Here is a 55,949-nt window from a genome sequence, read left to right as displayed (position 1 = left end):
GCGCGCGTTGTCGCCCACCATGAGGCTGACGACGTTGGGCACCACCAGCCCGATGAAGGGAATCATCCCCACGGTGGCCACCACCACCGCGGTGACCATGGCGACGATGGCCAGCCCCAGCGCCACGATGCGCGGGTGGCTCAGGCCCAGGTTGGTGGTGAAGGCCTCGCCCATGCCGGCGACGGTGAAGCGGTCCGCGACGACGTAGGCGACGACCGTCAGCACGAACGCGCCCCAGAGCAGTTCGTACCGGCCGCGCAGCACGCTGGAGAAGTCGCCCGTGGTCCAGGCCATCAGCGACTGGAGCAGGGAGAAGCGGTAGGCGAAGAACGTCGTCGCCGCGTCGAAGATGGCCCCCAGCACCAGCCCCACCACGGGCACCACGAGCGCCGAGCGCAGGGGGATGCGCCGGAGGATGAGCAGGAACAGCGCGGTGCCCGCCATGGCGAAGCCCGCCGCCACCGCCGTCCGGGCGAGGATGGGGAGGCCGGGGGCGAGGAGGGTGACGGCCAGCAGGCCCAGGCTCGCGGACTCCGCCGTGCCCGCGGTGAAGGGCTCCACGAAGCGGTTGCGCGCGAGCATCTGCATGATGAGGCCCGCGACGGACAGGGACATGCCCGCCAGCACCAGGGCCAGCGTGCGCGGCACGCGGCTGATGACCAGCACCTGCACGGCGCGCTGGTGCTCCGACGGCGCGAGCAGCGCGTCCCACGACACGTGGCTCACGCCAATCAGGAGGCTCGTGCCCGCGAGCCCCAGCACCGCGAGGCCGGCCAGCACGAGCAGCGGCAGCGGGCCTCCCTTCGCGGGCCGGGCCACGGACTCGCTTCGCGCGAAGGCGGCCTCAGGGAGCGGGGGGCTGTCGGGGCTTCGCGTAGACATCGGAGAGCTGCTCCATCAGGCGCCGCAGGGACTGGATGCCGCCGCCGATGAGGTAGGTGTTCGCGGGCTCCAGGTACACGACCTGCCCCTGCTTCCAGGCCGCCGTCTGGTGCACCAGCTCGTTGTCCAGGAGCCGCTGCGCGCCGCCACCCTCGCCAATGGCCGCGTCCCGGTCGATGACGAACAGCCAGTCCGGGTGGGTCTCCAGGATGAACTCCGAGCCCACGGCCTCTCCGTGCAGTGACGCCTTGAGCGACGGGGCCGCGGGCGGGATGCCGAACGCGTCGTGCAGCACGCCGAAGCGCGAGCCCGGGCCATACGCGCTCATCCGTCCGCCGGACGTCAGCACGATGAGCCCCTTGCCCCGGCTGGCGGTGGTGCCCTTCAGCGTCGCGATGCCCTGGTGCAGCGCCTCCACCTGGGCGCGCGCTTGCTCCTCCTTGCCGAAGACGGTGGCCAGCCGCCAGGTGTTGGCCACCACGGTGTCCAGGAAGTGCGCGTCGTCCGTGACCTGGTCGATGGTGGGCACCATGGCGGACAGCTTCGAGTACCGGGCGCTGGAGCGGCCGCCGGTGATGACCAGGTCGGGCCGGGCGGCGTGGAGGGCTTCGTAGTCGGGCTCGAAGAGCGTCCCGAAGCGCGGGTACTTCTTCGCGTCCGCGTACTTCGCCAGCTGGCCGGGGAAGTAATCACCCGCCACGCCCTGCACGTCCACGCCCAGCGCGTCCAGCGTGTCCAGCGCCGCCAGGTCGAACACCACGACCTGCTTCGGGTGCTCCACCACCACGGTGCTGCCCTGCGCGTGCGGGATGCTCCGGCCCGCCGCCGCGCTGGCTTCAGGGACGGGCGCGGGGGCCGGGGCGCGCGAGGCCCGCCAGCCGAAGAGCGCGATGACCGCGACGCCGATGGGGATTGCAATGAAATTGATTTTCATTATCGAAGTCGGCGATATACCGGATGGTCGCCGGGCCGTCAAAACCCATCGGCCTTGCGTGGTCCGGGTCTTCCTTGGAAGCTTGAAATTCAAGACTTCCATGGAGAGGCCTCATGAAGCCCGTCCGAGCCGTGCTGCTGCTGTCGTTCCTCACCCTGGCCCTGTCGGGGACCGCCCGCGCGCAGGACAACTCGCGCACGCTGCTGATGCAGTGGCTGGCGGATCCGGACGTCTACAAGGAGCACGACGACCTGTTCTTCCTCACCGGCACGGGCAACGGGGTGGTGCTGCCGCTGTATGAGTCCAACGACCTGACGGCGTTCCGCTTCAAGCGTGACTACAACCCGTCCGCGGCGGACCCGGCCTACGACTACTGCTTCCTGTGGGCGCCGGACCTGAGCAAGGTGGGCAGCGTCTACCAGCTCCACTTCTCCGGCCACCGCGTGCCCAACGGCGCGGCGTGTCCTCCGGCTGGCCAGGAGGTGACGACGTTCGTGGCCACGGCGCCGGATTTGAACCTCAACTTCGGCGCGCCCCAGCCCATCAACGCGAACACGACGTGGCCGCGCACCACCACTGGCACGGCGTGCCTGCCGCAGGGGTGCAACCGGAACATCCGCATCGACTCGGCGACGTTCAACGACGGCGTGGACCGCTGGCTGTTCTATGTGTGGTTCCAGAACGGCAACAACATCTCGTCGTTCAAGCTGGCCGCGCCCGGCACCGTCTACAACCACGCGGGCCCGGCGGTGTTCGCGACGCCTTCCTACGAGGAGGGCATCAACGAGGCGCCGGAGCTCTTCAAGCGTGACGGGCGCTACTACATGGTGTTCAGCGGCGGTTGGTACAACAGCCAGTACGCCATGTATTACGTGATGGCGGACACCGTCCCGGAGCTCACGCGGGCGCGGGCGGTGCGGCGGCTGTCCCTGCCGTTGAAGAACTCCGCGGGCCGGCTGGTGCAGTCCCACGGCCACAACGTCATCGTCGAGCGGCGGGGGGAGTACTTCAACGTCTTCCACCAGGGGGCCTTCGACAGCGCGGGCAACCTCACGTCGCGCAGCACGTACAAGCAGCGCGTGGCGTTCAAGCCGGACGGGGCGATGACGTCACTCAACCAGGTGAGCGTGCGCTGGAACCGGCTGGCGGGGTACAGCTACTCATTGGACGTCGTGTTGAAGAATGGCTCGGTGGTGGGGCCGTGCACGTCCGTGACGCTGCTGGGGCAGGCCAACAAGACGGTGTTCGACGGCGTGTGCCGCAGCGCGGGGGACCGCGTGGTGACGAAGGGGGAGATCGCCGCGTTCCGCATCTTCTATTCCAACAACAACGTCTGGGGCCCGTTCGTGGAGAAGGCCTATGACGGCATCTCCGACGACGTGACGCTGGAGCTGCCCGGCGGCGTCACGCCCTTCGTGGACCTGGAGTGGAGCGAGGAGGAGACGACGGCACAGTACTCCATCGACGTGCAGCGGCGGGACACGGGCGCGTGGATTGGCCCGTGCATTGGCGTGGGCGCCGTGAACAAGAGCCTGGCCTGGACCTACCAGGGGCGCTGCGACACGCCGGGCATCAACGTGCCCCTCTCCAACATCCAGGCCTTCCGCATCTGCTCCGCGGTGAATGGCGACTGGGCCCATGCCCGCTGCGGCGCCGCCGCGTATGACGGGCGGGCCATGCACTCGCGCATCAACATCCCGTAGGCTGAACCCCATGTTCGACGCCATCACCTCCGACCCTCCGCTCCTGGTCCTCCTCCTTGTCGTGGTGGGGGGGCTGGCCTGGGCGTTCGGGCCGAAGGGGGGGCTGCTGGGGCTGTTGGGCGCCGGGCTGGATCGCGCGGAGTTGAAGAACGGAAGGGCCGGGGAGGCCACGGTGCTGGAGGTTCGGGACACCGCGATCCGCATCAACAAGCGTCCCGTCCTCCAGCTGCTGCTGGAGGTTCACATCCCCGGCCGTGCTCCCTATCAGGCGCGGGTGAGCAAGCGGCTGCCGCCTCATTCGAGCACGGCCACCTGGGGGCCAGGGCTTCGGGTCCAGGTGATGGTGGACCCGATGCAGCCCCAGCGCGTCGTCATCACCGGCTTCGCGATGACCGCTCCGCCAGCGCCTCCGGCCGACCCCGTCCGGGCGATGGAGGACCTGAAGCGCATGGCCGATGCCGGCCTCATCACCGAACACGAGTTCGAGGCGAAGAAGGCGGAGATACTCGGCCGCTTGTAGCGGCGGCCGTCAGCGCGGGGCGAAGCGCTTCGCGGAGCGCAGCTTCGCCTTCATGGCCTCCATGTCGCGGTTGCGCGGCGGGGACGTGGTCACCAGCGAGTCCACCAGCCGGCGCGCGGCCTCGGTGATGTCCTCGACGGCGCGGTTGAAGGCCTCCTCGTTCGCCTTCGACGGCGCGCTGGTGCCGCTCAGCTTCCGCACGAACTGCAGGGCCGCCGCCCGCACCTCCGCGTCCGACGCGGGAGGCTCGAAGTTGAACAGCGTCTTGATGCTCCGGCACATGGGCGGGTCCCTCTTCGTGAAGTACCCCGAGCGTACCGCGCCCCCGCCGCGCGCTGTTCCATTGCCGCGAGAACGTGACTTGGCTCCATGGGGCTGAAGTGGTTTTCTCCGGACTCCCCCCTTCTCTTGGAAAGGTTCCCCAAGATGCGCAAGCCCTTCGCCGTGGCCGTTTCCTTCTTCTCGTTCGCGATGCTCGCCTGTGGCGCAAGCCCGGCCCCGGAGCAGCAGACCCCCGCCCCCACGCAGCAGGAGCAGGGGCTCAACGCCGTGGGCCAGGGCTGTTTCGCGGACACCCAGTGCTCCTCGGGCCTGTGTTGGACGGAGGCGGACTCGTACCCCCTCTACAATCCGCAGTGGATCCGCGCGGACCAGTGCACCGAGGAGTGCGGCGGCCCGACCGACCACGCCTACTGCCAGCAGCTCGCGGCGGACTACAACGCGCCGTATCCCAACCAGGCCCGCTGCATCCCCGCGCGCGGCGTGTATGACAACTACCCGTACGACGACATCTTCTACGTCTGCGACCTCATCCCCGCCGGCCTGGGCAAGGTCCACTGGGCGAACTAGCCGCCTGTGACGCATGCCGTCCGGAGCACCGCGCTCCGGACGGCGTGGCGGCCCGTCACCGCATTTTGCTGTAAAGTCAGCATTCGCTGATTTCAGGGGGGACATCATGCGGCTCGATATTTTTTCGGAGATGCAGCACCCGAAGGAGCGGTGGAGCGGTCCGGACCACGAGCATCAGATCATCCAGGAGACGCTGGAGCAGGCGCGGCTGGCGGATGAGATGGGCTACGGCGTCTGGTGGCAGGTGGAGCATCACACCGCCGTGGAGTTCAGCTACAGCTCCGCGCCGGAGATCATGCTCACCGCCATCGCGCGGAGCACGAAGAACCTGCACGTGGGCCACTCGTCGGTGCTGGCGCCCACGCGCTTCAACCATCCCATCCGGGTGGCGGAGCGCGCGGCCTTCATCGACCACCTGAGCGGGGGCCGCTTCCAGCTGGGACTGGCGCGCAGCACCCTCCCGGAGTGGCGCACCTTCAACATCGAGCCCGACTCCACGCGCGGGCAGATGCAGCAGGCCTTCGAGCTGATTCCCAAGCTGTGGACGCAGGACAAGGTGTCCTGGGATGGGCCCGACCTCAAGCTCAAGGACGTCAGCGTCATCCCGAAGCCGTACCGCAAGCCGCACCCGCCGCTGTGGCAGGCGTGCTCCAGCCCCGCGTCGTTCGAACAGGCGGGGCGCAACGGCGTGGGCGCGCTGGGCGTGACGCTCTGGGCCTCTCCGGAGGAGGTGGCGGAGATGATCCACCTCTACCGTGAAGCGCTGCGCACGCGCTGCGAGCCGGTGGGCGAGTTCGTCAACGACCAGGTCGCCTTCTTCACCTTCGTGCACTGCGCGGACAGCGAGCGCGAGGCCATGGAGAACGGCGCCGCGAAGGCCGCCGCCTGGTACACCAGCGGGTCGTTCACCTTCTTCGAGGCGAAGGACGCCTTCGTGAAGACGGCCGCGGAGCTGGAGGTGCTGGCGAAGGACCCGGCGGGCGGAGGCCTGACGGGCCAGTACCTGCGCAAGAAGGACCCGAACGCGCCGCAGTCCCAGGCGCAGCGCCTGCTGGGCCGCATCATGGCCGGTGAGAACGTGCCGGATGAGCAGGTCTGGGAGGTGCTGAGCGCGCAGGACTCGCTCATCGTCGGGACCCAGGACCAGGTGCGCGCGGGGCTCAAGCGCTATCAGGCGCTGGGCATTGACGCGCTCATGTCGTTCCACCAGGTGGGCGCGCTGGCGCACGACAAGGTCCTCAAGAGCATCCGGCTCACGGGCGAACTCATTCCGGAGTTCAAGACACCGGCGGCGCCCTAGCGGGAACGAAGAGGGCAGGGGAGCGTGAGGAGCCAACACCCGCGCTCCGCGCCACTTCTCCCGCGCGGCGGGAGGGAGCAAGCTGAGCTTCGTGTCCCGCCGCAAACAGCTCTGGCTCCTGCTCGGAGTGTCCGGGCTCCTGCACGTGGCGCTCCTGGTGGCGCTGTCGCGGAGCCCGTCCGCTCGCGTGCCGCCTCCGGCGCCGCGGGCCGTCGAGCTGGAGATCGTCACCCGGGACGCACGCCCCACGCCCCCCGCGCCAGAAGAAGCGCCGCGCCCTCCGCGCAAGCCCTCCACGAGCACGCGGCGGAAGGACGCGCCGAAGAGGGACGAAGCGCCTGCCAGCGCCGAGGCCCCCGGGAAGCCGGCGCCGGAGCCCCTGGCGGAAGCACCCACGAAGAGCGAGTCACCTCCGGCCCGCGACGTCCCGCTCCAGCTGGAGCCTCCCGGGCTGCTGGGCGGTGGGCCCCTGACGGGGGAGCCTCCGTCGACGGGGCGGACGCTTCGCAACGTCCCCGGTTCGGAGCCGGACCCCAAGGCCCTGGCGGCCCGCGAGGCGGAGGAGGCGCGGCAGAAGGTGGATGGCTGGACCAAGGACGCGACCGCGTCCGCGCGGGCCTCGGGCGCCACGCCTCCCTACTTCGCGAAGCTGCGCCAGGGCTTCGCCGAGCGGCTGGTGGACCCGCCCCCTCCCAACAAGGACGTGGTCCTCGGCCGGCTGAAGCGTGAACAGCTGGAGGCCATCGAGCGGTTCGGCCGGACGGGCACGCCCTTCGCGCCCCAGGCGCGCGACGTCCGCGGTGAGACGTCCGACCGGCTGCGCGCGGCGGTGGAGGCCGGGCGCGCGGCGGACGTCTACATGATGGACGTCACGGCCCCCGTGCTCGCGCTCGTCGCCATCGTGGAGGTGCGGCAGGCGCGCGATGGCAGCCTCATCGACCTGCAGGTGCTGGAGGGCTCCGGGGATCCGAAGTTCGACCGCTGGGCGGTGTCCCAGCTGCGCGAGGCGCTGGCCAGCGCGGAGGCCCCCACCGGCGGCGGCGTGGGCATCCGCGAGGACGGGATGCGGACCCGCTGGCGGCTGGAGGAATACCTCGGCAACCCCCGCGTGCGGGTCCACCTCATCTCCATCTACTGATTCACTTCCCTCCCAGGCCAATGCCGCCGATGCGTTCACCCGTGGCGGCGTCCAGCGCGAGAAGGCTGCCCCAATCAGACACGTAGAGCCGGCCGTCCCGGGCCCAGAGGGTGGGCTGGACGGCGCTGGTCTGGGCCTCGGGCAGGGCCACGTCCCAGACGACGGCGCCGGTGCGCAGGTCGCGCCGGATGAGCTGCCGGCCGCCCTGGTCCAGCACGTAGATGACGTACACGGCGTCCTTCGTGAGCTCCCCCACCTCCGGCGAGAGGTCCCGCAGGAGGAGCGGATCCTTCTCCGACACGATGTCGTGCCACAGCGGCTTGCGGTTGCCCGGCTCGAACAGCGCCACCATGGGCACCGACGTCCCCGGGTACCGCATGCCCAGCGCCAGCGTGTAGCCGCCCGAGCGCAGGAGGTACCGGACGGTGAGGCCGCGGATGTCGGAGGGCGGGTCGCTGGAGCGCTCGCAGGTGGTGGGGTGCTCCAGCGGCCGGCTGACGTCGCACGACTTCATGCTCTCGGGCGGCGTGGCGCAGCCCTTCGGCGCCTGGGGCGCGGGCTCCGCCCTGGCCGTGCGCGTGTCGAAGAGCAGGTGCTGGTGGTCCTTCACCTCCACCCAGACGGACGTCGTGTCCCCGGGCGGGATGCACAGCCGGCGCGGTGAGTCCGTCAGGGGCGCGTGCCCCAGCCGCTTGCCGGTCGCCAGCTCCAGCAGGTTCAGCTTTCGCTGCTCGCTCATCACCAGCCGGCCGTTCTGGGCGATGACCTTCACGTAGCGCGAGGTGTCCGGCCCTTCCGCGGGCGCCGACTCCCAGAGCGTCTGGAACGTCCGGCCGTCGAACGCGGCGACGACCTGCCGGAAGCCGGTGCCTGCTTCGTGCTGGCTCACGTGGCCGATGAGGTCCTCCGTCCCATCGCCGTTGACGTCCGCGAACACGGGCGCGCCCTGCTCCACCCACTGGAAGGGCCCGCGCTTGGGACTGGGGGGCTCGGGCGGAGCTCCGGGGACGACCGGCGACGAGACGGGGCGGGGCCCGGGCACGTCCGGGCCTCCGGAGGCCCGGCTGAACACCGCGCCCATGACGCCCATCAGGACCATCACCGCGATGCCCGCGACCCTCATCACGACCTGCGGGTTCTTCTGGCCCGGCCGCGGGGCGCGCGGCCCGGGCTGGAGCGGCGGCGGGCCGTCCAGGTCGAAGGCGTGGCCGCAGTACCCGCAGTCGTAGTGCGTCTTCGCCACCTGGGGCGTGAAGGGCGCGTTGCAGTGGGGACAGCGCGAAGCTCTGGGGACGGGCCGGGCCATGACACCGGGTGTAGCACCCCACGCACGCGTGGTGGCTGAAACACGAAGGCCCCCTCCCTCCGCGAAGGGAGGAAGAGGGCCCTGCGCGCTGAAGACGGAATCAGGAGGCGACTACGGCACCGTGGCCTTCACGGCGACGCCCGAGTACGCGGAGTAGCCGCGCACGGAGACGTACCAGGTGCCGGCCGCGGGGGCGGTGATGGTGCAGGTCTCCGCGTTGCCGCTGAGGTACGGGCGGCAGTTGTACGCCGTCGTCGTGGGCTGCGAGCCCTGGCGCACGTAGAGGTCCGCGTCACCCGTGCCGCCGGACTGCTCCACCGTCAGGGTGGTGGCGCCCGCGGGGACGGTGATGGCGTAGTGCTTGAAGGTGCCGGAGGCGCCGGAGAGGTTGGTCTGGCTCAGCAGCGTCTGCGTCGGCTGCTGCACGGCGTTGACGGTGCTGTCGATCCAGCTGGCGAAGGACGACACGCGGCCGTACATGCCCGCGTACGCCGGATCCGCGCAGCCGTAGCCCCAGCTCACGATGCCCGCGAGCACGCGGGTGCTGCCCTTGAGGACGGTGAGGGGACCGCCGCTGTCACCCTGGCAGGAGTCCTTGCCCGAGGCCTTCGCGCCCAGCTGGTCCGCGGTGATGGTCTCCTGGCCCTGGTAGTCCGCCTGCGCGGCCGCGTTGCTGATGATGTTCACGTCCACCGTCTGGAGCGTGGTGGGCAGCGAGGACGAGCCGCTGGACAGCGTGCCCCAGCCCGTGACGCGCGCCACGGCGCCGACACCGCCCACGCCCGCCGCTTCATCCGCCGCAGTGACGATGGGGATGGCCTTCACGTTCGCGCCGCTCAGGTCCAGCGGCGAGGACAGCTTGAGGAGCGCCGCGTCCTTGCCGTAGTTGGCGTCCACGTAGCCCGGGTACACGACCACCTGGGACACGGTGCGGACCTGCCCGCCGGTGGTGGTGGTGCGGTTGGTGACGCCCGCGACGATGCGGCCCGGCTTGGAGATGGAGCCGCCCGAGTTCACGCAGTGCTGCGCGGTGAGGATCCAGTTCTCGTTGATGACGGAGCCGCCGCAGAAGTGGCTGCCGCCGCTGCTCTGCAGCGACACCTGCCAGGGGTTCGCGCCGATGGTGGTCGCGCTGCCACCGACGATCTCCTGGGTGGTGGCGGCGGGGGCCGGGGTCTCCGGCTGGGCCTGCTTCTCTTCCGTGGCCTGGGGACCGCAACCGACGACGAGCAGCGACACCGCGCTGGCGGCAGTCCAGCGACGCACCATCTGAGCCGAAATCATGTGAACCCCGGTTTTTGTGGGAAATGTGAGGCGCCGGGATTCTCGATTAAAGCGGAAGTGAATGTAAACACCTGTGACTGTCTACACCGCGATGAAGGTGAAGCCGGGGGGCACCTCCAGCCGGTAGCCGGGGTCCTCGAAGACCACGCGGCAGCCGGTGTCCTCCAGCATGTCTCGCACGTGGCTGACGTGGACGCGCAGCGCGTTGTCGTGCAGGCGCGGGTCGTAGTCCGCGTTCCACATGGCGCGCACGCAGTCCTCCTTCGACAGGACGTGTCCCGGCTGGCGGGCCAGGGCGTAGAGCAGCTTCCGGGGCAGGGCGCGCCGCTCCAGGGACACCGTCTTCCCTGGCGCGCGCAGCTCGTGCCCGCGGGCGTCCAGCACCACCGCTTCCGGCGCGGGGGCCTGCTTGGGCGCGGAGGCGAGGGGCCGGGTCAGCTCCGCCAGCAGCTCCGGGTCCAGCCCACCCTCGGACGCTTCGCGGGTGGCGTCCTCCAGGGACTGCAGGGACTCGCGGGCGCGGCCCGCGTGCCGGTGCAGCGTGGCGCGGGTCAGGTGCGCGAGCGTGCGCTCCAGCGCGAAGTCCCCGTCCTGGGGCAGCGGCTCCAGCGCGGTGAGCAGCGCGGTGGCGCGCGTCGCATCCGCGCTCCGGGCGGCGGCCAGGGCGGCCAGGACGCGCTGACGGGCGGCGATGCCGGGGCGTACCTCGCGCGGCTCCACCGTGACGGGCGCCGCGTCCGGGCCGGGCACGTCCAGCGTGCGCGCCACCCTCGCGGCCCGCATCAGCCCCACCACGCCGCGCGCGCGGACCTCCTCCTCCACCGCGTCCAGCTGGGCCCGGCCCTCCGCGCGCCGCCCCAGCTCCAGCAGCATCCGGCCCGTGCCCACGCGGCAGAGCAGCCGGACGAAGAGGTAGCCCGCCCGCTCCGCGCGGGCCTCCGTGTCCCGCAGCGCCTCCAGCGCCGCTCTCCGCTGTCCCCGCTCTCCACGCACCCACGCCGCGATGCAGTCCAGCTCCAGCGCGAGGCGGGGCGCGCCCAGCTGGCCCAGGCGCTCCCGGGCGCTGGCGAGCGCGGCGTCGGCTTCCGTGAAGCGGCCCAGCCGGCTGAGGATGCCCGCGGACATGGCCGCGACCAGGGGGCCGCGCGAGTCGAGCGGCGCGTCCTCCAGCAAGGACACACACTGGGCCAGGGGCTCCGCCAGCTCGCTGTCGCGGCCTTCAATCCACAGCATCAGCGCGCGGGCGTAGGCGCACCAGCCCAGCACGCGCCGGTCCCCGGTCGCGGCGGCGGCGTTGTCCAGCATGGCCAGGGACTCGTCGAGCCGCCCCTGGAAGAAGCGCAGCGCGGTCCAGGCCAGCAGCTGCTGGAGGAAGACCTCCGCGCTGCTGGGCACCGGCATGGCCTCCAGCGTGCGCTCGCAGGCCTCCGGCTCCAGCGCGAAGAGGGCCACCCGCACCAGCACCGCGCCCACGCCCTCGCGCAGGGACTCGTTCGACTCCGGCCGTGGAGAGCCGGCGGCGGCCTCCAGGGACGCGCGCAGGGCCAAAAGCTCCGGGTAGGCCCGGCGCAGGTCGAGCAGCCGCACCCGCGCGCGCGCGTGGGCCAGCCGCACCTGGGGCGTGCGCAGCGCGGCGGGCAGCGAGTCCAGGAGGTTCAGGAGCTCGTCCGCGGCGCCGTGCCGCACCAGGCTCTCCGCCTGCGCGACGATGAAGTCCGCGCGCGCCTCGTGCCGGCCCAGCGCCTGGAGGTGGCGGCACACCGCGCGCACCCGGACCACGGCGGGCAGGGGCTCGCGCTCCCAGACCTCCAGCAGCGCTTCGTGGGCGGCGCGCGCCTCGTCCGGTGACACCAGGGACACCATCGCCTCGCGCACCAGGTCGTGCACGCCGTACCGGCCCCGCGCGTCCGTCTCCACCAGCAGCTTCGCGCCCAGCTGGCGCAGCGCCTCCGCGGCCGCGCCCGCGGGCAGCAGCGGCTCCAGCGCGCTCGCGGTGAGCGGCAGGTGGCTCAGGGCCAGCACCGCGGCCAGCTGGCGTTCATCCGGAGGCAGCGCCGCGAGGGCCGCGCGCACCGGCTCGTCCCCGCCCGTGTCGCCCGCGTGGGCGCGGCGCAGCAGGAAGGGCAGCCCGCGTGAGCGGCCCCAGGCCTCGTCGAAGCCGTCGCGCTCGCCGTAGAGCGCGTCCAGCTCCCGCCACAGCTCCCGGGCGGCCTCCTCCGTCAGGCCCTCCAGCCGCAGCTCCACCCGGTCCGGGCTCGCCGCGTGCCGGGGCACGGATTCGCGGGACGTGGCCAGCAGCGTGCCCTGCCTCAGCCGGCCTCCCAGGTCCTCCACCAGCGCCGCGCGCTCGCGGGGCCCGAGCACGTGCAGGTCGTCCACCACGCACAGGGCGCGGCGTGCCTCCAGCTCACCCGCCAGCGCCTCCAGCCGCGACGCGTCCGACAGCGCCTGCGCCACCGGCGCGTCGCTCAAGAGGCGGCGCACGTCGTCCACCACCGTGTCCAGCGTGTCCCCGGGACGCACGCGCCGGTGCACGACGGGCCCCCGGTGCTTCGCGGCCACCGCGGCCACCAGCGCGGACTTGCCCGCGCCCGGCAGCCCGTAGACGACGCCCGTGCGCACGCGCCTCAGCAGGTCCCCCAGGCGCCGGACCTCCTGGGCGCGGCCTACGAAGACAACCGGCGGTCCCAGTCCCGGAGCGGATGGCGTGTGCATGGCGTGCGCCATTGTACGGTGATCCAGGTCTCCTCAGGTGTCATCCAGGCTGAGCGCGCGCAGGTGGCTCACGTCCCCCCACGTCACCAGACGCAAGGACCCCTCATGGAGGTCGAACTGGTTCCAACCCGCGTTGAGGACGGAGAAGGCGCGCGGCAGGGTGGCGGGGATGCCCAGGCAGTGGCGCAACAGCGCGCTGAGCAGCCCGCCGTGGGTGACCACCACCACGCGGGCGTCCGGGTGGCGCGCGCCCAGGTCCTCCAGGCATTGCAGCGCCAGCCGCAGGCGCTGCGTCGCGCTCTCGCCTTCGGGCACGACGTAGTCCGCATGGCCTTCCGCGTACGCGGCGAAGACGTCCGGGTGGCGCTGGCCGGCCTCCGCGCGCGTCAGCCCCTCCAGCACGCCCAGGCCGCGCTCCCGCAGGCGCGCGTCCCGCTGGACGTCGTGGCCCGTCCTCGCCGCGATGCGGGAGGCCGTCTGCACCGCGCGGTCCAGGTCGCTGCTGTAGAGGGCCTGGAAGGAATGGGTGGACAGCCGCGCCGCCAGCGCATCCGCCTGCCGCAGCCCCTCGCGGCTGAGCATGCTGTTGAGGTGCCCCTGCAGACGCCCCAGGGCGTTCCACTCCGTCTCCCCGTGCCGGAGCAGGATGAATTCGGTCGTCATGGCCCCAAGCGTGGCGGGCGGGCCCCGGGGGAGCAAGGTTCGCGGAGTGTCCGCCAGCGGGCGCCACCATCGCGCCCCGGACGGGGCCGCCCCTGACGCCCGGGCGCGTGTCGCATCCCTGATACATCCTCGCGGGCGCACCGTTGGCCTCGCGCCCGCCCCACGCGGTTCCCATACCGGATGGATGGGTTTCCACCCTTGGATGCAGGCCGCCTGCTCAACCGCCTACAGCCCCCCGGGAAGGCAGTCTTACAGCACTCCCGGACGGCTTTGGCGCCACTGGATGCGAGCACACCTTTCCGTGATTCCAAGCTAGGGCGTGTCTTCCTGTTTGCGCGGTTGGGAGGACGGCGGAGGTCCGCGGGACGCCGGCTTGGAGGGGGAGACATCAATGGGACACGGGCAGAATCTGGATGCGATGGGCCTGGACGCAACGCCGCGGGAGGCCCCGGAGGGTGCGCCGCGCAGGGCCCACCGGTTCGGCTGGCTGCGGATGCTCGGTGTGGACGCGGTCCTCATCGCCGGCTCGCTGCTGTTCGCCACGATGCTGCACTTCGGTGACGGGCTGTCCCCGGCGTGCCGGGAGGTCCTGCCCCGGGCCGTGGCGCTGCTGGTGGGGGTGCGCCTGGCGACGCTCGTCTGGCTGGGGCTGCACCGCTGGTCCTTCCACCGCTCCGGCATCCACGAGGCCGTCCGGCTGGAGCTGGCCAGCCTCGCGGGCACCATCGTGTTCGAGCTGGTGCGCTCCATCTTCTTCATGGAGTCGCTGCCGTGGCAGGTGGTGGCGCTGGAGTTCTTCGTCACCACCACGCTCCTGGGCTTCCACCGCTTCGCGCCGCGCATGGTCCGGCAGTGGTACCTGGACCGGCGGCGCGCGCGGGCGAAGGGCTCCCAGCGCACGCTCATCGTCGGGGCGGGCAGCGCCGGGGACCTGCTCCTGCGCGACCTGTTGCGCGACCGCGAGAGCCCGTGGCACGTCATCGGGCTGGTGGATGACGACCCCGGCAAGCAGGGGACGTACCTCAATGGCAAGCCGGTGCTGGGCGTCCTGGACGCGCTGCCGGAGCTGATGAAGAAGCACCGGGTGACGCAGGTGCTCATCGCCATCCCCCGGCTGTCCCCGGAGCGCACCCGGCACCTGTTGAGCCTGTGCCGGCACCAGAGCGTCAGCTTCAAGATCATCCCGGCCTCGTTCGCGTACCTGGACCAGAAGATCACCGCCGCCATGCTGCACGACCTGTCGCCGGAGCACCTGCTGCCCCGGGACGCCATCTCGTTCGACCACGACGAGGTGCACCGGCTGGTGACGGGCCGCCGCATCCTCGTCACCGGCGGCGCGGGCTCCATCGGCAGTGAAATCGTCCGGCAGGTGGCGGGGCACTCGCCCTCGTCGCTGGTGGTGGTGGACATCAACGAGAACGAGCTCTACCTGCTGGTGCGCCAGCTGCAGTCGCGCTACCCGCACCTGCCGGTGCACTCCGTGGTGGCGGACATCCGCGACCTGGACCGGATGCTGCGCATTGGCCAGGAGTTCTCCCCGCAGTACGTCTTCCACGCGGCCGCGCACAAGCACGTGCCGCTGATGGAGGACGCGCCGGAGGAGGCCATCAAGAACAACGTCTTCGGCACGCAGAACGTGGCGCGCATGGCGGACGCCTGCGGGGCCGAGCGCTTCATCCTCATCTCCACCGACAAGGCGGTGAAGCCCTCGTCGGTGATGGGCGCCTCCAAGCGGCTGGCGGAGATGGTCATCCGCGACATCGCCACCACGTCGCGCACCGTCTTCTGCGCCGTGCGCTTCGGCAACGTGCTGGGCTCCGCGGGCAGCGTGGTGCCCCTCTTCAAGCAGCAGATCCAGGCGGGCGGCCCCGTCACCGTCACGCACCCGGACTGCACCCGCTACTTCATGATCATCCCGGAGGCGGTGGGCCTGGTGGTGCTGGCAGGCCTGGGCGGCTACGGCGAGCTGTGCATCCTGGACATGGGCGAGCCGGTCCGCATCGCGGAGCTGGCCGCGAACATGATCACCATGACGGGCCTGGTGCCGGACAAGGACATCCCCATCGTCTACACGGGGCTGCGCCCGGGAGAGAAGCTGGAGGAGGTCCTCATGTCCGAGGAGGAGGAGCTCACCCAGCAGGTGCGCAACCGCATCAAGGTGGCCCGGAGCCCCGCGCCGCCCGCGGACTTCCAGCTCCAGCTCAAGCGCCTGGACCGCGCGGCCCGCGCCGGTGACACCCACGACGTGAAGCGCGCCCTCCAGGACCTGCTGCCCGCGTACACCCCGTCGAAGCCACAGGGGACGGTGGCGAAGGTGCTGCCCGCCTTCCCCGCGAAGCCTTCCTCGGCGGAGCAGAACGTCAGCGCCTGACCCCACGCGGCTCCGGCTGTCGCCGGCAAGCCCCGGTCTCCCTTGCCCCTGACGGGCGGGAGGCCGGGGCCTTCTTCATCCGTGGGGCTGCGCCCGATAGGCCGGGAAGAAGCCGCTGGGGGGGGGAGCGCGGCCCTGCGACAGCGCGGCGTACGCCGCCGCGTCGCAGATGATTTCGTGCGTGTGGACGCGCCCGCTGGCGTTGGAGAAGCCGCGCTTGAAGTCCTCCAGCCCGTCCCCCGGAAGGAGCCCGCCCCCCAGGTGCAGCGGGAGCCCCATGCGGGCGCTCAGGTCGATCATCTCCCCGAAGACGTTCTTCGCCGGGGAGCGCGCCAGGTGCGCATCCGCCGTGCCGCCCAGGTAGTAGTGCAGAAGGCCGTCGCTGCGGACGACCAGCGCCGCGGAGGCCACCGCCCCGTCCGGCGCGCGCGTCGTCGCGAGCCACGCCTCCGGTGAGGCGAACACCTCCTCGAAGTACGCGTCGGAGAAGAAGTACCGGTGGCACGCGCGGTCCCGGACCATGGTCTGCCGGTACACCTCCCGGAACCCCGCGCGCTCCTCCGGCGGCGCGTCCCGGCACGCGCGCACCGTGCTCACGAAGCCCAGCCGCGCGTTGCGCCGCATGTGACGGCGGTGCATCTCCCGCAGCGTGAGCGGGAGGCGCGGGTCCACGAAGAAGACCTCGTTGCGCGCCGTGCCCCCCGTGAAACAGCGCGGCCCCTGGACCCGCTCCCTCACGAAGATGCTGACAAGCTCCGTGCCCCTCCAATCCACCGCCGGAGCAGGAACCCCGTCCCAACCGTCCGTCACCCCGCCTGGAAACCCATACGGAGAGATGGCGTCGCGCCAGGACGTCCCCTCAATCGCGCGCACGATGAGTGGGATCCGCACCGTCCTGTCCGTATTGCTTTGTTGGATGACCAGCGTATGGGTCACGTGTTCCGCACGCAGATGGTGCTCGGAGCGGAAGTACTGCCCGGACAGCGCCGAGGCGCCCGCGTCGGGAACCAGCACGGCGCTCGCCTGCCCTGTCCTTGTCATTCATCCCCCACCCGGAGTCCGCCAGCTCAGCCGGACAGGCCCACGGGGCCTTGCACTGACCACTGACAGCCTGTTTCAGTGATTTTTTTGTCTAATCACAAAGGAATTACGCGGGCCCGCAAAGCCTTTTGGCGTCCTGTGAACGCACTCCGGCGTTCCCACAACAGGGTAACCCATCGGCTGTCTGGTTGGAGTTACCCCACAGGACCCCCCTGATGTTGGAATCCCGTCGTCGCAACTCTGGTCGCGCCCTGTCGTCCCTGTTGTCGCTTGCCCTGCTGGTGGGTGGTGCCTGCGGCCCCAACCCCGAGCAGGACGCGGTCAGCACGGCCAGTCCCAACGGAGATAACACCCCGGGCAGCACCGATGTCGCCAGCCCGGACGCGGAGACGCTCGCTCCCTCTTCCCCCGAGGAGAGCACGGCCGTCCCCGGCGAGCCCGAGTCGGAGGACGTTGCCTCCGCGCCCGTGGCCGAGGCGGACGCCCCTGCCGCCGCTGAAGCACCTGCCACCGCCACCGAGTCGGAGGGCCTTGGCACCACCGCCCAGGCCGCCACCAGCCTGCGCACGGTCGCGGCCTGGGAGACGCTGTTCCTGAACCGCTGGAACTCGGAGCACACCTCCAGCTTCCTGCCGAAGAGCCAGTCGCTGGACAGCTGGCAGTTCTACGACCTCGCGTACGGCATTGACGGCAACACCGCGATGTATCGCGCCACCGGCAAGACGCAGTACATGGACCGGGCGCTGCTGTATGTGAACAACATGGTCAACCACGCGAAGGTCTCCTCTTCGCTGCCCCGCAGCCAGTTCAAGGACAGCTACCTGGGCTGGGCGTCCGCCCGCTCGGACACGCTGGGCCAGGAAGTCCCGCTGTTCGAAAGCTACTGCTGGCGTTACGTGACGCGCATGCTGCGCACCATCCGTGAGACGCCCGCGCTCTACGGCAACAGCAACTACAAGGCGCAGTACGACAAGCTGCTGGCGTTCACCGAACGCAACATGTTCGAGAAGTGGATGAAGCGCGGCGCGAACAGCTACATCTACCGCGTCAATACGCACATGGCGTCGCACTGGGCGTACATCTCCATGGACCTGTCGAAGATGACGACGGACGCCACGAAGCGGGCGCAGTACATGACCGTCTTCAACAACATCAACCGTGACATGCCCAACAACACCTCGTCGCTGCGCGGCCAGCTGATGGCCAGCCCGGTGAACGCCAACGCGTACTTCTGGGCCGCCGAGTGGGGCTCCAAGAAGCGTCCGGGCCAGGACGTGGCGCACGGCAACGGCGTGATGGCCTACATCGTGGAAGCCCACGACGCGGGCATGGAGTGGACGGACGCGGACATGCGCAAGTTCGTCACCACCCTGAACAACGTCATCTGGCCGTCCGCCAAGAAGTACGGCAACTACGTGGACGGCACGGGCAGCGGCACGGGCTGGTTCAATGACGGCCTGGTGAAGCTGGGCCGCTACAACGCCGCCCTCCAGCAGCGTCTGGAGACCCACACCGTGGGTCAGAACACCCAGTACTACGGCAACGGCGCGCTCAACGCGAAGCTGCTGTCGCAGGGTTCGGCGCTCTAGCCCGGATTCCCCAATGTGAAACAAACACCCCCTCCTCCCGCCCGAGCGCGCGGGAGGAGGGAGTGTGCGAACGCTCCAGGTCATGCCGGGATCCAAGTGCCCGGCCTTGCCTGGAGCTTTCGCATGTCCTCCCGCATCTACCTGTCCTCGCCCCACATGGGCACGCTCGAGCGCGGCTATGTCGACGATGCGTTCGCGAGCAACTGGATTGCCCCCCTGGGCCCCCACGTCGACGCCTTCCAGGACGAGTTCGCCCGGTGCGTGGGCACGCGGCACGCGCTGGCGCTGAGCTCCGGGACGGCCGCGCTCCACCTGGCGCTCCAGCTGGTGGGGGTGGGGCCCGGCGACGACGTGCTGGTGAGCACGCTCACCTTCTCCGCGTCGGTCAATCCCATCCGCTACCTGGGCGCTTCGCCCGTCTTCATCGACAGCGAGCGCACGTCCTGGAACATGGACCCCGCGCTGCTGGAGGAGGAGCTGGCGGTACGGGCCCGCCAGGGCCGGCTGCCCCGCGCCGTGGTGGTGGTGCACCTGTACGGGCAGAGCGCGGACCTGGACCCCCTGCTGGCCGCCTGTGACCGCTACGGCGTGCCGGTGGTGGAGGACGCGGCGGAGGCCCTGGGCAGCACCTACAAGGGGCGGGTCCCCGGCACGCTGGGCCGCGTGGGCATCTACTCCTTCAATGGCAACAAGATCCTCACCACGTCCGGCGGCGGGATGCTGGTGTCCGCGGACGGCGACCTGGTGCAGCACGCGCTCAAGCTGGCCACGCAGGCGCGCGACGCGGCGCCGCACTACCAGCACTCGGAGATTGGCTACAACTACCGGATGAGCAACGTGCTGGCGGCCATTGGCCGGGGGCAGCTGCACGTGCTGGAGGACCGGGTGGCCGCGCGGCGCGCGAACTTCGACTTCTACGTGGAGGCCTTCCGGGACCTGCCGGGCATCCAATTCATGCCGGAGGCGCCGTGGGGCCGCCACACGCGCTGGCTGACGACCCTCACCATCGACCCGGAGGCGTTCGGCGCGGACCGGGAGGCGGTGCGGGTGGCGCTGGAGCGGGAGAACATCGAGGCGCGGCCGGTGTGGAAGCCCATGCACCTGCAGCCCGTCTTCGCGAGCTTCGACCGGCGGCGGGGCGGCGTGGCGGAGGACCTGTTCCGCCACGGCCTGTGCCTGCCGTCCGGCTCCAACCTCACGCGCCAGGAACTCGAACGGGTGGTGGAGGTGGTCCGAGCCGTTCCGCGGACGCAGCGGATGCGGACGGCGGGCTGACCGGGGCGTCCGCCGGCTGCCGGAGGGCCACGACGTTGGCCTCCAGCAGCGGGGTGCCCATGAACTTGTGCATGGTGGCCTCGCTGGCGAAGGAGATGCCCTGGCGCTGCAGCACGCGCACCACCGTGAGCAGCAGGATTTTCAGGTCCAGCGCCAGGCTCCAGTGCTCCACGTACCAGACGTCCAGCCGGAAGCGCTCCTCCCAGCTGAGCGCGTTGCGGCCGTTGATCTGCGCCCAGCCGGTGATGCCGGGCAGCACGTCGTGGCGCCTCGCCTGCTCCGGGCTGTAGCGAGGCAGGTACTCCATGAGCAGCGGGCGGGGCCCCACGAGGCTCATGTCCCCCCGGAGCACGTTCCACAGCTGGGGCAGCTCATCCAGGCTGGTGGAGCGCAACAGCCGGCCGGCCCAGGTGAGCCGCTGCTCGTCCGGCAGCTCCTGGCCGTCCGCGTCCGTGGCGTCCAGCATGGTGCGGAACTTGAGGACGGTGAACGGGTGGCCCTTCCTGCCGGGGCGCCGCTGCCGGAAGAACACGGGGCCGCCCATGGTCAACCGGACGAAGAGCCCCGTGGCGGCCAGCACCGGGGAAAGACATACCAGGCCTGCGCCCGCCGCCACCACGTCGATGCATCGCTTGAGGAACAGCCCTGGGCCTGTCTGTCTTTGCATGGGGTATGGCGCTCCTTGAAGCCGGAAAGCCTAGAAATCCATCCGGCCCGCCACCACCGCCCCCCGGACTCAGCCTGTTGTCGGTTCCCGGGCATCCACCTGGGCGTCTGGAACGGGTTGGAGCCCTTGCGCGGGCTCCGGCGCCGTCAGCCGCCGCCAGACGCGCAAGGTGAGCCACGCGCTGCATCCCAATTCAGACACCCACCCCAGACCCAGGGCCCAGGCGGCCCCCACCGGGCCCACGCGCGGCACCCATATGGCACTGCCCAGCGCCACCACGGCCACGGAGACGACCAGCAGCACCACCTGGCCCTTGAGCTCGCGCGCCGCGGTGAGCCCCACCGCGAGGCTCAGGCAGACGTACTCCAGCGCCGCGGCGGCCATCAGCCAGACGAACAACGTGAGGTTTCCGGCATAGGCGGCGCCATAGAAGAGCGTCAGCGCCCAGCGGCCCAGGAGCGCCGAGCCGGCGATGGCGCACAGGCCCACCCCCGCCGCCGCGCCCACGAAGCCCGCCAGCACCCTGCCGTAGCGCCGCGAGTCCCCCGCCGCGTGGTAGCGCCCCAGCCGGGGGCTCACGGCCTGTCCCAGGGAGTGCACCACCCGGCCGCCCAGCGCGGCGAAGTACGCGAGCGCGGCGTACATGCCCAGCTCCGCCGGGCCCGCGTGCGCCTCCAGGAGGTAGCGCGGGATGTTGGGCCGCAGCGCGCCCAGCAGCGCCGTGAGGCCCAGCACCCAGCACAACAGGAAGAGCGCCTTGAGCCGCGGGCCCTCCGTGCGCCACGGCGTGCGCCACAGGGTGCTCCAGGGGCGCACGCCGGGGAACTCGCGCTTCAGTGCGCGCGCGTCGAAGACGAAGAGGACGATGGCCCACGCGAAGGCCATGGCCGCCGCGCCGGCGATGGGGCTGTGCGTGAGCCACAGGGCCAGCGGCACCAGCACCACCGACAGCACGCTCTTGGCGATGGTGGACCGGGCGATGAGCCCCAGCCGCTCCACCTTCTGGAGCGCGCCGTAGAACACCTCGCTCACGGCTTCGAAGCCCTTGGCCAGCGCCACCAGCGCGATGACCCAGCCCGCGTGGAGCGAGTCCGCCATCCCCGCGGCGATGGCGCAGCAGAGCACCACGCCCGCGGCGACGTTGAGCACCATCAGGCCCAGGTAGTGCTGGAAGCCGAAGGCGCTCCTGGCGTCCGTGGCCTGGAGCGTGCGCAGCTGCATGCGCGCCATCAGCAGCACCGGGGCGGTGATGGCCAGGGCGAGCGCGAGCTCGCCCACCTCCTCCATGGTGGCCAGCCGCGCGAAGGCCACCAGGACGCCCCACTGCGCGAGGGCGTAGACGAGCCCGGCGGAGAGCGACCAGATGAAGTTGCCCCCCACCGAGCGCGCCGTCATGACCGGGCCGCCGCCGCGCGCTGCAACACCTCCGACAGGCGCTTCGCCGCGATGTCCGCGGAGTAGCGCTCCCGGCCCAGCTTGCCGGCCAGCGCGCCGGCCTCCGCCAGCCAGCGCGGGTCGCGCAGCCTCTTGGCCAGCATGGCCGCCGCGGCGGGGATGTCCTTGGGCGGCAGCCTCAGGCCGAAGGGCTCCCGGTCCAGCAGCTCCGCCTGCCAGCCGCCGTAGTTGAGCGCCAGCGGGCGGCCCGCGGCGAGCGCGTCGAAGAACTTGTTGGCGGAGTTGTCCTGCATGCCCGGCACGTCCGTGAACAGCGACGTGGCGATGGTGGCCGCGCTCAGCACCGCGGGCACCTGCGCCTTGGGCACGCTGGGCAGGAAGAAGAGGTTCACTCCCTTCACGCCCAGCCGCTCCGCCAGCGCGTGCAGCATGGCCTCCTCACGGCCCTGGCCCATGATGACGAAGCGGACCTCCGGGTCCAGCTTGCGCATCTCCGCGGCCACCCGCACCAGGTACTCCACGCCGTTCACCAGCCCCAGCGTGCCCGCGTACAGCACCATGGGACGGTCCTGGAGCCAGGGGTACTTCTGGCGGAACTCCTGGCCCGCGGAAGGAGGCACCTGGAAGCGCTCCGGGTCGCAGAGGTTGGGGATGATGGTGATCTTCTCCGGCGGCACGCCCGCCGCCTCCACGCCCGCCTTCATGCCCGGCGACAGCGCGACGATGTGCTCCGCGCCCGCGTAGGCGGCCTTCTCCAGCAGCTGCGCGGCCAGGATGGCGGAGCGGCTCTTGAGCGCGCCCACCGCGATGGGGATGGCGGGCCAGAGGTCCCGCACCTCGAAGACCATGGGCCGCTTGTTCCAGCGGGACGCGGCGATGCCCGGCACCGCGATGGTGAGCGGCGTGCTGGTGGCGAAGAAGACGTCCGCGGGCAGCTGGGCGGCGCGGCGCGTGGAGTTGACCGCGAAGTGGCTGAAGGCCCGGATGCGGTCCGGGTAGCTCATGGCGTTGTTGTAGGGCACCGGCAGCCAGTGCACCTGGATGCCGCTCTCGTTGGACTCGCGCCAGCCCTTGCTCGTGCCGGCGTCCACGCGCGTGTCGGAGGTCACCATGTGGACCTCATGGCCCATGGAGACCAGGCGCCGCGCGAGCTCATAGGAGCGCGTGCCCCCGTGCATGGTGGGGGTGTTGAAGTACTGGTGCAGGTAGACGATGCGCATGTCAGACGGCTCCTGTGAATGAGGGTTGGGGAAGGGCCTGGGGTAGGGGAGGCCCCTCGTGCGCGGGCCGGCGTCCGGGGGCCGCGGTCACGGAGGCCATCACCATCAAGAGGAAGAGGGCGCGCGCGTCGTAGAGGTCGCCGCTGGACTGGCTGCCCAGCAGCACCAGCACCGCCGCGCCCAGGGTGGCGCCGTCCATGCCCTGGCGCCTGAGGAGCGCCGAGCGCACGAAGGTGAGGATGACGCCCGCGAACAGGAGCAGCCCCACGGCGCCGCCCTCGCAGAAGATCTCCAGGAAGAGGTTGTGCGGGTAGACGCCCAGGCGCAGCGCGGGGAACGCCGCCAGCCCCGCCCCCGCCACCGGGTGGTCCTTTCCCAGCTGGATGGCCCTCGCGTAGAGGATGTCCCGCCCGGACAGGTACACCTTGCCTTCGTTGCTGCCGGCGCCGCCCGCGCCCGTCTCGTAGTTGAGGGTGAGGCGCAGGAAGCGCTCCTGCACGGAGTTCGTCAGCGCCTCTCCCAGGGGGGAGAACATGACCACCGCGGTGATGGCCACCGTCGCCAGCAAGGTCAGCAGCAGGAGCCTGCGCAGCGGCACGCGCCCCAACACGAGGAAGGCGGTGATGCCCGCGACGATGGCGGCCAACCCGCCGCGCGAGCCCGTCAGCAGCGTCAGCACCACGCCGCAGGCGGCCATCGGAATCCACAGCCACGCCTGGCCCCGCCAGTACCAGAAGTAGAGCGCGCCCAGGGTGAAGAGCCCCATGAGCCGCGCGAAGATGTTGGGCCCGCCGTTCATCACCGCGAGCCGCCCGCCGCCGCCGCCCGCCAGCAGCTGCTTGATGCCGGCGAGCGCGAGCAGCCCCGTGGCCAGGACGACGATGGCCCAGAACGCGTCCAGCATCCGGGGCGCGGGCTGGCGCAGGCAGGCCAGCGCGAAGCCCACGCACATCACCGCGACGAGCAGGACGTCGTAGACCTTGGTCAGCGAGAAGTCGAAGTCGGGCGACCAGGTGGCGCTGGCGGCCATGTAGCCCAGGAAGCCCAGCAGGGCCGCGATGAGCGGCGGGTCGAAGCTCGCCTCTGCGGGACGGGCCTCGCGCCGGGCGCGGTGGAAGAGCCCCACCGAGGCGAACACCCCTCCGCAGATGACGATCCAGAGCCGCAGCTCCAGGAACAGGTCCGTCTCCACCTCCGCGGCGGCCAGGCGGTGGACGCCCCAGCGGCCCGCGAGCACGTAGAGGGCCGCGATGAAGCCCAGTCCTGCGCAGCGTATCCAGCTCACGGCGTGGCTCCCCCGGTGACGGCCTTCAGCTCGCGGATGGATACTCGTATTGGTAGACGCCGCTCACCGCGCGGCCCGTCCGGGAGCGCGGCACGCCGTTGAGGACCAGCCCCTGTGCCGGGACGCCGCTCTGCTCCAGCTGGTGCAGCGCGGTGGCCACCTCGCGCAGGGACTGGGTCGCCGCGCGCACCACGGCAAGGCGCACGCCCGCGTGCCGGCTCACCAGCGCCGCGTCCGTCACCGCGAGGATGCTGGGCGTGTCGAAGAGGACGGCGTCGTACTCGGCCGTCACGCGCGCCACGAACGTGTCGAACGCCGCGCCGGCCAGGAGCTCCGCGGGGTCTGGCGGAAGCTCCCCCGCGCCCAGGAAGGACAGGCCGGGCGCGGCCTCCTGGAGCAGGGCCTGCTCCAGGGTCACCGTGCCCCGCAGCACCTCATGCAGGCCGGGCAGGCGCGCCTCGCGGAAGCACCGGTGCAGCCAGCCGCCGCGCAGGTTCGCGTCCACCAGCAGCACGCGCTGGCCCGTCTCCGCCAGCACCCACGCCAGGTTGAGGGCGGTGAAGGACGTCCCGGCGCCGGGGCTGGTGCCGGTGAGGACGACGGCGTGGCTGCCCGCGTCCTTCATGGCCCGCGTCAGCCGCGTGCGCAGGCCGCGCACGCTTTCGGTGGTGATGTCCCGGGGGAGGCTGCGCGCCAGGATGCGGGAGGGGCTGCGCGGGCCGGACGCGCGCCGGGGGCCCAGGGGGAGGCTGGCGAGCACCGGCACCTGGAGCGCGGATTCCAGGGCCGCGGGGTCGGTGACGCCCGGGCGCAGCGACTGCCGCGCGAAGGCCAGCGCGACGCCGAACGCCAGCCCCAGCACGATGCTGACCGCGAGCACGTCCGGCTTCGCGGGGCGCACGGGCAGCCGCGTCACCACGGGCGCGTCGATGAGGCGCGCGTTGGTGATGGTGCTCGACTTGAGCACCCGGTACTCCTGGGCCTTGTTGTGCAGCTGGAGGTACAGCTCGTTGGCCACCTTCACGTCGCGCGTGAGCTGGGCGGACACCCGCTCCGCGTCCGGGATGCCCTTGAGCCGGGTGTCCAGCGCGCCGCGCTCCGTGCGCAGGCGCGCCAGCTTGCGCTCCATGGCCACCAGCAGCGGGTGGTGTTCCGTGAAGCGCTGGCGCAGCTCACTGCGCTCCAGCGCGAGCGTGGAGATGTCCTTGTCCAGCTCCACGCTCCGGTTGAGGACGGCCTGCGCCTCCAGCCCCAGGTCCACGCCGCCCTTGCCGGCGCGGTAGTCGCGCAGCGCCGCCTCCGCCTGCTCCAGGCCCTTGCGCAGGCCGGGCAGCTGGCTGTCCAGGAACGACAGCGTGCGGCCCGCGTCCTCGCTGCGGCGCTCCACGTTGGAGCGCACGTACGCATCCGCGATGGCCTGGAGCGTGGCGGTGGCCGCCACCGGATCCGGCCCATCCAGCGTCAGGTTGAGCACGCCCGTGCCGGCGCCCTTCTCCCCCATGCGCAGCGCGCGCTGCAGCTCCTCCACCGTCGCCAGCTTCGAGCGGCGCATCAGCGTGAAGCGCGTCCCCGGCCGGGCGTGCAGCTCCGTGACGAACAGCTCCACCTCGTGCGCGGCGTCGCCTTCCGTCTGGGCGCTGGTGCCCGCCGCGCCGTGGAGCACCTCGCGGCCCTCGGGCCCCCACAGCGTGTACGCGCCGCCGGCTTGCGCCACGAGCGTGAGCGGGAGGTCCTCCCACGCGGTGGGCACGTTCAGCCGCTCCACCTGGATTCTCTCCCCGCCCCAGGCGTACGAGTCCCCGCCCCACCACGGCACCGCCGCCAGCTCCGGGCCTTCATGCGCGCGGGCATGGGCCGCGCCCACCAGCGGGAAGTAGCGCGGCTCCGCGCTCACGCCCAGCTGCAGCGCGTCCGCCACGCGCCCCAGCAGGGCCCGGGAGCCCAGGACCTCCATCTCCGTGGACGCCATGCTGGGCGCGTCTGGAATCAGCGCGTCCAGCTGGCCCAGGCTGTTGCCCTTCTGCTCAATCTGGAGGATGGCATTGGCCCGGTACACCGGCGCCGTGGTGAGCAGATACAGCCCACCTCCGACGAGCGCCAGGGCGACGCACGCCGCGATGGTGGCGCGGCGCTCCCCCAGGATGGCCAGATACCGGCCCAATCCCAGTTCATCTTCATGCATGCCGGGGCCTGGGCGCGGGGGTGTCATGCGTGGATGGGGGCTCGTCATGGGTTGTTGATGATGATGGTTCTGTCTCCGATATCCACTGCCTGCCAGAGCAGCTGAACTGTTGGCTGGATTTGCTGGATGATTCGGTTCCAGGACGTCAGGTCGTGCGCGGAGACAAAAACCACGTCGCGCGGTTGCAATTGGAATTGCGTGGCCAGTAGCAGCGCGTCCGGCGAGCTCGCGTCCAGTTTGAAGATGGAGGGCCGCTCGAAGCTGCCCCGGATGACATACACGCGGCCCGGGTTGGAGGTGAGCGGATCGAAGCCCTCGGTGTCGCCAATGGCTTCCGCCAGCGTCATCCGTCCCTTCACCATCACGCGCGAGGAGGGCCTGCGGACCTCGCCCAGCACGAAGACCTTGTTGCGGCTGCGGTCCATCACGTTGACGATGTCGCCGTCCTGCAAGAGCCAGTTCTGGCTCACGTCGCCCTGCTCGTAGAGGGCCTGCAGATCGAGCGTGAAGGTGTTGCCGCCCCGGCTCAGGGTGACGGTGCGCAGGTCCGCCTCCACGGAGAAGCCCTTCGCCTGGGCGATGGCGTCCTGCACGCGCATGGGCACGTCGGTGATGGGCAGGGTGCCGGGGGCCATGACCTCTCCGGTCACCTGGACCTTCTGTCCCCGGAAGCCCGCGACGCGCACGTCCAGCTGGGGCTTCTCGATGACGCTCGCCAGCCGCTGGGTGAGCAGCTCGCGGACCTCCCGCAGCGTCTTGCCCGCCACGGGGATGATGCCCACGTGCGGGTAGAACATGGTCCCGTCCGCCGCCACGGGGTGGCCGGTGGCCTCCGCGGGGCGGAACTCGCCGGCGGGGATGGTCAGCTCCGGGTGGTCCCAGACGATGACGCTCAGCACGTCGTGCGCCGCCACCCGGTAGTCATAGTCCATGGCCACCCGGGCCAGCGGATCCACCCGCGGCTCAGGCCGCGCCTGCCTGCGGGCCTCCTGCTGGTTCCGGAGGAGGGACGCGTCGATGTTGACGATTTCGTAGGCGCCGTCCACGCCGGCGTCTGCCTTTCCCGCGTAGCGCTCCCGGAAGCCATCCTCGTCCATGTGCATTCCCGGGCCCCAGGCGCATGCGCTCAGGCAAAACACCGCGGCCAAAATCAGGACGTGTTTCATGGACGGGCAATCTTCCGGAGGAGGCGTGCAAGCGTAAGTCCGAACAAGCCCAAATGTCTGGAAGGCGTTAGCCCCCGCTGGCGACGTGACACATGCATTGCCCCGGGGGGCTGGGCAGGCGTGAAGCGCTGGAATCAGGACACCCACGCGGCACCCCGGGGGCAATGCCGGACGCGCCTCCAATTCCCATACCCTCTGGTTGTTTCGGGGGCTGTCCGGGCCCGTCCGTTTCCGACCGGGGGGAACACCCATGCATCCAGACACGCAGTGGAGGGCCATCCTCGTGCCGGATGGAGGCCAGCGGGCCGTTTCGTCTGACTATTTCCGCTCCGAGCAGCACCTGTGCGCGGAAGGCGTGACGCACAGCCTCGTCGTGGAGGACGGAGCGGGGCGGGCCATGCGGGTGCCGCTCATCGTGCGGCCCATTGAAGGCACGCGCTACCGGGACGCGGTTTCTCCGTATGGGTTTCCCGGGGCGGAGCTGAACGGGCTCTCCGAGGTGCCGCCGGACGCCATCGACTGGCGGGGCACGGAGCTGGTCAGCATCTTCCTGCGCGACCGCATTGGCGGGCCGTACTGCTTCGCGGGAGGGCGGCTGCGCACGGAGGTCTGTCTCATCGACCCGAAGCTGCCGGTGAAGTTCCGCAGCGACCACGCCGCGGACATCCGCCGCAACGCCCGGCGTGGCTACGCGTCCACCGTGGTGCCGGTGAAGGACTCCACGCAGGAGCAGCGCGAGGCGCTCAAGTCCATCTACCGGCAGACCATGGTCCGCAACCAGGCCGGGAAGCGGTACTACTTCACCGACGCCTGGTTCGAGCAGGTCTTCACCTGTCCCTTCGCGTGGCTGGTGACGACGCGCGCGCAGGACGGGGTGGTGGCCTCCTCCGCGCTGGTGGTGCTGAGCGACGGGCTCCTGCACAACTTCATTGGCGGCACGGCGGACGCGTACCTGGTGCACTCGCCGGCGAAGAACGAGTTCCCGGTGATGGTGGAGCTGGCGGAGAAGCTGGAGGCGTCCGTCCACCTGGGCGGCGGCGTGCGGCCGGGGGATGGCATCGAGCGGTTCAAGCGCGGCTTCGCCAACGCGATGTCCTGCTTCTACACGCACGACCTGGTCTGCGACCCGGAGGTCTACGCGCAGCTGTCCCGGGGGCACGCGGACGCGGACTTCTTCCCCATCTACAGAGCCCCCCGTTCCTGAAGCTTTCGTGCCGTTGGTGGAGGCGTTCCCATGGTCCTGTCACTTCCCCAGCTCCGCGACGTCGCGGAGGCCCGCTTCACCTGTCTGACGGAGCGGGAGCTCGCCGAGCGCCGGCGAGAAGAGGGCGTTCGCGTCATCTCCCACCGGGGGCACTACTGGGAGCAGTCCGGCGCGCCCGGCTTCTTCCAGCCGGTGCACCTGCTGGCGCGGCTGACGCCGGAGGAGGCCACGCCGCCCACGCCGCTGGCCTGGGGCTACCGGGCCGCGCTGACGCCGGAGACGGCGAACGTCGCCACCGGCAAGGTGCCCGTGGTGCGGCTGAAGGACCTGGACACGTATGACATGAGCCGGCTGAACTCCAACCGGCGCAGCAAGCTGCGCAAGTGCCAGCGCACGGTGCGCATCGTCCAGCTCACCGGGCCGTCGCTGCTCCTGGAGCAGGGCTATCCGGTGGTGCGGGACGCGCTGACGCGCACGCAGCACAAGAAGATCCCCACGCTGGACGAGTACCTCAAGGGCCTGCGGCAGTACTTCGCGTCCGACCACTGGTGCGTGCTGGCGGGCCTGGTGGACGACAAGCTGGGCGGCTACCTGGATGGCTACATCGTGGACGGCGTCGCGTATGGCTTCAGCGCCTATTACGCGACGTGGGCGCTGCCGACGAACATCTCCACGGGCCTCATCTACGAGTTCGCGCAGGTCTGCCGGCGGCTGGGGGCCCGGACGCTGGTGGGCGGGCTGCACGCGCGCGAGGCGGCCCAGCTCGAACAGTTCAAGGACGAGCTGGGCTTCGTCGTGGATCCGGTGCCCATCCAGTGGGGCATGAACCCGCTGGCGCGCGCCTTCATCCGCTGGCGCCGTCCGCACGCGTACTACCGGCTGACGGGCCAGGCCTGACGGGGGACTACGGCGTCATCACGACCTTGATGCAGCCGTCTTCCTTGTCGCGGAACTTCTTGTAGAGGGCGGGCGCGTCCGACAGCTTCGCGCGGTGGGTGATGAGGCGCGTGGGGTCGATGGCGCCCGCCTGGATCTTCTCCAAGAGCGGCCGGGTGTAGCGGTGCGTGTGCGTCTGGCCCGTCTTCATGGTGAGGCCCTTGTTGACGAAGGCGCCCATGGGGACCTTGTCCAGGAAGCCCACGTAGACGCCGGGCACGGACACGGTGCCGCCCTTGCGGCAGCAGTAGATGGCCTGGCGCAGCGCGTGCGGCCGGTCCGTGGCCAGCTTCACGGCGGCCTTCGCCTTGTCGATGACGGCGTCCAGGCTGCCGGTGCCGTGGGCCTCCGCGCCCACGGCGTCGATGCAGCGGTCCGGACCAAGCCCGCCGGTCATCTCCTTGAGGGTCTCGTAGACGTCCTGCCTGGTGAAGTCGATGGTCTCCGCCTTGCCCCAGGACTTCGCGAGCGCCAGGCGCTCCGGCACGTGGTCGATGGCGATGACCCGGCCCGCGCCGAACATCCACGCGCTCTGGATGGCGAACTGGCCCACCGGGCCGCAGCCCCACACCGCCACGGTGTCGCCCTTCTCCATCTGGCAGTTCTCCGCCGCCATGTAGCCGGTGGGGAAGATGTCGGTGAGGAAGAGGACCTGGTCCTCGGTGAGGCCGTCCGGAATCTTGAGGGGGCCCACGTCCGCGTAGGGCACGCGCACGTACTCCGCCTGGCCGCCGGAGAAGCCGCCCAGCATGTGCGAGTAGCCGAAGAGGCCGGAGGGCGAATAGCCCATCATCTTCGCGGCCGCCTCCGCGTTGCGGTTGGAGCGGTCACAGAGGGAGAAGAGGGTCTTCTTGCAGAAGACGCACTCGCCGCACGCGATGTTGAAGGGGACGATGACCCGGTCACCCTTCTTGAGCCTGGTGACGCCGGAGCCAATCTCCATCACCTCGCCCATGAACTCGTGGCCCAGCACGTCGCCGCTCTTCATGGTCGGCATGTAGCCGTCCAACAGGTGCAGGTCGGAGCCGCAGATGGCCGTGCGGGTGACGCGGATGATGGCGTCGCGAGGGTCTTCAATCTTCGGGTCGGGGGCGGACTCGTAGCGGACGTCGCCGTGGCCATGCCAGCAGATGGCTTTCATCGGGTGCGGCTCCTTGGAGGAGGGAGAAAGGCGTTGGAGCAAAGCTGGGGACTTGCGGCGTCCATGGCCAACACTCCCGCCACGCCGCCGCCTGCCCGTCTGGCGCGCGGAAGGGCGGAATCGGCGTCCGGGGATGCAATGGGACCCCTGTCCGATGCGAAAAAGGGGAGGTGACCCCCACACCCGTCCTCGAGTTCGGCCGTTACCTGGGTACGCCCCTCCAGCGCGTGGAGGTGGCGGGGCTGGTGCTCACGGAGAGCACGTACGCGCCGGGCGTCCGGTTGCCTTCCCATGGGCACCGGCACGCGGGCTTCCGGCTCACGCTGGAAGGTGGCTTCACGGACGTGGTGGAGGGCCGCGCGCGGGAGTGCGCCGCCCGTTCGGTCGCCTTCCAGGCGCCCGGGCTGGAGCATGCGCAGCGCATCCGGAATGTGCGCACGCGCACCTTCAACATCGACTTCTCGGAAGCCTCCTGGCGTTCGCGGAGCGCGCTCGCGGCGGGGTTGGATCCTCGGGTGGACCTGACGTCGGTGCGGCTGGCCACGCTGGCGGCGCGCGTGTACCAGGAGTTCCGGCGCGCGGATGACGTGGCGGCGCTGGCCATCGAAGGGCTGACGCTGGAGCTGCTGGCGGAGGCGGTGCGCGCGTCGGCGCCAGCGCGGGGTTCGGGCCCTCCGGCGTGGCTGGGGCGCGTGCGCGAGCTGCTGGACGCGGTGCGGGGGCCTCCGCCCACGTTGGCGGACCTGGCTCGGGAGGCGGGGGTGAGCCCGCTGAGGTTGGGGCGGACCTTCCGCCAGGTGTACCGGTGCAGCCCGGCGGAGTACCTGCGGCGCTCCCGCCTGGAGCGCGCGAGCCGGGCGCTGCGCGAGACACAGCGGCCGCTGGGGGACATCGCGCTCGACGCGGGCTACTGCGACCAGAGCCACCTGACGCGCGAGTTCCGCCGCCGCCTGCACCTCACCCCCGCGGAGTACCGGCGGCTGGCGGGACGTGCATCCGGTTCCACGCGGTAGGTTTCGTCCAAGACGGCGGTGGGCGGGCGGTCCTATCTCCCGGGCATGACCCTGGAATCGCCTTCCTTCCGCCGCGCCGTGGCGCTCCTGTGCGTGGCGCTGATGGGGACCGCCTGCGCGGGTTCCCGGCCCGCTCCCGCTTCGGCTCCGGTGATGCACCACGTGGACTCCGGGCGCACGCAGTGGGTGTTGCGCCCGTCCGAGGCGTACGACGCGCTGTGCATGTTGAACCTGCTGCGGGGAGACGCGTTCTACACGCGCTTCTATCCAGCGGAGTACCAGCGCTTCTCCGCGCTGCTGGAGCCTCGCGAGCACGTGGCGCTCGCGCACCTCACCGAGCGGATGGGGAAGCAGGGCGGGAAGATGGTGGGCCCTTTCCTGACGCTGGTCTTCTCCGTGACGGGGCCCACCACGGTGGAGGGCCTGGCGGCGACGGTGGCGGATGACGCCGCGTGGAGCCGGATGCGCGAGGACTTCCTGGCCACGTCATACGGACGGGAGGACGGCTTCGCGCTGATGGAGGACGTGCGAGGAGACCTGGGCGTCCTGCTGGCGTTCCTCGCGCGTGTGGAGTTCCCCCGCATCTGGCGGGCGGAGTACCTGCCCCAGGTGGAGCAGGCCATCACGGGGCTGGCCGCGAAGGTGACGCCACATGACGTGGTGGGCTGGAACGAAGGGGTGCTGGGACGGAAGCTCCAGGTCCCGGCGGTGAACGCGCACGTCCTGAAGTTCGCGAAGCCGCACGGCATCCGGGTGACGGGGTGGAACTTCCTCACGGACGCGACCTATCCCGCGGACGTCACCGTGAAGACGGCGGTGCATGAGCTGCTGCATCCACCGTTCGCGCGCGAGGGCGTGCTGGACGCGAAGCTGTCCGCGCTGGAGGCGGACCCCTACTTCCAGCGGCTCGTGCGCGAGCATGACCCCGCGTTCGGCTACACCAAGGCGCGTGGCCTGACGGAAGAGGACTGCGCGGAGGCCATCGACGTCTACGTCAGCGAGCGGCAGGGCCTGCTGCGCAGGCGGGATGGCCAACCGCTCACGGGCGCGGAGTTCTTCCGCGACCACGATGACGGCATGCACGTCCTGGCCTTCGTGCTCTACGAGGAGCTGAAGCGCGCGGGCCCTTCACGGGCCGGGACGTACGAGGACTTCCTCTTGGGGCTGTTCGAGCGGGGCGTGCTCCAGCCCGGAGGACTGGAGCGCCGCTTCCGCGCGTCCCCGGGGCACTACCCCGTGAAGGCGCTGGGCGAAGCGGCGGCTCCGTGACGGGGGCGCGTCACCCTGGAGTCAAGGCGGGGTGTCCCTGGCGGTGCTGTCGTTCAGTCGCTGCTGAAGGGCCTTCCATCCGCGGTCGAGCGTTTCGCCCGCGCCCTGGGCCACCTGCTCCGGGGAGAGGTTGGCCGTGCGCTGGCGCACGCGGTCCATCCAGACGAGCGGGGCGTAGAGCTGCTTCGCCCGCTGCGGACCCAGCAGCACGGTGAGCACGTGCTCCAGGCCTCCGGCTCGCGCCAGCAGCGTCCGGCCCAACAGCAGCGTCGCGCGGGTCTGCTGGAACAGGGGCAGGCTGTCGCCGTGCTTGCGCAGGGCCTGGGCGCTGTCGTGCACCTCGCGCCGCTCCGTCTCCTCCAGGTAGGGGCTGGCGGCGAGCTTGTCGAGCGACGCCGCGGCCTCCTCGTAGCGTCCGCGCCGGGTGTGGATGAAGGCCCAGCCCCACCACGTCAGCTCGTTCTCCACGCCCAGCGTCTGGAGCGAGCGCAGCCCCTGCTCGATGTCGTCCTCGGCGGCGCGCTCGCGCTTGAGGCCCATGCGGTTCCACGCGCGCAGGAAGTGCCCGGCCGCGAGCACCGCCTCCCGCGACTGCGCGGGCGTGCCCTGCTGGAGGGCGGGGAAGGCCTCCGGGGGAAGGCGCTCCGTCTCCGTGAGGAAGCCGGTCAGCTCCTCCTCCGCGGCGTAGTGGTAGCCCGCCTGGCAGAAGGCGGTGCCCCGGCTGGCCTGCACCGCTGCGCGCAGGGGCGTGGGCCAGCCAGGCGCGGGCGTGGCGCGCGACAATTCGTAGAAGACCAGCTCCGTGGCGGGGATGCGGTCGGACTTCTCCGCGGTGTCCAGCACCAGCAGGGCGGCGGCGAGGAAGGCGTGCTCCTGGCCCGCGTCGTAGGAGGGCAGGGGCAGGGCCTCGCCGGAGGCCCACCGGTTCCACAGCAGGGGGAACTCGTCCTCGTCGCGCGTCTGGAGCGTCTTGCGCGCCTTGTAGAAGGCGACGCCCAGGTCCAGGTACGTGCGGGCCGCCGCGCGCGTCGCTTCGTCGGTGAGCGGCTTGTCCGGCAGCGCGCGCGTTTCAGCCAGGGCCTTCCAGAGCAGGGCCACCTCCTCCGGCGCCTTGGGGTCCCCGTCCGCGCGCACGGTGAGCTTGAGCGCGCGGTAGGGCACGAGCGCGACGGAGTCGCGAAGGCGCTCGTCAATCTCCGCGCGCTCCTTCGCGGCGCGCTCGGCGTCCGTCTTCTGGCAGCCGCCGCACGCGGTGAGTCCCACGAGGAGGAGGGCGGCGGCGCGGTGATGCAACCCGTTCATGCCCGCGCACGGTAGCACCTGCCACGGCGCGGTAGGATGGGGCCCCATGGGTCTCGACCTGAGCTTGCAAGTCACGGAGTCCGGCGGAAGGAACAACCCCGAGTCGCCTCCCGTCCCCTCGAGGACCCATGCGATGCAGGTCCGGCTGCGGCGTGGCTGGCTGGGCTATCGCGAGACCGGCAAGGACGAGGTGCTCCTGGACTTCACCCGCAGGCGCCGCCTCACGCTCGACGAGGGCGCGAAGACCTACGTCGACGAGTCGATGTACGCGGACGTCTGCTTCCGGCACTTCGAGCTGAGCAACCGCGAGCACCTCCACGCCGTCATCACGGCCGGCCTGGGAGATGCTTCGGACTTCGCGCCGGTCATCATGGAGCATCAGCTCTCCGTGCTCGACAAGGCGCGGGGACGGACGCTCGCGGAGGCGAAGGCCACCGGGCCTGGGGCGATGCTGCGGTCCCTCTTCTCCGGGCGCGGCAAGCCGGCGGACATCCTCATGAAGTCCGAGGCAGGGGGCACGGCGTTTGTCACCGCGGAGGGACGCCCGCTGCTGGCGTACTCGGATGACGGCGTCCGCGTCGCTCCCAGCCTGGGTGGACAGTTCGTCCAGTTCCTCCGGCATCGCTTCCATGGCCACCCCCTCATCCTGGAGCGGCTCGGCTCGGCCCACCGCGTGCCGCGCGACATCCAGTACAGCGCGAAGGCGATGCGCGGCTCCCCGGGGAGCACCGTGACCTTGCGGCTCCAGTCCGACACCGTCGTGCCCGACAGCGGGCTTCCCATTGGCGGTTACCGCCGCGTGGTGCGCGGAGGGCCCGGCCTGCCGGATGACGCCACGCTGGAGCGCGTGACGCTCGGCGCCGCTCCCGACGGTGCGTCGGTGCGGGAGCAGCGGAAGCGGGAGGCGGAGGCGTCCGTGGCCGCGGGCCGGATGCTCGAAAGCGTGCTCGCGTTCTTCGAGCTGAAGTTGCAGACCGATGAGCTGATGCCGGGGCTGGGCGAGGCCGTCCAGGCCATTCCGGACGCGGACGTGCGGCGCTTCCGGGAGGCCCTGTCGCGGCCTCCCAACGACAAGGCCACGGCCAGCGCCATGGCCCCCGGGTTGGTCGCGCTCCGTGCGGCGGCGGGGCGCCACGCGCATGTCCTCAAGAGCTTCGAGGCCGGAGCGCGCCGGGCCCTCGGTGAGGCCCCTGCGGCGCGTCAGCTGCTGCTGGAGGTCATCCAGGCCAATCCCTTCTTCACCGGCGCCTACAAGGACCTGGGGGACCTCTGCGTCGCGGATTGGGACATGGGCGCGGCCTGGGTGTGCTGGGACGCGGCGAGGAACATCGCGCCACGGCACTCGCTGTTGCAGGACGTGAGCGGGATGGAGGCGATGCTGGCGGCCGAGCACCCCGAGTACTTCTGACGCCAGGGCCTATTTGAGGTCGAGCAGCGCGGCGAAGAGGTCGCGCGGATCCAACCCGGGCGGCAGGCCGGAGACGCCGCCGTCATTCACCTCCACCACCGCCCAGCCGCCGTCCTCCAGCATCGCCACGTCCAGCGTGAAGAACGGGGAGGGGATGCGGCGGCCCAGCGGCTCGAAGGCGGTGAAGTCGGGCACCTCCACGTCGAACTCGTGGTACGGCTCCGCGGCCAGCAGCCGGCCCGCGCCGAAGAACAGCCGGAACTCCAGGTGCGCGGGGCCCGCGGGCGTGCGCCCGTAGACCTTGAGCGGCAGGTAGCGGCGCACCACGAAGCCTCGCTCGAAGCGGTCGCCGCGCTCGTCGAGCAGGTTCTGGCAGATGCGCTCGAAGTCCTCGCGCGTGGCGTCCGCCGGGACGAAGCACGCCTCCGCCCAGCGCTCCTTCGCGGACTTCACGTGGTCCTTGAGGATGTACGGCGGCGGGCCCAGCTTCCGGGCCGCGCGCCACGCCTCCGCCGCGTCCGGCCCGTCCGTCCACACCGAGCGCGCCGTGTAGCCCGCGAGCTTCGGGTACCAGTGGGGCAGGTAGTGCGCGGCGGCGTACTGCTCCGGCGTCGTCCCCAGGCGGTGCCCCAGCGCCCGCACGGCCTCGTCGAGCTCCGTGTACTCCTCCTCCGTGAGCATCCATCCCCGGTACAGCAGCCGGAGGTGGCCTCGGTCGGGCACGCCCGTGAGCGCCCTCGCCGCGTCGCCCGACAGGAGGGCGGAGAGGTCCGCCTGGTACGTGTCCACGCCCAGCGCTTCGGCCGCGTCGGCCTCCACGTCGAACGGATCCGGCTGGTGGGGGTTGCGCCCGAACAGAATCGCCTTCACGGCAGGGACAGGAGGCATCCAGGTGGCCTTTCGTCAGGGGAAGGGGAACGGCGGGCCCACCTGGACGCGAGCACACGTGGGACCTGACACGGCCCCGGCGTGCGCGAACGCGGGCGGCATGTCTGGACGAAAGGGGCTTCCAGGAGGCGGACGGCCCTGCACGGTGGCGCCTGACAGAAGCGCGTCGGGAGGGCTTGCCTCACCGGGTGGCGGGCCCGTAAAGCGCCTCCCCATGTCGAACCCTTCCGACCTCCTCCGCGCGGAGCTGCGGCCCTACCTGCGCGGCTATCCGACGGCCCATGTCTGCGCGGCCATGACCTGGCGGGGCGCGCTGCACGTCGAAGGACTCCGGGGCAAGGGGCCGCCCCCGGCGACGGATGCCCTGTTCGGGCTGGGGTCGCTCACGGAGGTCTTCACGGCGGCGCTGCTGTCGGTGATGGCGGAGCGCGGGGACGTGCGGCTCGACGAGCCCCTGGGCAACCTCATCCCCGCGTCGCTGTTGAACGACGAGATTGCCCGGAGCATCACGCTGGAGCAGCTGGCGACGCACACCTCCGGGCTGCCGCACCTGCCGCCCAACCTGGACGCGGCGCCGCGCAATCCGGACGACCCGTTCGGCGGGTACTCCGCGAGCCTGTTCGGCGAGTTCCTGCGCAACTACCACCCCCGTCGGCCGCCGCCGCACCCGTCCTCCGAGTCCTTCCTGGGCATGGGCGTGCTGGGCCACGCGCTGTCCCGGCGCATGACGTTGAACTACGGGCACCTGATGCGGGACGTGCTGTGCAAGCCCATGGGGCTGATGGACACCACGGCGCGCGTCACGGAGGAGCTGGCCCCGCGCCTGTTGCAGGGCCACACCGCGCGAGGCAAGCCCGTGCCGCCCTGGACCTTCCCGGCGCTCCCGGGCGGCGGCGCGCTGCACTCCACGGTGGGGGACGTGATGCGCTTCCTGGAGACGGGCCTGGGGCGCGGCGAGCCGTCGTTCACGAAGGCGCTGTACCGGATGCAGGCGCCCCGGGTGAAGGCGGGGCCCTTCCAGCGGGGCCTGGGATGGAACGTGTCCCAGGTGCGCGGGAAGGACGTGGTGTGGCGCTCGTCGGTGATGGGGGGCTACGTGGGCTTCATGGGGCTCAGCGTCGCGGCGGACGCGGCCGTGGTCCTGCTGTCGGACCACGGCTGGTCGTTGTTCGCGGCGCTGCGGGGGCGCGTGCCCCTGGAGGCGCAGGGGCTCGCGCTGCTGTCGCGGTTCCTGCCGCCGTGAGGGGCGTTCAGGAGATGGTGAAGCGGTAGAGCTGGAAGCCGCCCGAGGAGGCCATCTCGAAGTCGCGCACGTTGCGGGGGGCGCCGTTCTCGCTGCGCTGCGCGAGCTTGAAGTCGCCGGTGCCGTTGCTGGCCTGGAAGCGGAACTCGTACGTGCCGGGTTCGGTGGGCAGCGAGGCCGCGGACATCTTGGTCACGGCCAGGTTGGCGAAGCCCGGGAGGGTTTCGCCGTCCGGGCGGCGCACGGAGCCGATGGCGCGCAGGAAGGGTGAGCCGCCGGTCAGGATGAGGAACTGCGGGTCGGCGGTGCGAGCGGGCTTCGCCGGAGCCTCGGAGGGCTCTGCCGCGCCCTTGGCGCCGCGCTTCGACTTGGAGGCGGGCTCCTCGCTGGAGGCGGCAGGAGCAGCGGCCTCCTCGGGGGCCGCGTCCTTGGAGCCGCGCTTCGACTTGGAGGCGGGCTCCTCGCTGGAGGCGGCTTCTTCAGGAGCTTCGGCGGCCTTCTTCTTCGATGCGCGGCGTGAGGGAGCTTCGGCCGTCTCCGTCGCGGGAGCTGCTTCTTCCACGGTGCTCGCGGGAGCGGTCGTGGCGGATTCCGTGGAGGTCTCCTGCGACGTGGAGGCGGGAGCCTCTTCGGCCGCGGCCTTCTTCGCGGAGGCGCCCTTGGGCGTCTTCTTCGCGCGCTTCGACGGGGCCTCGCCGTCGTCCGTCTTCACTTCGGCGGTCTCGGTGGCAGCAGCGGTCGGCTCGGTGGCCGAGGACGACGGCTCCGTGGAAGCCTTGGGGCTCTCGTCGGCCACGGCCCCTTCGGCGGGCGTCGATGTATCGGCCTTGGACGGCTCTTCAGTCGATGCAGGCTGTTCAGCGGCTTTCGATGCGGAAGCCTTCGAGCCCTTCACGGCCGAGACAGGTTCTTGGGAGGCGCCTCCTCCGGCAGTCTTCGCCGCGGAAGCCTTCGGGCTCTTGTCGGCCGAAGAGGGCTTCTGATCAGCGCGCCCGGTGGCCTTCGAGGCAGAAGCCTTGGCGCCCGTCTCGGCGGGGGCCTTCTTCGTGGCGGCTGCCTTTGAAGCCTGCGCGGTGGGCTTCGTGACAGGCGCCTTTGGCGACTGATCCGCGGGCTTCTTCGTGGCGGGCGTCTTCGACGACTGTGCGCCCGGCTTCGCGACGGGGGCCTTCGCGGCGGACTTCGCCGCAGGCGCCTTCGAGGCCTGGGCGGTCTTCGCGGCAGGGCCCTTCGACGCCTGGGCACCTGGCTTCGCCCCGGAAGCCTTCGGCGCCGGAGCGGCCTTCGGGCTGGATGCCTTTGCGACAGGCTTTGCCTTCCCGGCCGGAGCCTTCGCCGCCGCGGTCTTCACCGCCTTGGCGGTCTGCTTCAGCTTCGCGACCCCTGCCTTCTTCGCCGGGGCGGAGGCCTTGCCCCCGGCGGCACGGCCCCCGGGCTTCGTGGCGGCCTTGCCAGCGGCACTGCGGGACTTGGACGTAGCGGACGGGGCGGAAGGTCGGGTCGGGCGGCGCTGGGCCATAAAGTCATCCTCGGAGGACCCGAGCGGTCGGCGCCGTCGGCCCTCGTCCCCCGATGGCTAGTGCACCCACCGCCGTGCTGCAAGGCAGACGTGCGGTGCGCGCACGCTTCCTGTCGTCCGGCGACCGCTGGAGCGGACAGGGGGCTTTCAGCGCACCAGCCCTTCCAGGTGGGCGATGGCGTCGGCGAGGACGTTGCGGAAGTAGCTGTCTGCCTTACCGGGACTCTCCCAGAGTTGACGGAGCAGCGGCAGGAGGGAGACGTCCTCCAGCGCCTGTGCGGCTTCGACCGCCAGGACGATGACATAGCTGCTCTCCAGTTCGCGGCGCAGCGGCTCCAGGACGCGCGGGTCCTTGCGCAGCGCCAGTCCGACCAGGGCTTCTCCGCGAAGCTCGATGTCGGGCTCCGTGAGCCGGTCGAACAGCGCGTCCCGGAGCTCGGGCGTGTCCACCTCTTCCGCCTGGGTGCCCAGGCTGAAGGTCGCCCAGTTCCGGACGTCCTCGTCGCTGTCGCGCGAGAGTTGAATCAAGGTCTGGATGGCGACCGGATCCCGGTGGGGCATCATCCCCATGACCACGCCCATCCGGACGTCCGAGTCCGGGTGGTCCTTCAGGGGCTGGAGGACGGGAACGGCCCGGGCATCCCGGAGGTGCCCCAGGCCCACGGCCATGGATTCCAGCACGGGGACCTCCTGCTCCGTCACCAGCGCGGACAGGATTTCATCCGCGCACCGGGTGACGAGCTCGGGACTTCGCAGTTGGGCCAGGATGTCCGCGCCGCGTCCGCGCTCCCGTGAAGAGGCGGAGTGCAGCAGTTTCACTGCGGCCTCGAAGACCTCGTCGCCGCCCCGGTCGTGCAGCTCGCGGATCGCTTCCCAGGCCGTCTCGTCGTCCTCGTCCCCCTGCAACGCGAGGGCAATCAATTCCGGAACGGAGCGGTCCTTCATGTCGCGCGCCCTCCCAGGCTCTCGATGGCGAAGCCGATGGCGTCCTCGAAGGCCTCGTCCATCGGGCAGGCTGCCTCCCGGACGGCGAGGAGCAGCGGCAGGAACGAGGCGTCCTCCAGGTATCTCACGGCCTCGATGGCTTCGATGGCGACGGGACGTCGCTCCAGCTCACGCCGGAGCGGCTCCCTCGCTCGCGGGTCCTTCCTCCTGGCCAGCCCCAACAGCGCTTTGGCCCGGATGCCGGCATCCTCCTCCGAGAGCCGGTCAAAGAAGGCATCCCGCAGCTCCGGGGTGTCCAGCGCGTCCTCGCCCACGAGGGACAGTCCAGAAAGCACCTCCTTGCGAACAGACGTGTCCCCGTCCCGGGAGAGCTCGAGCAGGGTCCGCAGGGCCACGGAAACGTGGCGGGCGTGCGGTCTCAGGCCCCAGACAACGCCCTGCCGGACCCGTGCATCCGGGTGGTCCTTCAAGGTCAGCAGCGCGCGCACCGACCGGATGTCCTCGAAGTGCCCCAGCGTGCGGCCCATCTGCTGGAGGACGGAGACATCCTGCTCCGTGCTCAGCGCGGACAGCAGGATCTCCGTGCCTCGCGCCCTGCGCTCCTCGAAATTCACACTGTTGGGCCACCCTGTGTAGAAGAGCAGCCCCACGCCGCGTTCGCGCTCCCGTGCGGACGCAGACCGCAGCAACTGCACGCCAGCGTCGAACACCTCCTGCCGGTCGCGTTCGTGCAGCGCAGCGAGCGCGGCCAGGGTCCAAGCGCCCTTCAGCTCCAGGAGCGTGATGGCCGCCAGCTCCAGCGCCGAGAGGGAGGCGTAATGCGAGGGAATGGGCATGACCTCAGGCTGATAGCCGCCGCCCCGCGCTCGCGTCCAGCGGCAGGGTGATGGTGAAGCAGGTCCCCTTCTCGGCGCAGCTCGTCACGGTGGCCTTGCCTCCGTGCGATTCGGCCAGGCCCCTCACCAAAGCCAGCCCCAGTCCCCACCCCTTCGACGCGCTCTCCGTCGCGGACCGCGTGCGGTGGAACGGCTCGAAGATGGACTGCAGCTCTTCCGCTGCGATGGGCGTGCCCTGGTTGCGCACCTGGAGCATCACCTGGGTTTCGCCCCGGTCGAGGCGGACCTCAATCGGAGTGCCCGGCGCGCCGTACTTCGCCGCGTTGGACGCCAGGTTCTCCACGATGCGGCGCAGCCCGAGCACATCCGCCCGCAGCTTGAAGTCGCCCTCCGCCGTCAGCACGAAGCGCTCCGGGTAGACCGCCGACAGTTCGTCCAGCGTCTGGGCCGTGACGGCGTGGAGGTCACAATCGCTCATCTCCAGCGCCATCGGCTTGCCGGCCTGGATGCGGCTGGCGTCCAGCAGGTTCTGGATCATCTGCTCCGCGCGGTCCAGGCTCGCCGTCACGCGGGACACGGAGGCCTGCACGCCCGGCACGTCCGCGTGGCGCCTGCCCAGCAGCTGCACGCTCAGCTTCGACGCCGTCAGCGGCGTGCGCAGGTCATGGGTGAGCGCCGCGACGAACGTGTCCCGCATGTTCTGCTCGGCCTTCAGCTTGCGGATCTGATTGCGCAGGTTGACCTCCGTCATGATGGAGGCCGTCAGCTCCTTCATCACCGTGAGGTCCTGCTGGGACCACTCGCGCACCGAGGGCTGGATGCAGCAGAAGGTGCCCAGCACGTGCCCGTCCGGGTTGATGAGCGGCAGCACGATGAGCGCGACGATGCCCCACGGCCCCGTGGAGGGATGGAGCTTCAGGAACGGATCCGCGGGCGCGTTCGAGGAGATGATGGACTCACCCTCGAGCGTGTAGCGGCACAGCGACGCGTCGATGGGCAGCGTCCGGGTCTCCCGGAAGGGCGAGGGCAGGCCGAAGTCCGCCTTGAAGAACTGCCGGTTCGCGTCCACCAGCGACATGATGGTCAGTGGAACGTTGAGCAGCTGCGCCGCCAGGCGGGCGAGCCGGTCAAAGGCCTCCTCCTGGGGCGTGTCCATCAGCCCGGTGTCCCGAATCGCTTGCAGGCGGCTCGGGTCGGAGAGGCGGCGGTTGCACCGCTGGGTTCGCGAGAGAGAGGCCGGATCCAGCTCACCAAGGAACTTCATGGGTAGGGATTCTAGAGACCAGGGATCCTGGCGGAATCCCTCGTTCCCAGGGGCTCGGTCCTCCGTTCGCTGAGCAACCTTTCCAACGAGGCACCGGCGGGTTTGACCCGAATGGCCCGGTCCCTCCCTCCCTGTCTTCCGGACCCATTTCCGGGAGGCTTTCCCCCACATGCATCCCCCTCGTTCCTCGTCCCGCGCGGCCCTCGCCGTGCTCCTGCTGCTTCTGCCCACCCTGGCCCTGGCCGCGGACCGGGGCGCCTGGGCCCCAGGCGTCGCGTACGCCGTGGGCGACATCGCGTCGTATGGCGGCAAGGGCTACGACTGCCGTCAGGCCCACACGTCCCTGGTGGGCTGGGAGCCGCCCAACGTGCTCGCGCTCTGGCTGGAGCGCACCGGCAATCCCCCCGCGGACACGCAGGCCCCCACCGCTCCCGGCTCCCTGCGCTCCACCGGCGTGACGGCCTCCAGCGTGTCCCTGGCGTTCAACGCGTCCAGCGACAACGTGGGCGTCACCGGCTACGAAATCTTCGTCAACGGCGGCACCAGCGCGGCGGCCACCAGCACCACGACGGGCGCCACCGTCACGGGGCTCGCCGCCAACACCGTCTACACGTTCACCGCGAAGGCGCGCGACGCGGCCGGCAACCGCTCCGTCGCGAGCAACACCGTCTCGGTGACGACGGGCAACACGGCGCCCGTGGGCAGCAAGGTGCTGGTCGGCTACTGGCACAACTTCGACAACGGCTCCACCAACATCCGGCTGCGTGACGTGTCGTCCCGGTTCAACGTCATCCAGGTGGCCTTCGCGGAGCCGGTGGCGGGCGCGCCGTCAGGCACCATGGGCTTCACGCCCTACAACGCCACCGTGGCCGAGTTCAAAGCAGACATCGCCACGCTCAAGGCGCAGGGCCGCAAGGTGCTCATCTCCCTGGGCGGCGCCAACGGCACCATCCACCTGGACACCGCGGCGGCGCGGCAGGCCTTCGTCACCAGCATGCAGGGGCTCATCAACACGTATGGCTTTGACGGCCTGGACCTGGACCTGGAGGGCGCGTCGCTGTCGCTCAACAGCGGGGACACCGACTTCCGCAACCCCACCACGCCGCGCATCCAGAACCTCATCGCCGGCACTCGCCAGCTGCTCAACGACAACGGCGCGGGCTTCCTGCTCACCATGGCGCCGGAGACCGCCTACGTGCAGGGCGGCTACGCGGCGTACGGCGGCCCCTGGGGCGCGTACCTCCCCGTCATCCACGCGCTGCGCGACCGGCTGACGTACCTGCACGTGCAGCACTACAACACCGGCACCGTGATGGCGCTGGACGGCCGCGCCTACGCGCAGTCCACGCCGGACTTCCACGTGGCCATGGCGGAGATGCTGCTCCAGGGCTTCCCCGTGGGCGGCAACGCGAGCGCCGTCTTCCCCGCGCTGCGTCCGGAGCAGGTCGTCATCGGCCTGCCGTCCTCGCCGCAGGCCGCGGGCGGCGGCTACACGACGCCCGCCAACGTGCGGAAGGCGCTGGACTACCTGATGAAGGGCCAGTCCTTCGGAGGCGCCTACGTGCTGCGGCAGGCGGGTGGCTACCCGGGCTTCAAGGGGCTGATGACCTGGTCCATCAACTGGGACGCGTTCACCAGCTACGAGTTCTCCAGCAGCCACCGCGCCTACCTGGACACCTACCGGTAGGCGCGGCCCCTTCGGCGCTACGTCTTCTTCAGCTTCTCTCCCACCGCGGAGAGAAGCTGGTCGAAGGACTCGGAGAACAGGCGGATGCCGTCGGTGGCCAGTTCGTCCGTCACGGTCTTCATGGAGATGCCGGCCGCCTCCAGCTGGCGCATCGTCGCCTCCGCCGCGGGCAGGTCCTCCTCCAGGCTGGGGCGCACCTTGCCGTGGTCGCGGAACGCGTCGATGGTGGCGGGCGGCATGGTGTTGACGGTGTCGCGGCCGATGAGCTCCTCCACGTAGAGCACGTCGCGCAGCTTCGGGCTCTTGGTGCTGGTGCTCGCCCAGAGCACGCGCTGCACCCTGGCTCCCTTCGCCGCGAGCGCCTTCCAGCGCGCGCTGCCGAAGACCTCCTTGAAGGCGCGGTAGGCGAGCTTCGCGTTGGCGATGGCCACCTTGCCGCTCAGCCCCTCCATCGCCTTCTGCTGCTCCGGCGTGGCGCCCGCCTTCAGCTTCTTCTCCAGCTCCTTGTCCACGATGGCGTCGATGCGGCTGATGAAGAACGACGCCACGCTCGCCACGCGGCTCACGTCCCCGCCGGACGCGGCGAACTTCTCCAGGCCGGCGACGTAGGCAAGGGCGACCTCCCGGTAGCGCTCCTGGCTGAAGAGCAGCGTCACGTTGACGTTGATGCCCTCCGAGGTGAGCTGCTCGATGGCGGGGACGCCCGGCACCGTGCCCGGGACCTTGATCATCACGTTGGGCCGCGAAAGCGTCTTCCACAGCCGCCGCGCCTCCTCCTGCGTGCCCTGCGTGTCCAGCGCCAGCAGCGGGGACACCTCCAGCGACGCGTAGCCGTCCTGGCCCTTCGTCGCGTCGTACACGGACTTGAGGATGTCCGCGGCGCCCTGCACGTCGCGCACGGCCAGCTGCTCGTAGAGGTCGTTGCCCGTGACGCCCTTGCCCTTCGCCGCGTCGAAGAGGTCCTGGTAGTCGTCGCTGCCCGACACGGCCTTCTGGAAGATGGTCGGGTTGGAGGTGAGCCCCTTGAGGCCGTCCTCCTCGATGAACTTCTTCAGCGTGCCCTTCGTGATGTAGCTGCGCTGGAGGTTGTCCACCCAGACGGATTGGCCGAACTCGGCGAGCTGTCGCAGCGGATTCATGGATTCTCCCGGCGGGGGCGCGAAGCTCCCGGATGGCGTTTCTCTAATCTGCGCATGCCCTGTCGCCCAGGTCCGGCCGGGCGGGCAGGCACTCGCGGATTCTGCCTGCGAACAGGGCCGGCGGGGGGCAGCGCTTCTCGCAAGCCAGGGCAGTCAACACAGTACCCGGGCACCCCCCAACCCCGGAGCGACACGATGGCGGACACCTTGGCGGACCTCGCGGCGCAGCTGCGCATCGACAGCATCCGCTGCACCACGGCGGCGGGCTCGGGCCACCCCAGCTCGTCCATGTCCGCGGCGGACATCATGGCCGTGCTCTTCCAGAAGTACCTGCGCTTCGACTTCCAGCAACCCAAAGCGCCCAACAACGACCGCTTCGTGCTCTCCAAGGGCCACGCCTGTCCGGTCCTCTACTCCGCCTTCAAGGCGGCGGGCGCCATCGACGACCGGGAATTGCTCACCCTGCGCAAGTTCGGCAGCCGGCTGGAGGGCCACCCGAACCCGCACGTGCTGCCGCTCGTGGACGTGGCCACCGGCTCGCTGGGGCAGGGCCTGGCGGTGGGCGTGGGCATGGCCCTGGGCGCGAGGATGGACGGCCTGCCCTTCCGCACATACGTCCTCATGGGCGACAGCGAGACGGCGGAGGGCTCCGTGTGGGAGGCGTTCGACAAGGCCTCCCACTACGGGCTCGACAACCTGTGCGCCATCATCGACGTGAACCGCCTGGGGCAGAGCCGCGAGACGGAGCTGGGCTGGAACCTGGAGGCCTACGCGGCCCGCGTCCGCGCCTTCGGGTGGAACGCCCTCACGCTGGATGGCCATGACCTGGACGCCATCGACCGGGCCTTCGCCGAAGCGCAGGCGAAGAAGGGCCAGCCCACCTGCCTCATCTGCAAGACGGAGAAGGGGCGTGGCTCCTCGCTCATCGCCAACCACGACGGCTGGCACGGCAAGCCGCTGCCGGAGGACAAGGCCAAGGACGCCATCCGCGAGCTGGGCGGGGAGCGACAGGTCCGCATCCAGGTGAAGAAGCCGGAGGCGCTGAAGGCCACCGTGCAGGACAAGGCTTCCGACCTGGTGCTGCCCGTGTACGAGGTCGGCCAGAAGGAGGCCACGCGCAAGGCGTACGGGGACGCGCTCCTGGCGCTGGGCAACGCGCGGCCGGACGTGGTGGCGCTGGACGCGGAGGTGTCCAACTCCACGTACGCGAACGAGTTCCAGAAGGCGCACCCGAAGCGCTACTTCGAGATGTTCATCGCGGAGCAGAACATGGTGTCCAGCGCGGTGGGGCTGGCGGTGCTGGGCAAGAAGGCCTTCGTCAGCACCTTCGCGGCCTTCCTGTCGCGCGCGTACGACCAGGTGCGCATGGCGGCCATCTCCAACGCCACGGTGCACCTGTGCGGCAGCCACGCGGGCGTATCCATTGGCGAGGACGGCCCGTCACAGATGGCGCTGGAGGACCTGGCGATGATGCGCGCGGTGGGCGGCAGCACGGTGCTCTACCCGAGCGACGCGAACCAGACCGCGAAGCTGCTGGCGCAGGTGGTGGAGCGCCAGGGCATCACCTACCTGCGCAGCACGCGGGAGAAGACGCCGGTGCTGTACCCCGCGACGGAGGAGTTCCCCATCGGCGGCAGCAAGGTGCTGCGCCAGTCCGATGAAGACGTGGCGACGGTGGTGGCCGCCGGCATCACGTTGCACGAAGCGCTCAAGGCCTACGAAGCGCTGAAGAAGGACGGCATCGCGGTGCGCGTCATCGACCTGTACTCCGTGAAGCCGGTGGACGCGAAGACGCTGCGCAAGGCCGCGCGCGAGACGCTGGGGCGGCTCATCGTGGTGGAGGACCACTGGGCGGAAGGGGGCCTGGCGGACGCGGTGCTGGAGGCCTTCACCGGCGAGCGCGAGCGGCTGCCCACCGTGGTGCGGCTCGCGGTGACGAAGATGCCCGGCTCCGGGAAGCCCGCGGAGCTGCTGGACGCCGCGGGCATCGACGCCGGGCACATCGTGGAGGCCGTCACCTCGCTGAGGGAGGCGACGACGGCCCGGGGCGGGGACGGCCGGGGCAGGCCGTCCGACAACGCCTGGGGCCACACGAACGCTTAAGGCTTGGGCGACAGCCGTTCGGCGGCGCGCGCCGCGCCCATGGAGCGTGCGTAGTCCAGCGCGGTGCGCTTGTCCGCGTCCCGCTGCCGGTGGTCCGCGCCGCGCTGGATGAGCAGCTCCATCATCTCCAGCTTGTCGAACATGGCCGCGAACATCAGCGGCGTGCGGCCATCCGGGCCCGTGCCGTCCACGTTCGCGCCCGCGTCCAGCAGCACCGTGGCGATGGCCTCGTTGCCCTTGAAGGCCGCGCCGGCCAGCGGTGTCTGCCCGGCGTCGTTGGGCTGCTCCGGGTCCGCCCCGCGCTCCAGCAAGAGGCGCGTGGCCTCCACGTGGCCGTGGTAGCTGGCCAGCATCAGGAGCGAGTCGCCCCGCTCGTTGCGAACGCCCACGGGGAGCCCGGCGTCGAGCATCTCGCGCAGCTTCGCGGCGTCCCCCGCGCGGACCACCGTGAAGGCGCTCCTCACGAAGTCCAGCACGGCGGCGTCATCAGCGGAGGGAGGTGCGTTCTTCGGATCGTTCGGGGAGCTCATGGTCTGTGTTCCTTCCTAATCAGGCATCCCCGGCGTGTCGATATGCCGGGGCCGCGTTGCGTTCACTGTTCAGTCCGAAGGCGTTTTTCAATTCCAAAGAGCAGTCCCATCCTCGGAATCCGACAGCCGTTCGCGCTCCCGGTCCATGGCCCGGGCCCGGCGGCGGCGTCACGCTGGCCAGCCTGCTCAATCCGAGGTGCCGCGAATGCACGGGTCACGGTCTTGGTCGAGGTTGTTCCTGTTGCTGACACTGGGCGGCACGCTGGCATGTGAAGTCGCTCCACCACCAGGGGCGTTGTCAGTGAAGCCTCCCGCGAGCCCGAGGACGGGTGACGCGGCGCCGCCGGAGACGGCCGAAGCCCTCCAGGCCTCGGCCATCTTCGAGGCCACGCTGGGCGAGACGGGCGGCGGGCTCAAGCCGGTGGAGCGGCTTGGCAAACTGCTCTTCTTCGACCGCCGGCTCTCCGAGCCCATGGGCCAGGCCTGTGCCGTCTGTCATGGCCCCGAGGTGGGCTGGACGGGCCCTGAAATACTCATCAATCTCACCGGCTCCGTCTACGAGGGCGCCGTGCGGGGGCGCTTCGGCAATCGCAAGCCGCCTTCGTCCGCCTACGCCACGCAGGCGCCCATCCTCCACCGGGTGACCCCGGGGCAGGCGGACTTCGTGGGCGGCAACTTCTGGGACGGCCGCGCCACCGGCGAGGAGCTGGGCAACCCCGCCGCGGACCAGGCGCAGGGCCCCTTCCTCAACCCGGTGGAGCAGAACAACCCCAGCGAGGCCGCCGTGGTGGTCAAGGTCTGCGGTGGCCCGTACGGCGACCTCTTCCGGGCCGTCTGGGGCGCCAACATCTGCGGCGACGTGCCGCGCGCGTATGACGACATCGCGAGGTCCATCGCCGCGTACGAGGCCTCGCGCGAGGTGAACGCCTTCTCCTCGAAGTACGACGCGTACCTCGCGGGCCGCGCGCGGCTGTCTCCCCAGGAGCAGTGGGGCCTGAAGCTCTTCCAGGGTAAGGCCCGCTGCGAAAACTGCCACCCGAGCCAGCGCGGCCCGGGGGGCGAGCCGCCGCTCTTCACCGACTACACGTTCGAGAACCTGGGTGTGCCGCGCAACCTGCTCAACCCCTGGTACTGGCAGCTCCAGTTCAACCCGGAGGGGCCCTTCTGGATCGACACGGGCCTGGGCGGCTTCCTCCAGACGCGCCAGGACTACGCGCCCTCCGCGCGCGCCAACCTGGGGAAGGTCAAGGTGCCCACCCTGCGCAACGTGGACAAGCGCCCGTTCCCCGGCTTCATCAAGGCCTATGCGCACAACGGCTACTTCAAGAGCCTCGAGTCCATCGTCCACTTCTACAACACGCGTGACGTGCTGCCGGTCTGCACCGGGAGCGCGTCCGGGGCGCCCGGGGTGGACTGCTGGCCCCTGCCGGAGGTGGGGCTGAACATCAACACGCAGGCGGTGGGCAACCTGGGCCTGTCACCCCAGGAGGAGCAGGCCCTCGTCGCCTTCCTGCGCACGCTCTCGGACGGCTACCTGCGGTGACGGGGCCATCACCGCGCGTGGCGCTTCTGCTGGACGGACTGCGCGATGCGCGAGCCGTAGTCCTCGTCGGCGGCGCGGAAGTGGGCGATGGCGCGGGTGATGATGTCCTCGCGGCTCACCTGCGCGAGGCTGCCGGAGATGTTCTCCACCAGCCGCGCCTTCGCCGCTTCGTCCATCAGCCGGTAGAGGGCGCCGGCCTGGACGTAATCCGTGTCCTCGGCGTGCTTGCCGTGGACGAAGGTGCCCGTCGTGCCGCCTACCGAGTAGCCGGTGCCCGGGGACTCGTCCGTCTGCGCGGGGCCGTTGAAGCTGTTGGGCTCGTAGTTGGGGCCGCGGCCGCCGTTGCCGTCGAAGCGCATGGCGCCGTCACGGCCGTAGTTGCGCGCGCCGCCCTTCACGCCCCAGGGCTTGTTCACCGGCAGCTGCGTGCTGTTGATGCCCAGCCGGTAGCGGTGCGCGTCGCCGTAGGCGAACAGGCGCGCCTGGAGCATCCGGTCCGGGGACGGGCCGATGCCGGGCACGAAGTGCGCCGGGTCCAACGCCGCCTGCTCCACCTCCGCGAAGAAGTTCTCCGGGTTGCGGTGGAGCGTGAGCCTGCCCACCTCCATCAGCGGGGAGTCCTTGTACGGCCACACCTTGGTCAGGTCGAACGGGTTGAAGCGGTAGCTCGCGGCGTCCGCCTCCGGCATCACCTGCACCTTGAGCGTCCACGAGGGGAAGTCACCCCGGCCGATGGCCTGGTACAGGTCGCGCTGGTGGTGCTGCGGGTCCTTTCCGCCAATCGCTTCCGCCTCCTGCGTGGTGAGCGTGCGGATGCCCTGGTCCGTCTTGAAGTGGAACTTCACCCAGAAGCGCTCGCCCTTCGCGTTCACCCACTGGAAGGTGTGTGAGCCAAAGCCATCCATGTGCCGCAGCGTCGCGGGGATGCCGCGGTCGCCGAAGAGCCAGGTGAACTGGTGCGTGGCCTCCGGAGAGTGGGAGAAGAAATCCCAGACGTTGTCCGGCTCCTGGCAGTTCGTGTACGGGTCGTACTTCTGCGAGTGGATGAAGTCCGGGAACTTGATGCCGTCCCGCAGGAAGAACACCGGCGTGTTGTTGCCCACGAGGTCCCAGTTGCCGTCCTCCGTGTAGAAGCGCACCGCGAAGCCGCGCGGGTCGCGGGCGGTGTCCGGCGCGCCCTTGGAGCCCGCAACGGTGGAGAAGCGCAGGAACGCTTCCGTCTTCTTGCCCACCGCGCTGAAGACCTTCATGCGGGTGAAGCGGGTGAGGTCCTGCGTCACCTCGAAGGTGCCGTACGCGCCGGAGCCCACCGCGTGCACCACGCGCTCCGGGATGCGCTCGCGGTTGAAGCGGGCCAGTTTCTCCAGCAGGTGGTGGTCCTGCAGCAGCACCGGACCGTTGGGCCCGGCCGTCTGGGAATGCTGGTTGTCGGAGACCGGGGCGCCGGCTTCGGTGGTCAGGGTGGGACGCGGGGACATGGACGCTTTCCTTTGCGTGGGCTGCAGGAGCACTGCGACGGGCGGAAAGGTAGAGAGGTCCCGGTGATTGGGCCAAGACATCGTTTGGATGGGAGTGATAGGCAGGGACTATGGCCTCACTCAACGACATCACCTTGCGGCAGCTGGAGTACCTGGTAGCGGTCGCGGACACGCTGGGCTTCCGGCGGGCGGCCGAGCGATGCCACGTCTCACAGCCCGCCCTGAGCGCGCAGATTCAACAGCTGGAGTCGGTGCTCGGCGTGAAGGTGTTCGAGCGGGACGCGCGCCGCGTGATGCTCACGCCCGCGGGCGAGGAGCTGGTGTCACGGGCGCGGCGGGTGCTGACGGAGGCGGAGGACCTGCTCACGGCGGCGGCGCGGATGGGAGACCCGTTCGCGGGCCCGCTGCAGCTGGGGGCCATTCCCACGGTGGCGCCGTATGTGTTGCCGGAGGTGGTGCCCGCGCTGGTGAAGCGCTACCCGAAGCTCCAGCTGCGGCTGCGCGAGGAGAAGACGGCGGTGCTGGTGCGGGACATGGACGAGGGGCGGCTGGACGCGGCGCTGCTGGCGCTGGACGCGGAGCTGGGGCGCAGGGTGGAGCACGCGGTCATCGCGGAGGACCCCTTCGTCGTCGCGGCGCCGCCGGGGCACCGGTTGGAGAAGCGGAAGCAGGTGCAGCTGCGAGACCTGGACGAAGAGGACGTGCTGCTGCTGGAGGACGGGCACTGCTTCCGCAGCCAGACGCTGGCCCTGTGCACGCGCGTGGGGGCGCGGGAGGTGGACTTCCGCGCCACCAGCCTGACGACGCTCGCGCAGATGGTGATGGCCATGGGCAGCGTCACGCTGCTGCCCCAGCTGGCGGTGTCCACGGAGAACCGGCACGGGCAGCTGGTGGTGCGGCCCTTCGCGCCGCCGGGGCCGGGCCGGACGCTGGTGCTGGCGTGGCGTCCGGGCCACCCCCGGGCGGAGGCGCTGCGTGCCATCGCGGGGACGCTGCGCTCCGTGTGGCCCGGGGTGGGGAAGGCGAAGGTCAGCGCAGCGGCTTCTGCGAAGTGACGATGCCGTCCGCGTCCGCGTAGAGGTGGTGGCCGGGGACGAAGGTGACGCCGGCGAAGCGCACCTCCACGTCGCGCTGGCCCTCGTTGCGCTTGCCGCTCTTGAGCGGATGGGTGCCCAGCGCCTTCACGCCGATGGCGGTGCGGCCGACCTCCTCCGCGTCGCGGATGCAGCCGTTCACGACCACGCCCGCCCAGCCATTCTTCTCACCCAGGGCCGCGAGCACGTCACCCACCAGCGCGCAGCGGCGGCTGCCTCCGCCATCCACCACCAGCACGCGACCCTGGCCAGGCTCCTCCAATGCCTTGCGCACCAGGGAGTTGTCCTCCGGCGCGCGCACGGTGCTGATGGGGCCGGAAAAACTCCGGCGGCCGCCGTAGTCCAGGAATCCCGGCTCGGCGATATGGAAATGCGGTGTGCCCGCGTGGGCGTCGCAGAGGTCAGCGGTCTTGAGTTCGGAGGTGTCGCTCATGCGCCGCAGGATGCACGCGCTGAATGGGGATGGCTGTGATTGCCGCTGCCTTGACCGTCCATTGTTCAGAAACCTATCGTCGGAGCCTTCCTGAGGGGGAAGTCCATGCAAGGGTTGAAGTGGTTCGTGGGCGCGCTCGCGTTGCTGGCGCTCGCCTGTGGTGAGGTTTCAGGACCGTCCACCCCGGTGGTTCGCGACGGCGAAGGACTGCTGGAGCTGCCGCTGGTGTCGACGTCGGCGGGGCGCAGCTACAAGCTGGTGGGCGCGACGTTCGCCATCACCGGCCCGCAGAACGTCACCATCACGGACACGTCCGCGGACTCCGTGAGCCAGCCGCTCATGGCCGGGACGTATTCCATCCAGATGAACGGAGACTGGCACGTGGAGCGCACGGACGCGCCGGGTGTCACGGTGCCCGTCACGCTGGTATCGCCGAATCCGATGACGTTCACGCTGGGCGAGGGGGAGGCGCGTCCGGTGCGCTTCCTCTTCAAGGTGCCGGAGGATGGCACCGCGAACGTGGGCATCGGTGTGGACTCCGGCGGGTGGATCTCCGGGACCCTCAAGTTCGAGCCCCCGTCTCCGCCCAGGGACGGTCCCGTGGGCATTTTCGCCGACCTGATCGGCAAGAGCGTGCCTTTCGTCATCAGCTATGAGTCGGCGACGGTGACGCGCATCCAGGAGAACGGCCCGAAGCAGGCCAGGATCCAGACTTCTCCCGTGACCTTCCAGTTGGGAGGCGCGGTCCCAGCGAAGGTGATGCAGCAGTTCGTCGCCGCGCTCCAGGGACGCACCCTGGACTTCGTCGTGACGGCGTCGGGGTGGGGCTACTCCTATGTGGTGAACATGCCCCTGGAGAACACGGAGATTGGCGTGCGGCTCGACCTGCGTCTGCAAATGCTCACCGTCGGCGCGGACGCGGACGGCTACCCGCTCCTGGTTCCGACCCCCTTCCAACTGGGCGAAGCGCAGCTCGTCAGCAGTGGGGGCGCGGCCAGGGCATCCCTTTACGAGGGCACCTTCGCGCCGCGCTAGCCTCCCCAGGCGTGCTCAAGGCCGGATGGCGACCTTGAGCACCCCGTCCTTGCGCTGGTTGAACAGCTCATACGCGTCCCGGATGTCCTTGAGCGGGAAGCGGTGTGTGAAGAGCGGCGTCAGGTCCACGCGCTTCGCGCGCACCACCTCCATCAGGCGCCGCATGCGCTCCTTGCCGCCCGGGCAGAGCGTGGTGACGTCGGTGCAAGCCTTATCGGGCTTCGAGGCTGTCTTGGCGTGAGATGGCAGGATTCAGGGCCAATGAGAAGTCATGTGACATGTCTGTGTATGTCACGGTTCCGTGCCGGGCGGACGGTGGCATGGGCCTGCCCGGCTCCCCTGGGCCGAGGACGCCGCGGGCCGCTACTTCGCGGTGCTGTTGCGGCCGAGGGTCACCTTGAGCTGACCGGGCTGTGCCGACGGCTGGCCCACGAAGTAGTAGCCATCCACGAAGTTGAAGGTGTCGGCCCAGGGCACGGGGTTCCGGAAGCCGGTCTCGTCATGCTGGTGCGCGAAGAACGACGCGACGGAGGCGCTCTCCGAGTAGTTGGGGTCGAACAGGCCGATGTTGACGGTGTTGTCGCTGTAGTACTGGGACATCACGGTGACCGTGTCCGTCGCGGAGCCCGCGGGCCCGAGCACGCCGTTGTTGGAGAGCGACAGGAGTTGGGTGGAGTCGGGCGTGCTGATGACGACGTTCAGCGTGTTGGGCGTCGTGTTGACGATGGTGGTGTACAGCGAGTTCGGGTTGGACGTCGGCAGGGTGGGGTTGGTCGGGACAGGCATGACGGGCTCCTGGGGAGGTGAGGGTGAGGTGCTCGCGCGGGACGGAGCGGCGTGCCCCGCCGCCGCGTGCTCCCGGACGTAGAGCAACGCCCATGCCGCGCCTCGCGGCCCCGTCTTCCGAGGGAACTCGCTCGGAGGGATGCCGGGCCGACGGACTTTCGTCACATCGACGTGTGTCGACCGACGTGTCGACGCGGGCGCCCCGGCGGTATGGAGTCGCGGCCGGTCCACGGTGGACCTCGGGAGACGACGGCGATGAGCATGGCGCTGGTGCTGGGGGGAGGCGGAAGGTGACGGAGAATGCGCCGGATGACGGTGCCCTGCGTCAGGTAGGCCAGCACCCGTCGCGGGCCTCCGCACCTTGGGCACGAGCGCGGGAGGATGTCAGGAGAATGTCAGGAGCACATGTGACCGGGCCGTGACAGGTCCGCTCCCCGGGCCCCCTGGCGCTGGCGTCTGCCGGACCTTGCCCGCGTGTCCATCGTTTCCACGGGTGCGAGTCCGCGAGGAGGAACCATGAGGGAGACACCGGCACTGGACCCACGGCAGAGCGCGGAAGGGGCGGAGGCCCTCCAGCGGACCTGGCAGCTGACGCGGACGCTGATGCAGCAGCTGTCCGCCAGGGACCTGCGCACGGGGCGCTGGTTCACCCAGCTGCTGTCCACCTACCTGCGACACTACGACACGCACCGGCTGCACGCGGTCGCGGACGCGAAGGGGACGGGCGCGGACGTCACTGAGGCCTACATCCGCCGGGCCTGTGAGGCGGCCTTCCTCACCGGCGCGGGGAGCGGCTCGGTGACCACGGGCATCACCGCGGCCTCGGCGGACACGGGCGTCGTGGGGGTGATGGTGGCCATCCCCGCGTCGGGGTTCGTCATCACGGCGGAGATGGTCATGCAGGCCCTCATCCACCTGCGGCTGGCGTGCGACCTGGCCAGCGCCTTCCACGTGCGCTTCGACCCGGACGACCCCTCCGACTTCTCACGTCTCTACGCCCTCCTCCGCGGCGGCGCGGGAGAGGACACGGAGGAGGATCCGCTCGGCCTGGGGCGCGTGGAGCACCTCACGCGGGAGAAGGCGAACGACCTGGGCGAGGACCTGGGGGCGAAGCTGCTGGGCGACAGCGTGGCGCGCAACATCGTGCCCTTCCTGAACGTGGTGACGTCCTCCGTGGACAACTGGCGGCGCACCCGGCGTCTGGGCGACTCCATGCTGCGCTACGTGCGGCTGCGCCGCGCGCTGGAGGACGCGGACGCGGCCCTGCGCCGCGTGGCGCCCCGGAACATCAGCCTGCTGCTGGAGAGCGCCTGGTTCCTCTTCGTCTCCGACGGCCACCTGCGCGACGAGGAGTCCGCCGTGCTCACCCACGCGCTCTCCCGGCTCACCCCGGAGCGGCGCAAGGAGACGCTGAAGCGCTTCGTGGGTGATGCGTCCGAGTGGCTCCAGCGCCTGAGCGCGGCACCGGCCAGCGCGCGTGAAGTCCTGCAGGAGTCCTTGAACGCGCTCGCCGCCGCGGACCTCGCGGTGACCGGACCCGAGCAGGCCCTGCTCCAACAGGCCGCGCACGCCCTGAACACCTCCCTGGTCCGCGGGCACCTGGACACGCTGGTGCGGCGCTACCGCGAGGAGGGCGTGGCGCATCCCCACCCGCCCCCGGTCCCGGCC

General features: G+C 70.7%; 47 protein-coding genes (1 of these 47 running past the window's edge). 20 read left to right on the top strand and 27 right to left on the bottom strand.

All coding sequences use genetic code 11. The features are described from left to right. On the bottom strand, positions 1-882 hold the 5' portion of the coding sequence (locus D7X96_RS03125; protein ID WP_121768940.1) for an ABC transporter permease. The gene continues 171 nt to the left of window position 1, outside the view; the window shows 882 of its 1,053 coding nt (coding positions 1-882); the start codon lies at positions 880-882; the stop codon falls past the left edge of the window. Next, on the bottom strand, positions 845-1,816 hold the full coding sequence (locus D7X96_RS03120; protein ID WP_120546876.1) for a siderophore ABC transporter substrate-binding protein: 972 nt from the start codon (positions 1,814-1,816) through the stop codon (positions 845-847). Before D7X96_RS03120 ends, D7X96_RS03125 begins: the two co-directional genes overlap by 38 nt. 113 nt (positions 1,817-1,929) lie before the next feature. On the opposite strand from D7X96_RS03120, the gene D7X96_RS03115 reads away from it, so the two are divergent. Both D7X96_RS03115 and D7X96_RS03110 read left to right on the top strand, forming a co-directional pair. Beyond that, positions 1,930-3,519, top strand: a complete 1,590-nt coding sequence (locus tag D7X96_RS03115; RefSeq protein WP_121768939.1) for a family 43 glycosylhydrolase — start codon at positions 1,930-1,932, stop codon at positions 3,517-3,519. A 10-nt stretch (positions 3,520-3,529) separates the two neighbouring features. Further along, complete coding sequence (locus tag D7X96_RS03110; protein WP_208647259.1) at positions 3,530-4,039, top strand: SHOCT domain-containing protein; 510 nt, start codon at positions 3,530-3,532, stop codon at positions 4,037-4,039. Positions 4,040-4,048: 9 nt separating this feature from the next. On the opposite strand, the gene D7X96_RS03105 is transcribed toward D7X96_RS03110, so the two are convergent. Then, positions 4,049-4,321, bottom strand: coding sequence for a DUF2277 domain-containing protein (locus tag D7X96_RS03105; RefSeq protein ID WP_120546878.1), 273 nt, complete (start codon positions 4,319-4,321; stop codon positions 4,049-4,051). Positions 4,322-4,465: 144 nt separating this feature from the next. On the opposite strand from D7X96_RS03105, the gene D7X96_RS03100 reads away from it, so the two are divergent. The 3 genes from D7X96_RS03100 to D7X96_RS03090 all read left to right on the top strand — a co-directional run bounded on the left by D7X96_RS03100 (position 4,466) and on the right by D7X96_RS03090 (position 7,326). Beyond that, the gene (locus tag D7X96_RS03100; RefSeq protein ID WP_120546879.1) at positions 4,466-4,888 is read left to right on the top strand and encodes a hypothetical protein; all 423 of its coding nucleotides are present in this window, start codon (positions 4,466-4,468) and stop codon (positions 4,886-4,888) included. Between the two features lie 106 nt (positions 4,889-4,994). Beyond that, positions 4,995-6,188 carry an LLM class flavin-dependent oxidoreductase gene (locus D7X96_RS03095; protein WP_121721820.1) on the top strand — a complete coding sequence of 398 codons (1,194 nt, stop codon included), beginning with the start codon at positions 4,995-4,997 and terminating at the stop codon, positions 6,186-6,188. 91 nt (positions 6,189-6,279) lie between these two features. Beyond that, positions 6,280-7,326 carry a ferrichrome ABC transporter substrate-binding protein gene (locus tag D7X96_RS03090; protein WP_167510790.1) on the top strand — a complete coding sequence of 349 codons (1,047 nt, stop codon included), beginning with the start codon at positions 6,280-6,282 and terminating at the stop codon, positions 7,324-7,326. 1 nt (position 7,327) lies between these two features. Here D7X96_RS03090 and D7X96_RS03085 read toward each other — a convergent pair whose 3' ends face one another. The 4 genes from D7X96_RS03085 to D7X96_RS03070 form a co-directional block, all read right to left on the bottom strand. Next, on the bottom strand, positions 7,328-8,632 hold the full coding sequence (locus tag D7X96_RS03085; RefSeq protein ID WP_121768937.1) for an outer membrane protein assembly factor BamB family protein: 1,305 nt from the start codon (positions 8,630-8,632) through the stop codon (positions 7,328-7,330). Positions 8,633-8,743: 111 nt separating this feature from the next. Next, positions 8,744-9,901, bottom strand: a complete 1,158-nt coding sequence (locus D7X96_RS03080) for a trypsin-like serine protease (RefSeq protein ID WP_233609407.1) — start codon at positions 9,899-9,901, stop codon at positions 8,744-8,746. Positions 9,902-9,997: 96 nt separating this feature from the next. Then, on the bottom strand, positions 9,998-12,631 hold the full coding sequence (locus tag D7X96_RS41380) for a winged helix-turn-helix domain-containing protein (protein ID WP_147442650.1): 2,634 nt from the start codon (positions 12,629-12,631) through the stop codon (positions 9,998-10,000). 33 nt (positions 12,632-12,664) lie between these two features. Next, positions 12,665-13,294 (bottom strand): histidine phosphatase family protein, encoded by a 630-nt coding sequence (locus D7X96_RS03070; RefSeq protein ID WP_120546885.1) that lies wholly within the window; start codon positions 13,292-13,294, stop codon positions 12,665-12,667. A 391-nt stretch (positions 13,295-13,685) separates the two neighbouring features. On the opposite strand from D7X96_RS03070, the gene D7X96_RS03065 reads away from it, so the two are divergent. After that, the gene (locus D7X96_RS03065) at positions 13,686-15,665 is read left to right on the top strand and encodes a polysaccharide biosynthesis protein (RefSeq protein WP_121721818.1); all 1,980 of its coding nucleotides are present in this window, start codon (positions 13,686-13,688) and stop codon (positions 15,663-15,665) included. A gap of 75 nt (positions 15,666-15,740) precedes the next feature. Here the strand turns inward: D7X96_RS03065 and D7X96_RS03060 are convergent, their stop codons facing one another. Further along, entirely contained in the window at positions 15,741-16,679 is a 939-nt protein-coding gene (locus tag D7X96_RS03060; protein WP_120546887.1) for a GNAT family N-acetyltransferase, read from the bottom strand. 242 nt (positions 16,680-16,921) lie between these two features. Here D7X96_RS03060 and D7X96_RS03055 point away from each other — a divergent pair, with 242 nt between their 5' ends. Together D7X96_RS03055 and D7X96_RS03050 are read left to right on the top strand one after the other, a co-directional pair. Continuing rightward, positions 16,922-18,295 (top strand): hypothetical protein, encoded by a 1,374-nt coding sequence (locus D7X96_RS03055; protein ID WP_120546888.1) that lies wholly within the window; start codon positions 16,922-16,924, stop codon positions 18,293-18,295. 123 nt (positions 18,296-18,418) lie between these two features. Next, positions 18,419-19,570 carry an aminotransferase class I/II-fold pyridoxal phosphate-dependent enzyme gene (locus D7X96_RS03050; RefSeq protein WP_121721817.1) on the top strand — a complete coding sequence of 384 codons (1,152 nt, stop codon included), beginning with the start codon at positions 18,419-18,421 and terminating at the stop codon, positions 19,568-19,570. On the opposite strand, the gene D7X96_RS03045 is transcribed toward D7X96_RS03050, so the two are convergent. The 6 genes from D7X96_RS03045 to D7X96_RS03020 form a co-directional block, all read right to left on the bottom strand. Further along, positions 19,491-20,237, bottom strand: a complete 747-nt coding sequence (locus D7X96_RS03045) for a sugar transferase (RefSeq protein ID WP_120546890.1) — start codon at positions 20,235-20,237, stop codon at positions 19,491-19,493. The two genes, D7X96_RS03050 and D7X96_RS03045, sit on opposite strands and share 80 nt — an antisense overlap. A 69-nt stretch (positions 20,238-20,306) precedes the next feature. Beyond that, entirely contained in the window at positions 20,307-21,632 is a 1,326-nt protein-coding gene (locus tag D7X96_RS03040; RefSeq protein ID WP_120546891.1) for a lipopolysaccharide biosynthesis protein, read from the bottom strand. Then, complete coding sequence (locus tag D7X96_RS03035; protein WP_120546892.1) at positions 21,629-22,852, bottom strand: glycosyltransferase family 4 protein; 1,224 nt, start codon at positions 22,850-22,852, stop codon at positions 21,629-21,631. Before D7X96_RS03035 ends, D7X96_RS03040 begins: the two co-directional genes overlap by 4 nt. A gap of 1 nt (position 22,853) precedes the next feature. Continuing rightward, positions 22,854-24,137, bottom strand: coding sequence for an O-antigen ligase family protein (locus tag D7X96_RS03030; RefSeq protein WP_120546893.1), 1,284 nt, complete (start codon positions 24,135-24,137; stop codon positions 22,854-22,856). 25 nt (positions 24,138-24,162) lie between these two features. Further along, positions 24,163-26,319, bottom strand: coding sequence for a polysaccharide biosynthesis tyrosine autokinase (locus tag D7X96_RS03025; protein WP_244219429.1), 2,157 nt, complete (start codon positions 26,317-26,319; stop codon positions 24,163-24,165). Positions 26,320-26,363: 44 nt separating this feature from the next. Then, positions 26,364-27,485 (bottom strand): polysaccharide export protein, encoded by a 1,122-nt coding sequence (locus D7X96_RS03020; RefSeq protein ID WP_120550650.1) that lies wholly within the window; start codon positions 27,483-27,485, stop codon positions 26,364-26,366. Positions 27,486-27,735: 250 nt separating this feature from the next. Here D7X96_RS03020 and D7X96_RS03015 point away from each other — a divergent pair, with 250 nt between their 5' ends. Together D7X96_RS03015 and D7X96_RS03010 are read left to right on the top strand one after the other, a co-directional pair. After that, positions 27,736-28,689 (top strand): GNAT family N-acetyltransferase, encoded by a 954-nt coding sequence (locus D7X96_RS03015; protein WP_120550651.1) that lies wholly within the window; start codon positions 27,736-27,738, stop codon positions 28,687-28,689. Positions 28,690-28,719: 30 nt separating this feature from the next. After that, positions 28,720-29,586 (top strand): hypothetical protein, encoded by an 867-nt coding sequence (locus tag D7X96_RS03010; protein ID WP_120550652.1) that lies wholly within the window; start codon positions 28,720-28,722, stop codon positions 29,584-29,586. A gap of 7 nt (positions 29,587-29,593) precedes the next feature. Here D7X96_RS03010 and D7X96_RS03005 read toward each other — a convergent pair whose 3' ends face one another. Further along, positions 29,594-30,766 carry a zinc-dependent alcohol dehydrogenase gene (locus D7X96_RS03005; protein ID WP_121768935.1) on the bottom strand — a complete coding sequence of 391 codons (1,173 nt, stop codon included), beginning with the start codon at positions 30,764-30,766 and terminating at the stop codon, positions 29,594-29,596. 170 nt (positions 30,767-30,936) lie between these two features. Here D7X96_RS03005 and D7X96_RS03000 point away from each other — a divergent pair, with 170 nt between their 5' ends. Continuing rightward, on the top strand, positions 30,937-31,779 hold the full coding sequence (locus D7X96_RS03000) for a helix-turn-helix transcriptional regulator (RefSeq protein ID WP_120550654.1): 843 nt from the start codon (positions 30,937-30,939) through the stop codon (positions 31,777-31,779). Positions 31,780-31,824: 45 nt separating this feature from the next. Beyond that, positions 31,825-33,048 carry a hypothetical protein gene (locus tag D7X96_RS02995; protein WP_121768934.1) on the top strand — a complete coding sequence of 408 codons (1,224 nt, stop codon included), beginning with the start codon at positions 31,825-31,827 and terminating at the stop codon, positions 33,046-33,048. 21 nt (positions 33,049-33,069) lie between these two features. Here the strand turns inward: D7X96_RS02995 and D7X96_RS02990 are convergent, their stop codons facing one another. Next, positions 33,070-34,350, bottom strand: coding sequence for a hypothetical protein (locus D7X96_RS02990; protein ID WP_120550656.1), 1,281 nt, complete (start codon positions 34,348-34,350; stop codon positions 33,070-33,072). A gap of 46 nt (positions 34,351-34,396) precedes the next feature. Between D7X96_RS02990 and D7X96_RS02985 the strand changes: the two genes are divergently transcribed. Continuing rightward, positions 34,397-35,758: a hypothetical protein gene (locus tag D7X96_RS02985; RefSeq protein ID WP_147468210.1), complete on the top strand. Its 1,362-nt coding sequence runs from the start codon at positions 34,397-34,399 to the stop codon at positions 35,756-35,758. 9 nt (positions 35,759-35,767) lie between these two features. Here the strand turns inward: D7X96_RS02985 and D7X96_RS02980 are convergent, their stop codons facing one another. Beyond that, a complete protein-coding gene (locus tag D7X96_RS02980) occupies positions 35,768-36,646 on the bottom strand; it encodes an ATP-grasp domain-containing protein (RefSeq protein ID WP_121768932.1) in 879 nt (292 codons plus the stop codon). A 214-nt stretch (positions 36,647-36,860) separates the two neighbouring features. Here D7X96_RS02980 and D7X96_RS02975 point away from each other — a divergent pair, with 214 nt between their 5' ends. Further along, entirely contained in the window at positions 36,861-37,889 is a 1,029-nt protein-coding gene (locus tag D7X96_RS02975; protein WP_121768931.1) for a serine hydrolase domain-containing protein, read from the top strand. 7 nt (positions 37,890-37,896) lie between these two features. Here the strand turns inward: D7X96_RS02975 and D7X96_RS39830 are convergent, their stop codons facing one another. The 4 genes from D7X96_RS39830 to D7X96_RS02950 all read right to left on the bottom strand — a co-directional run bounded on the left by D7X96_RS39830 (position 37,897) and on the right by D7X96_RS02950 (position 42,453). Beyond that, positions 37,897-39,408 (bottom strand): hypothetical protein, encoded by a 1,512-nt coding sequence (locus D7X96_RS39830; protein WP_158626538.1) that lies wholly within the window; start codon positions 39,406-39,408, stop codon positions 37,897-37,899. 147 nt (positions 39,409-39,555) lie between these two features. Next, complete coding sequence (locus D7X96_RS02960; protein WP_121768929.1) at positions 39,556-40,353, bottom strand: HEAT repeat domain-containing protein; 798 nt, start codon at positions 40,351-40,353, stop codon at positions 39,556-39,558. Further along, a complete protein-coding gene (locus tag D7X96_RS02955; RefSeq protein ID WP_121768928.1) occupies positions 40,350-41,189 on the bottom strand; it encodes a HEAT repeat domain-containing protein in 840 nt (279 codons plus the stop codon). Before D7X96_RS02955 ends, D7X96_RS02960 begins: the two co-directional genes overlap by 4 nt. A gap of 4 nt (positions 41,190-41,193) precedes the next feature. Next, positions 41,194-42,453 carry a GAF domain-containing sensor histidine kinase gene (locus tag D7X96_RS02950; RefSeq protein ID WP_120550662.1) on the bottom strand — a complete coding sequence of 420 codons (1,260 nt, stop codon included), beginning with the start codon at positions 42,451-42,453 and terminating at the stop codon, positions 41,194-41,196. Between the two features lie 169 nt (positions 42,454-42,622). Between D7X96_RS02950 and D7X96_RS02945 the strand changes: the two genes are divergently transcribed. Next, the gene (locus D7X96_RS02945; protein WP_121768927.1) at positions 42,623-44,140 is read left to right on the top strand and encodes a chitinase; all 1,518 of its coding nucleotides are present in this window, start codon (positions 42,623-42,625) and stop codon (positions 44,138-44,140) included. A 17-nt stretch (positions 44,141-44,157) separates the two neighbouring features. On the opposite strand, the gene tal is transcribed toward D7X96_RS02945, so the two are convergent. After that, on the bottom strand, positions 44,158-45,279 hold the full coding sequence (tal, locus tag D7X96_RS02940) for a transaldolase (RefSeq protein ID WP_120550664.1): 1,122 nt from the start codon (positions 45,277-45,279) through the stop codon (positions 44,158-44,160). Positions 45,280-45,474: 195 nt separating this feature from the next. On the opposite strand from tal, the gene D7X96_RS02935 reads away from it, so the two are divergent. Then, positions 45,475-47,382 (top strand): transketolase, encoded by a 1,908-nt coding sequence (locus D7X96_RS02935; RefSeq protein ID WP_121768926.1) that lies wholly within the window; start codon positions 45,475-45,477, stop codon positions 47,380-47,382. Here D7X96_RS02935 and D7X96_RS02930 read toward each other — a convergent pair. Beyond that, the gene (locus tag D7X96_RS02930; RefSeq protein WP_121768925.1) at positions 47,379-47,912 is read right to left on the bottom strand and encodes an ankyrin repeat domain-containing protein; all 534 of its coding nucleotides are present in this window, start codon (positions 47,910-47,912) and stop codon (positions 47,379-47,381) included. The genes D7X96_RS02935 and D7X96_RS02930 overlap by 4 nt on opposite strands. A 301-nt stretch (positions 47,913-48,213) precedes the next feature. Between D7X96_RS02930 and D7X96_RS02925 the strand changes: the two genes are divergently transcribed. Beyond that, on the top strand, positions 48,214-49,455 hold the full coding sequence (locus D7X96_RS02925) for a cytochrome-c peroxidase (protein ID WP_244219428.1): 1,242 nt from the start codon (positions 48,214-48,216) through the stop codon (positions 49,453-49,455). An 8-nt stretch (positions 49,456-49,463) separates the two neighbouring features. On the opposite strand, the gene D7X96_RS02920 is transcribed toward D7X96_RS02925, so the two are convergent. Beyond that, on the bottom strand, positions 49,464-50,933 hold the full coding sequence (locus D7X96_RS02920; RefSeq protein WP_121768923.1) for a catalase: 1,470 nt from the start codon (positions 50,931-50,933) through the stop codon (positions 49,464-49,466). 110 nt (positions 50,934-51,043) lie between these two features. Here D7X96_RS02920 and D7X96_RS02915 point away from each other — a divergent pair, with 110 nt between their 5' ends. Continuing rightward, positions 51,044-51,988 carry a LysR substrate-binding domain-containing protein gene (locus tag D7X96_RS02915; protein ID WP_121724305.1) on the top strand — a complete coding sequence of 315 codons (945 nt, stop codon included), beginning with the start codon at positions 51,044-51,046 and terminating at the stop codon, positions 51,986-51,988. Here the strand turns inward: D7X96_RS02915 and rraA are convergent. Continuing rightward, positions 51,963-52,460 (bottom strand): ribonuclease E activity regulator RraA, encoded by a 498-nt coding sequence (rraA, locus tag D7X96_RS02910; RefSeq protein ID WP_121768922.1) that lies wholly within the window; start codon positions 52,458-52,460, stop codon positions 51,963-51,965. The two genes, D7X96_RS02915 and rraA, sit on opposite strands and share 26 nt — an antisense overlap. 105 nt (positions 52,461-52,565) lie before the next feature. Between rraA and D7X96_RS02905 the strand changes: the two genes are divergently transcribed. Next, positions 52,566-53,495 (top strand): hypothetical protein, encoded by a 930-nt coding sequence (locus tag D7X96_RS02905; protein ID WP_147468209.1) that lies wholly within the window; start codon positions 52,566-52,568, stop codon positions 53,493-53,495. Between the two features lie 15 nt (positions 53,496-53,510). Here the strand turns inward: D7X96_RS02905 and D7X96_RS02900 are convergent, their stop codons facing one another. After that, positions 53,511-53,660 carry a hypothetical protein gene (locus D7X96_RS02900; protein WP_233610024.1) on the bottom strand — a complete coding sequence of 50 codons (150 nt, stop codon included), beginning with the start codon at positions 53,658-53,660 and terminating at the stop codon, positions 53,511-53,513. Positions 53,661-53,858: 198 nt separating this feature from the next. Then, positions 53,859-54,281 (bottom strand): hypothetical protein, encoded by a 423-nt coding sequence (locus D7X96_RS02895; RefSeq protein WP_120550675.1) that lies wholly within the window; start codon positions 54,279-54,281, stop codon positions 53,859-53,861. Positions 54,282-54,797: 516 nt separating this feature from the next. Between D7X96_RS02895 and D7X96_RS02890 the strand changes: the two genes are divergently transcribed. Further along, positions 54,798-55,949: hypothetical protein (locus tag D7X96_RS02890; RefSeq protein ID WP_121768919.1), on the top strand; the 1,152-nt coding region annotated here is incomplete at its 3' end.

Origin of the sequence: Corallococcus interemptor, assembly GCF_003668875.1 — a bacterium.
In the GTDB taxonomy this organism is placed as follows: Bacteria; Myxococcota; Myxococcia; order Myxococcales; family Myxococcaceae; genus Corallococcus; species Corallococcus interemptor.
This window is presented reverse-complemented; position numbering and strand designations above follow the sequence as displayed.

Coding starts and splice junctions, on each gene's coding strand:
- D7X96_RS03120 (WP_120546876.1), bottom strand. CDS start 1,816: ATGAAAATCAATTTCATTGCAATCCCCATCGGCGTCGCGGTCATCGCG.
- D7X96_RS03115 (WP_121768939.1), top strand. CDS start 1,930: ATGAAGCCCGTCCGAGCCGTGCTGCTGCTGTCGTTCCTCACCCTGGCC.
- D7X96_RS03110 (WP_208647259.1), top strand. CDS start 3,530: ATGTTCGACGCCATCACCTCCGACCCTCCGCTCCTGGTCCTCCTCCTT.
- D7X96_RS03105 (WP_120546878.1), bottom strand. CDS start 4,321: ATGTGCCGGAGCATCAAGACGCTGTTCAACTTCGAGCCTCCCGCGTCG.
- D7X96_RS03100 (WP_120546879.1), top strand. CDS start 4,466: ATGCGCAAGCCCTTCGCCGTGGCCGTTTCCTTCTTCTCGTTCGCGATG.
- D7X96_RS03095 (WP_121721820.1), top strand. CDS start 4,995: ATGCGGCTCGATATTTTTTCGGAGATGCAGCACCCGAAGGAGCGGTGG.
- D7X96_RS03085 (WP_121768937.1), bottom strand. CDS start 8,632: ATGGCCCGGCCCGTCCCCAGAGCTTCGCGCTGTCCCCACTGCAACGCG.
- D7X96_RS03080 (WP_233609407.1), bottom strand. CDS start 9,901: ATGGTGCGTCGCTGGACTGCCGCCAGCGCGGTGTCGCTGCTCGTCGTC.
- D7X96_RS41380 (WP_147442650.1), bottom strand. CDS start 12,631: ATGCACACGCCATCCGCTCCGGGACTGGGACCGCCGGTTGTCTTCGTA.
- D7X96_RS03070 (WP_120546885.1), bottom strand. CDS start 13,294: ATGACGACCGAATTCATCCTGCTCCGGCACGGGGAGACGGAGTGGAAC.
- D7X96_RS03065 (WP_121721818.1), top strand. CDS start 13,686: ATGGGACACGGGCAGAATCTGGATGCGATGGGCCTGGACGCAACGCCG.
- D7X96_RS03055 (WP_120546888.1), top strand. CDS start 16,922: ATGTTGGAATCCCGTCGTCGCAACTCTGGTCGCGCCCTGTCGTCCCTG.
- D7X96_RS03050 (WP_121721817.1), top strand. CDS start 18,419: ATGTCCTCCCGCATCTACCTGTCCTCGCCCCACATGGGCACGCTCGAG.
- D7X96_RS03045 (WP_120546890.1), bottom strand. CDS start 20,237: ATGCAAAGACAGACAGGCCCAGGGCTGTTCCTCAAGCGATGCATCGAC.
- D7X96_RS03040 (WP_120546891.1), bottom strand. CDS start 21,632: ATGACGGCGCGCTCGGTGGGGGGCAACTTCATCTGGTCGCTCTCCGCC.
- D7X96_RS03035 (WP_120546892.1), bottom strand. CDS start 22,852: ATGCGCATCGTCTACCTGCACCAGTACTTCAACACCCCCACCATGCAC.
- D7X96_RS03025 (WP_244219429.1), bottom strand. CDS start 26,319: ATGCATGAAGATGAACTGGGATTGGGCCGGTATCTGGCCATCCTGGGG.
- D7X96_RS03020 (WP_120550650.1), bottom strand. CDS start 27,485: ATGAAACACGTCCTGATTTTGGCCGCGGTGTTTTGCCTGAGCGCATGC.
- D7X96_RS03015 (WP_120550651.1), top strand. CDS start 27,736: ATGCATCCAGACACGCAGTGGAGGGCCATCCTCGTGCCGGATGGAGGC.
- D7X96_RS03010 (WP_120550652.1), top strand. CDS start 28,720: ATGGTCCTGTCACTTCCCCAGCTCCGCGACGTCGCGGAGGCCCGCTTC.
- D7X96_RS03005 (WP_121768935.1), bottom strand. CDS start 30,766: ATGAAAGCCATCTGCTGGCATGGCCACGGCGACGTCCGCTACGAGTCC.
- D7X96_RS02995 (WP_121768934.1), top strand. CDS start 31,825: ATGACCCTGGAATCGCCTTCCTTCCGCCGCGCCGTGGCGCTCCTGTGC.
- D7X96_RS02990 (WP_120550656.1), bottom strand. CDS start 34,350: ATGAACGGGTTGCATCACCGCGCCGCCGCCCTCCTCCTCGTGGGACTC.
- D7X96_RS02985 (WP_147468210.1), top strand. CDS start 34,397: ATGGGTCTCGACCTGAGCTTGCAAGTCACGGAGTCCGGCGGAAGGAAC.
- D7X96_RS02980 (WP_121768932.1), bottom strand. CDS start 36,646: ATGCCTCCTGTCCCTGCCGTGAAGGCGATTCTGTTCGGGCGCAACCCC.
- D7X96_RS02975 (WP_121768931.1), top strand. CDS start 36,861: ATGTCGAACCCTTCCGACCTCCTCCGCGCGGAGCTGCGGCCCTACCTG.
- D7X96_RS39830 (WP_158626538.1), bottom strand. CDS start 39,408: ATGGCCCAGCGCCGCCCGACCCGACCTTCCGCCCCGTCCGCTACGTCC.
- D7X96_RS02960 (WP_121768929.1), bottom strand. CDS start 40,353: ATGAAGGACCGCTCCGTTCCGGAATTGATTGCCCTCGCGTTGCAGGGG.
- D7X96_RS02955 (WP_121768928.1), bottom strand. CDS start 41,189: ATGCCCATTCCCTCGCATTACGCCTCCCTCTCGGCGCTGGAGCTGGCG.
- D7X96_RS02950 (WP_120550662.1), bottom strand. CDS start 42,453: ATGAAGTTCCTTGGTGAGCTGGATCCGGCCTCTCTCTCGCGAACCCAG.
- D7X96_RS02945 (WP_121768927.1), top strand. CDS start 42,623: ATGCATCCCCCTCGTTCCTCGTCCCGCGCGGCCCTCGCCGTGCTCCTG.
- tal (WP_120550664.1), bottom strand. CDS start 45,279: ATGAATCCGCTGCGACAGCTCGCCGAGTTCGGCCAATCCGTCTGGGTG.
- D7X96_RS02935 (WP_121768926.1), top strand. CDS start 45,475: ATGGCGGACACCTTGGCGGACCTCGCGGCGCAGCTGCGCATCGACAGC.
- D7X96_RS02930 (WP_121768925.1), bottom strand. CDS start 47,912: ATGAGCTCCCCGAACGATCCGAAGAACGCACCTCCCTCCGCTGATGAC.
- D7X96_RS02920 (WP_121768923.1), bottom strand. CDS start 50,933: ATGTCCCCGCGTCCCACCCTGACCACCGAAGCCGGCGCCCCGGTCTCC.
- D7X96_RS02915 (WP_121724305.1), top strand. CDS start 51,044: ATGGCCTCACTCAACGACATCACCTTGCGGCAGCTGGAGTACCTGGTA.
- rraA (WP_121768922.1), bottom strand. CDS start 52,460: ATGAGCGACACCTCCGAACTCAAGACCGCTGACCTCTGCGACGCCCAC.
- D7X96_RS02905 (WP_147468209.1), top strand. CDS start 52,566: ATGCAAGGGTTGAAGTGGTTCGTGGGCGCGCTCGCGTTGCTGGCGCTC.
- D7X96_RS02900 (WP_233610024.1), bottom strand. CDS start 53,660: ATGCGGCGCCTGATGGAGGTGGTGCGCGCGAAGCGCGTGGACCTGACG.
- D7X96_RS02895 (WP_120550675.1), bottom strand. CDS start 54,281: ATGCCTGTCCCGACCAACCCCACCCTGCCGACGTCCAACCCGAACTCG.